This is a genomic window from Chitinophaga pinensis (assembly GCF_007896845.1).
GTDB classification, from domain to species: Bacteria; Bacteroidota; Bacteroidia; order Chitinophagales; family Chitinophagaceae; genus Chitinophaga; species Chitinophaga pinensis_C.
In genome coordinates this window covers 1-57671 of record NZ_VOHS01000009.1, presented here as the reverse complement: position 1 = coordinate 57671, position 57671 = coordinate 1, and the positions used below count along the sequence as shown (strand labels likewise).

Below are 57671 nucleotides of genomic sequence, written 5' to 3'. Positions count from 1 at the left end.
TTATGTAGTCAGAAAACGACCTTCCCGGAGCAGCATTCCTACTGGTAAAAAATATTTCTGACATGACGCATACAGGGCGTATATACGACGCATATACGGGACATCTCCGCCGGAGCGATCCCTCCGGAAGGATGCCTCTCCCGATCCTGAAAAAGGGAAATTCCTTACATTCGCTACTGTCCAACAAGATCTATATGAAATTTTGCAACAGCATCCTCGAAACGATCGGCAACACTCCACTTGTGAAACTGCACCGCGTGACAGCCGGCCTCCCATGCCCGGTATTCGCGAAAGTTGAGTTCTTTAACCCCGGTAACTCTATTAAAGACCGCATGGCCGTAAAAATGGTAGAAGAAGCAGAAAAGCAAGGCCTGCTGAAACCCGGCGGCACCATTATCGAAGGCACCTCTGGTAATACCGGCATGGGGCTGGCACTGGCAGCCGTGATAAAAGGGTACAAATGTATTTTTACGACAACAGATAAACAGTCGAAGGAAAAAGTAGACATCCTGAAAGCCGTTGGCGCTGAGGTGATCGTTTGTCCGACGAATGTAGAACCGGATGATCCGCGTTCTTATTATTCTGTGTCCCGCAGACTGTCCACCGAGATCCCGAATTCATTTTACGTAAACCAGTACGACAATCTGGCTAACCGCGATGCGCATTATGAGCAGACCGGTCCGGAGATCTGGGATCAGACAGACGGTAAGATCACCCATCTGGTGGTAGCTACCGGTACAGGTGGTACCATTACCGGTGCGGGCAAATTCCTGAAAGAGAAAAATCCGGATATACAGGTTTGGGCCATAGACAGTTATGGTTCATTGCTGAAGAAATACCACGAAACCGGCGAACTCGATATGAGTGAAGTATATCCTTACATCACGGAGGGTATCGGGGAAGATTTCGTGCCACAGAACTATGATATGAGCCTGATCGATCATTTTGAAAAGGTGACGGATAAGGATGGTGCTGTGATGGCCCGCCGTATTACAAAAGAGGAAGGCATCTTTGTCGGTTACTCCGCAGGTTCTGCCTTGTCGGGGCTGATACAATTAAAGAGCCGCCTGAAACCTACAGATGTGGTTGTGGTTATTTTCCATGACCACGGCAGCCGTTATGTAGGTAAGGTATATAATGATCAGTGGATGATGGAGCGTGGTTTCCTTGACGTGAAAACAGTGAAAGATGTGGTGAACAGCCGGCGTAATCAGCCGCTGGTGACGATCAGTCAGGAGGAAAAAGTGAGTGATGCGATTATCAAGATGAAGAAATTTGATATCGAGCATTTGCCGGTATTACATAATAATGAGATCGTCGGGGCGATTTCAGAAGGTGGGCTTTTCAACCGCCTGATTGATGATGCGAATCTGAAGGATGCGCAGATCAAACAGGTGATGCAGACTGCTTTTCCGGAGGTAAGTATGGATATGCCGATAGAAAAGCTATCTGCCTATATCAATAAAGAAAACGGGGCGGTGATCAGCAAGGATGAAAGTGGCAAACCGCATATTGTGACGAAGTACGACATCATTCAGGCATTGGGTAGCTGATGCAGAAGATGAAGACATATACAGACCAGCTGGGGCGGGAAGTGGTAATACCCTTCCCGCCCCGTCGCATTATATCGGTTGTACCTTCGCAGACAGAATTATTATATGACCTCGGACTGGATGAAGAAGTGGTGGGCATCACTAAATTTTGTGTACATCCGGAGCAATGGTTCCGGCAAAAGCAGAGGATCGGTGGCACCAAACAACTACATCTTGAAGAGATACTGGCCTTACAACCGGACCTTGTGATTGCAAACAAGGAGGAAAATACGGCTGCTGATATCCGGTATCTGATGGAACGGGTGCCGGTCTGGGTCAGCGATATTCAGATGATGGAAGATGCCGTGGAGATGATAATAAAGGTGGGGGAAATTACCGGCAGACATGAACAGGCTTTGCAAATAAGCAAAGATATCTCTATCAGATTCAGCGACTTACTAAAAAATACAGCCCATTCAAAAAAACTGCGGACAGCCTATTTTATCTGGCGGGATCCATGGATGGTTGCCGGGGGAGATACGTTTATACATCATATCATGACGGAGTATTGCGGACTGGAAAATGTATTTGCGGGAAATCCACGGTATCCGGAAGTGGATGCCGGGAGTCTATTATCATCCGGTTGTCAGGTAATATTATTGTCGTCGGAGCCCTATCCTTTTAAAGAGAAACATATTGCGGAACTGGCGGAGCTGGTACCCGGAGCGCGTATCATGCTGGTGGATGGGGAGATGTTTTCGTGGTATGGGAGCCGGCTCGGGAAGGCCGCAGGATATCTGCAGGAATTATGGAAACTATTGTATAATTGTCAATAAATAATAAAAAATTACGAGAAAAATGCCATTTTAATTCGTAATTCGTTATTGATAATTCGTAATTGTGCTATAATAGTTAATCTTTAGTACTTATATTTGCCATCCTTAAATGTAAAACAATCCGAAAGCTATGGGAAAATACAGAGCTGGCGTGTTATTCGGCGAAGAGCTGGAAGCGCTGTACAATGATGCCAAGAGTAATGCATTCGCAATGCCTGCCGTTAACGTGGTGGGTACCAATTCCGTAAACGCAGTACTGGAAACCGCTGCCAAAGTAAATTCACCTGTTATTATTCAGTTCTCCAATGGCGGTGCACAGTTCTTTGCCGGTAAGGGAATGCCGAATGACAAGCTGCAGGCAAATATTGCGGGCGCGATCTCTGGTGCAAAACACGTACACGAAGTAGCTAAATACTACGGCGTACCAGTAGTATTGCACACTGACCACGCTGCTAAAAAATGGTTACCATGGATCGACGGTTTGCTGGATGCGGGTGAAGTATTCATGAAACAGACTGGTCAGCCACTGTTCAGTTCCCACATGCTGGACCTTTCCGAAGAGCCAATTCACGAGAATATCGAGACTTCCGTTAAATATTTCGAAAGAATGAACAAACTGGGTATGTCCATCGAAATCGAACTGGGCGTAACTGGTGGTGAAGAAGATGGCGTTGACAACTCAGGTGTTGAAAACGACAAGCTGTATACACAGCCAGAAGAAGTATTCTATGCTTACGAAAACCTGTCCAAAGTAGGTAGCCGTTTCACTGTTGCAGCTGCTTTCGGTAACGTACACGGTGTTTATAGCCCGGGTAACGTTGAACTGCGTCCTGTGATCCTGCACAACAGCCAGGAATTTGTACAGCAGAAACTGGGTACTGCTCCAAAACCAATCTACTATGTATTCCATGGTGGTTCCGGTTCTCCTAAACATCAGATCGCAGAATCTCTGGGTTATGGTGTAATCAAAATGAACCTTGATACAGACATGCAGTGGGCATTCTGGGAAGGTATCCATGATTTCTACGAAGCGAAGAAAGATTATCTGCAGGCTCAGCTGGGTAACCCGGAAGGTGCGGATAAGCCAAACAAAAAATACTACGATCCCCGCGTATGGCTGCGTAAAGGTGAAGAAACCTTCGTTAAGCGCCTGGAAGAAGCATTCGCTGACCTGAATTGCGTAAACAGAAACGCGTAATTCCGGAAGCGGGACAAATTATGAATCCTCAGGAAGTCATTCCTGAGGATTTTTTTGTAAATGCATTTTTATTATAGCAGTTATATATATATCTTTCCAATCAAATTATTGGTTGCCAGATACTTTAATTATAATTATACAGGTCGCATACTTTGGAAGTTAATATAATTTGTATCTTGCACAACTATTTTGTAACCTAATAGCACAATATGTCAAGCTGGTTTAAGCGCATTAAACAAGGCATTCAAACGTCTACAAGTGAGAAGAAAGAAGCGCCGGATGGATTGTGGCACAAATGTCCTAGCTGCAAAAAAACCTCTACAGTAAAAGATCTGAAAGAGCACTTTTATGTATGCGACAAGTGTAATTACCACAATCGCATCAATTCGGCAGAGTATTTCGAAATTCTATTTGACAACAATGAATTCGAAGAGCTGTTTGGTAATATCTATCCGAAAGACTTCCTCGGATTCAAGGACCTGAAACCTTACGGTGCAAGACTCGTGGAGGCTCAGAAGAAATCCGGTCTGAAAGATGCCATGCGCGTAGGTGCAGGTCAGGTATTGGGTAACAACCTGGTAATTGCCTGTATGGACTTCGCCTTCATCGGTGGTTCCATGGGTTCAGTGGTAGGTGAAAAAATCGCCCGTTCCATTGATTACTGTATTGCGAACAAGATGCCGCTGATGGTTATTTCCAAGTCAGGTGGTGCGCGTATGATGGAAAGTGCCTTCTCTCTGATGCAGATGGCTAAAACTTCCGCAAAACTGACGCAGCTGGCAGAAGCTAAGCTGCCTTATATTTCCCTGATGACAGATCCTACCACAGGTGGTGTAACAGCTTCCTTTGCAATGCTGGGTGATCTGAACATTGCGGAGCCTAAAGCACTGATCGGTTTCGCCGGTCCGCGCGTTATTAAAGAAACTATCAAGAAAGACCTGCCTGAAGGTTTCCAGAGTGCTGAGTTCCTGCTGGAACACGGTTTCCTGGATCTGATCATTGACCGTAAGGAGATGAAACAGCGTCTGGCTCTGTTGTTAGAGTTATTTAAGAACTAAGCACCAAAGCGAAAACATTAGGAATTAGGAGTCGGGAATTAAGAACTATTGCCAGTGCAATTTTCTTAACACTTGATTCTTAATTCCTAATTTTATAATATAACTTCATTCATTATTAACCACAAAACAGAATTAAGAAGCCAGCATATATGAATTGAGCCTGTCCAGACAGCCCAGTTCTTAATCCTCAATTTTAATTCTTTATTTTTTTCCTGATTCAGGATCCACGGAATATATTAATTGCGGCTGTTAGCACAGCCCAATTCCTAAGTACCGGCTCCTGATCCTAATTTTTTCAGACGATGGCAGAACTCAAGAACAGATCGGCATATTTCGAGTACGCAATAGAGGACAAGTATATTGCCGGCATGGTGTTGACAGGAACGGAAATTAAATCAATCCGCGGTAGCCGCGTGAGCTTCAATGATTCATTCTGCTATTTTTCCAAAGGAGAGTTGTTTGTTAAAAGCCTGCATATATCCGAGTATACACACGGTACATATGCTAATCATGATCCCCTTCGTGAACGTAAGTTACTGCTGACCAAGCGTGAACTTAGAAAACTTGAGAACAAGATCAAGGAAAGAGGCTATAGCATCATTCCCCTTCGCATCTTTATTACCGACAAAAGCCTGGCTAAGATTGAAATCGGACTGGGTAAAGGTAAAAAGCTGCACGACAAACGGGATAGCATCAAGCAGCGCGAAACGGACAGGGAGATCAGAAGATTCCTGAAATAAAAATACACTACCGATTATATGCAAAACCGTTTCTGGTGGCTGATAGCACCTATCCTATTTATCCTCTCCTGTAAAAACGGGGAGAAATTGTACAATAAAGGACGGTACGACGATGCCGTTCTTGTATTTGTAAAAAAACTACAGAAGAAACCTGCACACACCACCTCACTACAACTGCTTCCGGATGCCTATGCACAGGCCAGACGTCTTCATGAAGATAAAGTCACTGGTTTGCTGAGCTCCAACGATCCCCTGAAATGGGAGTATGTACGCAACGAATACCGTAGCCTCCAGCGCTTATACGATGCGATACAGGCCAGTCCCGCAGCATTGGCAATCGTTAAACCTAAAGATTATCGTAATGCTATTACCGGCGCGCAGGAAAATGCGGCACAGGTAAGGTATGATCGCGGTGCTTCTCTCCTCGATCAGGGAGATAAAGGCGCTGCAAGACAGGCATTTGAAGAGTTTCAGGCAGCCCTGAGCCTCATTCCCAACTACCGCAATGCAGCACAACTCAGAGATGAAGCCTTCGCAAGAGGAACCGTTAATGTAGTTGTAAGACAGATCGATGTACGTTCTCCTTACTATCAGTTCAGCGCTGATCAGTTCAGAGAAATACTGATCAAAAACCTGCAACAGCGTAATATCAACCGCTTCGTACAATTCACAGACGAACGTATTGCTCAGGCTAACAGGATACAACCTGACCAGTTTCTGGAAATGCGTTTTTATGATTTCGTAGTGGGCCAGACTTATGTAGACCGCTCCGAAAGAGAAGTGTCCAAAGAGATTGTCGTATCTACTGTGAAAGACAGTACGGGTAAAGAAACCATCAAACGTTACGCTACTGTAAAAGCGAAGGTGTACGTAAACAAAGCAACCGTGATCTCCAAAGGTGTGCTGGACTACCAGCTGCTGGATGCTGTAAACGGTAATATCATCCGTACTGACAGACTGCCCGGTAGCTTTACCTGGGTGAATCAGTGGGGATATTATAAAGGAGATGAACGCGCACTCAGCGATCAGGATAAAAGCCTGATGGGTGGTGAGGATATTGCTCCGCCGCCGCCACAGGAATTGTTTATGCAGTTTACAAAGCCGATCTATGATCAGATGACGAGTGAAATGCAACAGCTTTACAACAACATGTAATTAAAAAGGCTTTCTAAACGAAAGCCTTTTTTTAATTATAAAAACAGACCTATGCAGCTCCTTCAAAAACACATTGCTATCCTGAATGATGTCCGTGCTGGTAAAATTCCGCTTAAAACGTTCTTTTTTAAACGTTCAAAAGATGACGCGGACTGTGACCTGCATCGGCAGAAAAGGAGCAACCTCATTACAGCGCTGAAGTTTGCCCCCCTGCCAACTGACGAACCACTGTTACAAGAGTTGTTCCGGCAGGAGATTAAACGGGCCGAAAAAGATCCTTTTCAGGGTTGCGGGGATGCGATGATGCTTGCCGCAAGCCTCTTGTCCCGGTTTAAGAATCCGGAGAACGTATGGTTATTTACTGCAGCTAAGCGAGCCAATTTTGATACCTCCTGCGGCTTCGATTACGAGTTCCTTGTATCTGCCGGGATTGATGTTACTTACGATCTGGTAGACAATGCAAAGGCCTCAAAACTGAAGCAGGCATTCTATTATGTTGCCGGTGCCTCCCGGGAAGTGTGTCATATCAGTCAGGAGGAGCTGTTACAATGGGAAACGCGGATCCAAAGAACACTCCATCCTTCCCTTGATACGATTGAGCAGGAAATGTATCTGGCCATTGATCTGAATGACAAAGAAGCGCTCAGGGAGCTGGTAGATCAATGGCAAACCGAAAAAACGACATGGACGGGTGAGGAAGCCAATGCGCTTTTATATTATGAAACAGTGCTGAAAAACCGGGCCGGAGAAATCCGTGCTTACGAGCTAATCGCACAACTGGATAATCGTGCTTTCATGAGGACCCATGCACTGGAAAAGCTCTCCCGGTTATATCTGGAAAACGGAGAAGCGCTAAAAGCGTGGGACACCCTGCAACTGGCATTGGCGCAGGAACGTGACATGGCACGCCTATCAGGTCCGACTGTTGACACGATCTATCAACTGACACTCGCTTTTGACAATCAGCATCCTATAGCTATTGCCTCCTTTTCCCGGGCAATGCGGGAGATCAGGCTATTACCTCCCGCGCAGCTCAGTCGCGATCTGGCCCAGTCAGCAAGAAAAGCGGCCATACACATGAAAAATAAAGCTGCAGCTGCGAAGATTGAGCAAATCTTCGCCCCTGAATGATATGCTATTACAGATGGTTTGAAGACCCACTACCATTATATTAAATAAAACGATATATTTGCACCGCAAAACTTGTCTGTCCCACTGAAAACAGACGTAAAACCATATATAACCTATGAAAAAGCTCGCTGTATTACTGTTCGCCGTTACCGCCATCTCGGTAGCTTGTAAAAAAGACGATAAGAATGACACTAATCCTGCAGACCTTGGCGGTTCTTATACCATTGAGGGTAAAACTTATGCAGCTGATTACGCATACTGGACAGGCAGAGATGGTCTGGTGATCACGAATAAGCCACAGGCGCCTGAGTATGTTGAGAATTCTGTACAGATTTCTGTAGATAGCCTGTACTTCTCAGATACCTATACCTACATGGTACGCGCCAACATCAACTATGATAAGAAGAAGAACTTCTTTGGATCATATGTAAGATATACCGCAAGCGGCATATATGGTGAAGGAACAGAGATTACCGGTGTTTCAGCAGGTACCCTGAATGTGACCAGAGAGAAAGAGATCTACACGATCAAATTCAATATCACGGTAGCTGGCAGACCGATACAGGGCACTTACGTAGGTAAAGTAGAAGGAAAGAAATTTGAATAACATTCTTCAGTTATAAAAGGAAAAGGGGAAGCAACATTGCTTCCCCTTTTCCTTTTATAACTTACGTGCCCATCCGCCGTCAGCAAAAGACCTTTTCAATATCCTATTTAGTATCAGTTCTTAATGAACGTATACTGTACTTTCTTGTACTGAGGTTTGTTCACCTGTTCTTTGAGCTTCTTAAAAGACTCCATTGGGCCTTTCGTCACAAACAGGTTCACCAGCCATGCAGGAAGATTACCACCGGGGTTCGCTTCCAGTGTATACTCAATATCTACATTGCTGCCATTGGGCGTGATGATCCATTTTCCGGAGGACTGTGTTACACGCACAATACCATTTTTAGCTGGCATGTAATCAGGCACTACTGGTCCGTCAATGGTCACTATCCGTGTATGAGGATCCTGACTGGCATGCAGATGACAGATAAAGTCCCTGTTGTTAAGTGGCCAGGGCAGGCTCACTTCGGAATAATAGTATACTTCCGCCGGAGAGATCTGTTTCAGCAGCGTACTTGATTTAGTAGCATACAACCACTCTCCTGCAGTGTTGACATCCATTATGACGGCGGTAAACTGGGTCAAAGTCGCTGGCAATGAACATTTTACTTTGATGCCCTTGTAATCGGAATTCTCGATCGTTTTGGTATAGATCTTAATTCCGTCTTTATCATGCTTAAGCGTCCAGTTAGTCTGGCTATAGCTTATCAGGCTAAATAACAGAGCCAGTCCGGTTATCAATAAGTTCTTCATGTTCGTCTATAGGTTGAAATCCGACACAAAACTACCGAACTACATCGACAATATTTAAAAGTGAACGGATATTGTACTAAAAACGGACATTTTGGTTCTTCCCTAAAACATTAAAACACTGGTTATGAGCAATTTAATATTCCGGCATTTACTTAGCGGAGGTATAGTATATTCATTGTAGTATATGTTTAAAAGTTACCTTAAAATAGCCCTGAGAAACCTTTGGAAGAATAAGCTTTTCTCAGCGATCAATATTACAGGATTGGCCATGGGTGTGGCCTGTGCGCTGCTGATCATCTTCCATGTGAAGCAGGAACTCAGTTATGACAAGGGGTTTGCGAAGGCAGACCGTATTTATCGTGTTACCCAGACCGGCAAGGGCGACAATGCCCGTAGCTGGGCGGCAACCGCTCCCTCTACTGCGGATGCCTTCAGGCAGTTTTTCCCACAGGTGGTGAACACTGTTAGTTTTCACAGACCCTATCCTTATCAGGTGCTGAGTTACACAGGCGCCAATGGTAATGTGGTAAAATTCGAAGAGAAAGGCGGTTTCTTTGCCGACCCTGCTGTAACGGATGTATTTGATATTCAATTTCTCTCCGGCGACAAAAACAACGCATTAAATACACCGGGCTCCATCATTATCACAGATAAAATGGCCCGTAAGTATTTTGGCGAAGCCGATCCCTTAGGGAAAATCCTGCAGGATGATGTAAATAATATCTCTCTGAAAGTCACCGGTGTGGTCCATGAATACAATTTCCCCACACATCTCCGGTTTGACTATCTCCTGTCTATGTCTACCATCCATCACTTTCTGGATGACCGTTCACTGGCCAACAAGACCTGGAATGGGTTTTATACCTATATCCTGCTGGATAAACCTGCTTCTGCCAAAAAGGTGGAGACGGGGCTGAAGGACTTTACTGCAAAGTTTTATGAAGATGGCAATACGACCCGTGAAGAGATACTGGCTGACCGTGAGATTGGTATACAACCTATTACAAGTATTCACCTGCATTCCCGGCTGGAAAAAGAGATGTATCCCAACAGTGATGTCACTTATGTAAAGATATTTTCGCTGGCGGCCTTATTTATTCTCCTCGTAGCTGCAGTCAATTTTATCAACCTATATACTGCGCAGGCATTTGGCAGGATGAGAGAAATAGGCATGCGTAAAGTGATAGGCGCAACCTACCGGCAGGTGATAGGACAGTTTCTGGGGGAATCATTGCTGACGACCTTACTGGCAACCATACTGGCATTTGTCCTGTTCAAAACGGCTATTCCTTTCTATAATAGTATCGCGGAACGGCCATTTTATCTGAATGAAGCACTGACTCCATCCGGACTGGGTATGACCTTATTATTGATCATTTTTATTGCATTACTGGCGGGAGGATATCCGGCGTGGCATGTGGCACACTTTCATCCTATAAAGGCACTGAGGAGTAAAAACATGCCCGGCAGTCAGGTAAATAATGTAAGAAAGGGCATGGTGATCTTTCAGTTTGTCGTATCTGTTTTTATGATCATCAGTACAATGATCATCTATCGTCAGATCAGATTTTTTCACAACAAGGATCTTGGATTTGACAGAGAACAGGTAGCCGGCATTACGATATATGGACCTATGTGGCAGCACTTCAGGTCATTGATCGATGATATTGAACGCTCACCTGATATTGTTGACTTTTCTATTGTATCTACGCTGCCGGGAGACAGATTCAGTTCGCAGCCGTTTCAGCCACTATCAGCTACCAACAAAGAGGAGTTTGACAACAGCCGCATTATGTGGTCGGATGAACGGCTGTTATCTACCCTTCAGATCCCTTTGGTAGAAGGCCGGAATTTTCATAATCAGATGCCTGATATCAAACAGAAGGAGTTTATTATAAATGAATCTGCGGTAAAGGCGTATCATCTCACATCAGCGGTCGGACATCTGTTTATAGCGGATGGAGATACCGGTACGGTAGTAGGTGTGGTAAAGGATTTCAATTTTGCATCGTTGCATACGCCGGTAGATCCATTGGTGATAAAGTATGATCCTAATCGTGCGAATTATCTGTTGCTGAAGATAAAGCCGGGACATATACCTGCGGCGCTGGCGTATATGAAAGAACGTATTACAACGCTGACGCCGGGAGGTACATTTACTTATACATTTATAGATGATAAACTAAACAGGCTGTATGCATCTGAGAACCAGATGAGCAGTATATTCAAGACATTCGCGGCATTTGCCATTTTCATTTCCTGTATGGGATTATTTGGTTTGTCAGCCTATACGGCGCAATTAAGAAAGAAGGAAATCAGTATAAGAAAAGTGTTGGGGGCTTCGTCTGCGTATGTTGCATTATTACTGTCACGCGACTTCATCAAGCTGGTGCTGATTGCTATTCTTGTGTCTTGTCCGCTGGCGTGGTGGGCGATGGATAAATGGCTGAGTGGGTTTGCCTATCACATTCCTGTGAACGGTTGGATGTTTGCAGTTGCGGGACTCTTTGCATTGATCGCTGCTTTTCTGACGGTGAGTTATCAGGCGGTGAGGGCGGCGCTCAGTGATCCGGTGAAACATCTGAAAGCAGAATAAAAATAAAAGAGGCGTCCGCTTATAGCTGGACGCCTCTTCTGGCATTATGCGTTTACCAAAGGCTTCACTTTGTTACCTATCAGATCAATTGCGTTCATCAGTTTGTCATGTGGTACTTCCGCGGAATCCATCTGGAAGGTCAGTCTTGAGATACCTCCCAATGCGTTCGCGTGATGCACTATCTTCTCTGCTACTTCTTCTGCACTTCCTACCAGTAAAGCCCCTGTAGGACCATTCTGGGCGAGGAAATGCTGTTTTGTTACCGGTGGCCAGCCTCTCTCTTTGCCTACCTTTGTCATGCTGGCTGCGTAACCCGGATAAAAATCTTCTATTGCTTTTTCTGTTGTTTCTGCAACGTATCCGAGCGAGTGTAAACCAACGGTGAGTGTTTCAGGCGCATGTCCTGCACGTCTTCCGGCTTCACGATAGAGATCGATCAGGGGACGGAAACGGTGTGTTTCCCCTCCTATGATCGCCACCATCAATGGTAAGCCTAATGCACCTGCTCGCACGAAAGACTGTGGTGTACCACCTACGCCAAGCCATATCGGAAGTTTCTCCTGTAATGGGCGTGGATATACCGGTTGATTTTTCATCGCTGGTCTGAACTTACCTGACCATGTCACAAATTCCTTATCACGGATCTCCAGTAATAAATCCAGTTTTTCCGAGAACAGGTCATCGTAATCATTGAGGTTGTATCCGAATAACGGGAAAGCATCTGTGAACGAGCCACGTCCTACTACCATTTCTGCACGACCGTCGGAGATCAGGTCGAGGGTGGCAAAGTTCTGAAATGCGCGCACCGGATCCATTGCGCTCAGTACTGTAACAGCACTGGCCAGTCTGATCTTTTTAGTCCGGGAGGCAGCTGCCGCAAGAATATGCGTAGGCGCCGAATCCAGAAAGCCCTTACGGTGATGTTCACCGATGCCAAATACGTCAAGATCCGATCGGTCTGCGTGTTCCATTCGCTCGAGTAACTGGAGCATAGCATCCCTGTCACTCAATGCAGCGGCCGCATTATCACTAAACCTCGCTGCAAAGCTGTCAATTCCAATTTCCATATATCAATGAAGGGTTTACTGTTCCGGGCAGCTGGTTATGCCAATACCGGCACTGCTTCTTTCACCAGCTGTACTTCCATCAGCAGTTTTACTTCGTCGCTCAGTACGATGCTACCTGCTTCTGTAGCGGCATTCCAACGCAGGCCATAGTCTGCACGGTGCAGGCGTCCTTTGATGGAAAAGCCTTCTTTTTCCTGTCCGTATGGGTCTGTCACAACGCCGTTGCGTAAAACATCCAGTTCGATGCTGTGTGTATGACCTTTGATAGTCAGATCACCGATCAGCTTATATTCTTCTTCTGTTACTTTCTTGATCTTTTTAGATACGAAAGAGATCTTAGGATGATGCTCTGTATCGAAGAACTCACCACCTTTCAGGTGTTCGTCTCTCTGTTTGTTGTTGGTGGTGATGCTGGCCGTTGTTGCTTCAAATGTGATTGTTGCATCATGAAAATCCGCGCTTTCAGTCTTAACACTTCCTGTAAACTCCGTAAAATAACCGCTTACGTTTGTGATCATCAGGTGTTTTACTTTAAATCCAATTTCGCTGTGTGATTCATCGATCTTCCAGTGTGTCATATCTTTTCCTTTTAGACAGTTGAAATAATAATGATGTAAATGTAATATGTATTCTAATTATAAAGAGTGGATAAATTATAGATAATGGTGGACAAATTTCAATTTTTCATTAAATAAATGTTAAAGTGCCTGAGTCAGATGCATGAAAATGGGCTGTCCTGCTTATCGCGGGACAGCCCTTTTCAGAATATTGGTGATTGTATCTATTCTCCTTCGAATCCGACATCATCCAGCCAGTTACCACTATCGGCAGCTTGTGTGGCCAGTTCGTCGCAACGGTTATTCAGTGGGTTGGTGGAGTGTCCTTTTACCCAGTTGAACTTTACGTGGTGCTTTTTAAAAGCAGGAATAAAACGTTGCCAGAGGTCTTTATTTTTTTTGTCTTTAAAACCGGTCTTTACCCAGCCCCAGAGCCAGCCTTTTTCGACGCTGTTAACGACGTACTGACTATCTGTAAAGATCTTAACCTGCAGTCCGTCTCTCTTTAATGCTTCGAGGGCTACGATAACGGCCATCAGTTCCATGCGGTTGTTGGTCGTGAGGCGATATCCCTGTGATAATTCCTTGCGGACACTGTTCCACATCAGTACAACGCCATAGCCACCTGGGCCCGGGTTACCGCGGGATGAACCGTCCGTGTAAATAATAACTTCTGACATAGCGGGCAAAGATAAGGATTAAGCGCTATGCTTTTACACCTGAAATACACCGAGGCTGAAGCTATCTTCAACAGGAGCATTATTCGCAGCAGCAATGCTTTCAGACAATATTTTACGTGTATCCTGCGGATCGATGATCTCATCTACCCATAAACGGGCAGCGGCATAATACGGTGTGGTCTGGCTGTTATAACGTTCGGTGATCTCGCTGAGCAAACGGTTTTCTTCTTCCGGCGAGATCTCCTCTCCTTTGGCTTTGAGTGAGGCTACCTGTATCTGCAGGAGTGTCTTTGCCGCCTGTTCACCACCCATCACGGCGATCTTTGCATTAGGCCATGCATAAATGAAACGCGGATCGTATGCTTTACCACACATGGCATAGTTACCTGCGCCATAGGAATTACCTACGATAACAGTGAATTTAGGTACAACAGAATTAGCTACTGCATTCACCAGTTTAGCGCCGTCTTTGATGATACCGGCATGTTCACTGCGACTGCCCACCATAAAGCCGGTCACGTCCTGCAGGAATACCAGAGGAATTTTTTTCTGGTTACAATTCATGATAAAACGTGCTGCCTTGTCTGCGCTGTCATTGTAAATAACACCGCCCATCTGCATCTCTCCTTTTTTGCTTTTTACCATCTTACGCTGATTGGCTACAATCCCTACGGCCCAGCCGTCTATGCGGGCATATCCGCAGAGAATCGTTTTGCCATAATCTTCTTTGTATTGGTCAAACTCAGAACGGTCTACCAGCCGATGAATCACTTCCAGCATATCATAAGGACGGGTGCTATCTTCCGGAATGACGCTGTATAATGTAGCAGGATCTTTCTCCGGAGCTGCAGGTACTGCACGGTTAAAGCCGGCACTCGCAGGATCTCCTATCTTGCTGACGATCTTTTTGATCTGATCGAGACATGCTTCATCGCTGTCAAATTTATAATCAGCGATACCTGAAATCTCTGTATGCGTAACGGCGCCGCCTAATGTTTCTGCATCTACGGTTTCGCCGATAGCTGCTTTTACGAGGTATGGTCCGGCGAGGAAAATGGAACCATTTCCATTCACCATGAGTACTTCATCGCTCATGATCGGCAGGTATGCGCCACCCGCTACGCAGCTGCCCATCACAGCAGCGATCTGTGTGATACCCATGGCGCTCATCCGTGCATTGTTGCGGAAGATGCGGCCGAAATGTTCTTTATCCGGGAATATCTCATCCTGCATTGGCAGGTATACGCCTGCACTGTCTACGAGATAGATAACAGGCAGTCTGTTTTCCATGGCAATTTCCTGCAGGCGCAGGTTCTTCTTGCCTGTCAGAGGAAACCATGCGCCGGCTTTCACGGTCATATCATTCGCTACGATCATACACTGACGACCGCTGATATAGCCAATACCACCGACAGTACCTGCTGCGGGACAACCGCCATGTTCAGGATACATGTCATAAGCGGCGAAGGCGCCGATTTCTGTAAAAGGGGTGTCTTTGTCCAGCAGATAAGCAATTCTTTCTCTCGGGGTCAACTTACCTCTCTGCCGCACTTTTTCGAGGTTCTTTTTACCACCTCCCTGTTCGATGACGGAAAGGCGTTGTCTGAGCGTGCTGAGAGATTTACGCATCGCATCTTCGTTCCGGTTCATGTCCAGTTGCTGTGCATCCATATGATTGTTTTTGGTTCAGGGCTATTTTATGGCCACAACTAAAAATAAGGAAAAACACAGAAAAAGCTTCAGGGATATTATTAGTGTGGAATAAATAATAAATGCCTTTAAAACGCCTTCTGCAAGGCCATTTTAAAGGCAATACAATATACTGACCACCATGAATGGTCAACATAAAATGACAGTAAAATAAAGGAAGTTAGTAATCCGTCAGATTCCCTTCTTTCATCGGTATTACCGTATTCGTAGAATCTACTTCAATCACTCTTTTCGCAGCGATAAAACGTTTCTTGTAGTACTCACTGTTTGTGATATCTACAATATTGACGCCCTGATTGCTGGAATGAATCATCAGTACCTTGCCATTGTCTACTTTATACACACAACCTACGTGTGCAACTCTTTTTACTTTGGATTTGGTACTACGTCCGGTGAAGAACAGCAGATCACCCGGTGTAAAGTCTGATACGGTGATGAGGTTACCCAGGTTGCTCATTTCAGCCGCTGTACGTGGCAGGGTCATACCAATGAAAGAGAAACCAAACTTGATCAGTCCGCTGCAATCAAAGGCCATAGGGCCGATAGCGCCACGGATGTAAGGTTTACCCAGTTCTGACTCCAGTACGGCGAACAGTTGCTTGATATTATTACGCAATCCTGAGGTATCGTATGTATTGACGGTGATATCTGAGTTTGGAAAATACAAACTATCAGGCATCGGTGGTGGTGCTACCACTTTGTGGTGGACAACAGGTTTCGACTTATGGGCAGTCGCTTTCTTATGGTAAGCAGTTGTATGTTTCTTCGCTGGTGCGTGTTTAACTGGCTTTTTCTTTACTTGTGCCGCAACAGTGGTAATGCTGGCAACAGATATGATTATCGGCAATAACTTCTTCACAGTAACATGATGTTTTAGTCAAAGACCCCTTCTTCGACTGCCGTGTATCCAAAGTCGGCGGCAGATAAAGTTCGGATCATTTTGAAAGCTTTCGATGTTGTATCCGGTTTAGGTATGCCTTCCCCCTCTTGCAGGAAAGAAAACACTTTATGCTCGACAAGGTTTCCCTCGCTGGTGATTTTTACCCGCAGCAAAGGTGCAATATTATTGGGATATTTTAAATTGAATTGATGATAAGTTGCAAAATTTCCTAAACTATAAGCGACTAATTTACCTTTATAACGCTCCATACCCCTTACTACGTGCGGACCTGAGCCTATTACAAGGTCTGCTCCCTCATTGATACACATATGAGCGAAATGTCTAACATCACCCCTGTTTTGACCTAAAAAGAACTCCCTGCCCTTCGGCGTATGGGTACGGGCGGAACCTTCTCCACCCCCATGGAAGAAAACAACCAGCAACTGGCAAAGAGGGCGTACCTCCGCAATTGTTGCCCTTACCAAAGAATCATCGTTCATGTCCAGACAACCCGTATGAGGGGCAAACGAGACAAAACCAATCTTTGTATTCCTGACGGTCAGAGTGTCAAATACCCGTTGCGGTATACCGCTGGTCTTGATATTGACGCTATCCAGAAAGCCGAGCGTATGCGTCACGCCTTTCTGGCCGAAGTCGTAAGAGTGGTTATTGGCGAGGTTCAGGTATTCAAATCCTGCCTCCTTATACCACATGGCTTGTTTATAGGGGGTACGAAAAGCAAAACACTGGGTAGAGTTGCCGCAATTCTTAAACACTTTTGCACTGTCAGACACCGCACTCTCGAGGTTTCCGATACGCAAATCGGTCTCCTGCAGCAAAGGCATGGCATACTGCAATATATTTCCTTCCTCTTCTTTTGGTAAAAAGGCCGTAGCCGGGTAAGATGAGCCCACCATCATATCACCCACGATGGAGAAACTGATCGTATCAGGCAGGGTGTCCACCACCGGAAATATGGTAGTGTCCTGCAGGATCGCCAGACTATCTGCATGTCTGATCTCAGCATATACAGGAGATCTGTCACCTTTCACGCCGGAAAGCGAATGGGTGAAAAAAAACAGGAAAACAATGTTAAAAGAAAACAAAGGAATACTCCTTGCAGCAACTTTCAGCATACAGTAAACTAATATATTAAAATGATATCCAGTCTCTTATTGAGTATAAACGTCATTCCGGGGGTACAATAAGATAATCATAACAACACTTTGACATTCACGAACCGTCCCATTGAGGTATTATGCGCACAAATATACATGAATCCGGTGGTAATTTGCAACAGGAAGGCCAGCCCTCCCGAAGGAAGACCGGCCTTAGCATCATAGGATATTCTGTTACAATTAGTTATTTCACGAAAGAAATTGTACTTTTTTTGCCATCTTTCACAATCGTGATCCAATAAACGCCACTGCCTAAACGTGAAACGTTGAGATTGTTGGCTGTCAGGCGATTGCGGAGAACTACCCTGCCTGACATATCCACTACCGTTACATCTGCACCAAGAAGATCTGCTCCTGATTTCAGATACAACGTATTACCTGCAGGGTTAGGATATAAGGTCACGCCTTTCAGCAGACTCTTTTCAATCGTATTCGCCATTGCCGTTGTTACTGCGGCCGGTGCTGCACCTGTAGCAGTAATACGGATAGATGTCGCCTTATCATTGAAATTCTGCGCTACCAGACAGCTATTGTCTGCTGTCGCTGTTACAGACGTACCAGCAAAATTATCATTTTCATAAAGGATGACCTGATAACCGCTGCTGACGCGGAGAGAAGAGATGTCGTCATTCAGGATACCATTTGCCTGCAACTGCGCAAGTGTATAATCGCCAGCCGGCAGACTTACCACAGCACCGGTGTAATTACAATCTTTGAAGAAAGAAGCGCCTGCGGTATAGCTGATGATAATGGAAGATGTACTATCATTCCATGGGCCACCAATCCATGCACTGTTGCCTGTTACAACCAGACTGCCACCAGTGAAGTTATCATTTTTATAAAGCGTTGCCTGATAACCTGCGGGGATCGCGAAGGCTGTCACATCATTGTTGGCAATACCTTTTGCAACCAGTGCAGCTGTATTGTAACTACCTACACTCAATCCCCAGTAACTGCCACCGTAGTTAATATCTTTGAAGAAGAAAGACTGATCCAGCAATGCTGCTGCTTCTATCAACATCACACCACTCAACTGTGTTGCATAATCAGTGGAACCTGATGGCTGCTGTGACCAGTTGGCTCCTACCAGATTGGTAGAAGCGTTGATACCACTGGTTTTGAGGGTCTGTGCGTTAAAACGGATGGCCTCATTATAGGCGGCCCGTTTAGTAGCAGAAATGTTACCTTCTCTGGCCAGTTCGGTGAGATAACGGATGAAGATACCTTTGAACAATCCACCATCACCATTACCTGTTTCATTGGCGAAAAACATACCATTGGTACGTCTGGAATTCATGGCATAATCTGCTGTTTTTACCGCTTCATTAAGATAGTAGGTATCGCCTGTAATCTTGTACAGTTCCCAGCCTGCGCCGATGAAAGTACCTACATTGTAAGAGAAGATCCAGTCCTTGTTGGTAACGCCTGTACTGAGATTGATGTTATCCCATACGGCACCGGTGGTTGGGTCTACCAGATTGGCCTTCATAAAAGTGAAAATGTCCTTGATCAGTTGTAAATCGGTCGCTGAATTATTAATCCGGTACATCCTTGCGCCAAGGATGATAGCAGGCGCATTTGCACAGGAGTTTTTACAACCGACACAACCTTTATTCCAGTCGATCGCACCATTGCTGAAACCGCCTTTAATGTCAGTCCAGAGCTGACTGGCCACATTGTAATAATCCACATCGCCGGTTTCATCCCATGCGCGTAAAGTAGCAATCCCCATCCAATCCATGTCATCATAGAAATAGTTGATGTAGGTGTTGCCATTAGATGCCTTTGTGTTCAGTAAAAGGGCTTTCATACGGGTCTTGTAAGTTTCGGAACGGGTACGTGTATAGCCGTCCAGCAAAGCATGTACACCATTGGCACACCACCAGTAGTTGTTATTGGGCGTACCGAAAGTGTTGTACATACTTGTTTGCAGGGCTTCTGCCGTGGAATTGAAATTAGCGAGCTGGCCGAATGAACTGAACTGCATACACAGCAACAGTATGGCCACTTGTAGAAGTGATCTCATGTTTGAAACGGTTTTGAAGGATCAGTATTTAGTGAGTAATAAAACATTAAACAATTACGGATTAAGCGTTACGGATCAGGAATTGTAATGCAGCGGAGATTGGGTTTGAGGGAACATACCAATGCAGGCGGGTGATATCACCAGCAATAAACAGAACAATGCCACCCGTCCTGATACGATGGGTTATAAAAAGTATGTAAATGGAAGAGAGGTAATGAAGGATGAACGGATTCTTCATTTCAAAGGGTTTTATGTATGATGACTACATTTTACCCTGGATAGAACTACAGCGAACTAAAAATATCTAATTATTTTAAATAAAGCAAGGGGGGTTAACAATTATTGTCGCTTGCTTAAATCAGGTCAATCTCATAACGTTCTTCTGTCAGCTGTAAGCCCCACATTGGCATGTGTTTCTCTCCTGATTTACGGAAACCGTTCTTTTTAAACAGTGAAGTAGCAGCTACCTGCTGACTGGTCGTAATGAGATAGATTTTCTGGAATAACTTTTCTTTTGCCGCATTGATGGCCTCTGTGAGCAGCCGCTGACCGATACCAATACCCCGGTAATCCGGATGAACAAGGAACCAGCGCATCTGTGTAGCGTAACGGGAATGTCCCAGTACGGCAATAGAACCAATGATCTGATTACCATGCATCGCCAGAAATACCTGATCCTTGGAAGAATTGTAGGCTTCCAGAAACTCATAGAAGGTCTTACAGGTATGCGTTTCAAATTCCAGATTGTACCCGGCTTCTTTTGCATAAAGCGACCCGTGCATGTGCATGAGGAAACCAGCGTCTCCCGGCTGCAGATCACGTCTGTAAGTGATATCTTCCGGAGAGATCTTTGCGTCATCAGAAAGGATGTGACGCACGGTTTTCATAGCGCCTGCCAGTGCCAGTTGCTGTTCTGCCGGTACCGGCTCAAGCAGTTTTCCTATCTGTTCTGCCGAACCCTGTTCCAGTGTTTCGAGCAACTTAGACCCTTTTGCGGTCAGTTGCAGGTACCAGGTACGGCCATCCAGATTGGATTTACGTTTGGCAATAAGCTGATTGGATTCAAAGGATTTAAGAATGCGACTCAGATAACCGCCGTCAATACCAAGATTGGCTATCAGTTTTCCTGCCGTGCATTGTTCTTCCTCTTCCCTCAACTTTATCAGTACACGCAGTGCTGATAAAGAAAGATTATTGTCCGCTAAGTGCCTGTTTAATAATTCCGCCAGGCTATTGTAATAATTATTGAATTCACTAACCTCCCGCACCACTTCAAGATTCACTGACATGTCCCTAAAATTTTCCGCAAATGTTAGAAATCTGTTTGACAAAAGCAATTAAAAAACAGCGACATTTACCCACATTGGGTGCATGTCGCTGTTAAGATATTCAGATTCTTTGTGTTATATTACTTTTTGGCTGCCCGTACCTGCGTTACTTCGGCTGCCGAAACTGTACTTGCCTTGTTGCCAAAGCTGTTTCTTACATAAGAAAGGATATCGGCAATCTCCTCATCTTTCAGTTGCGCCTGTGAGGGCATCGGATTAGAGTAGTAATCGCCGTTGATCTCCACATCTTCGTTGAACCCGTTCAGTAATATGCCGATCAGTCGTGCCTTATCTCCTAATACATATTCCGTTTTGATCAGCGGTGGATTCATACGTGGTACGCCACTGCCATTCTCCTGATGGCAGGAGATGCAGTATTGCCTGTATAAAGCCTTTCCTCTGGTGATCGTTGCGGAAGATGCAGCGTCAGGCTTCGCCGCAGGTTTAGCAGGTTTCTTTACCTGCGCACTCACGGATAATGCTCCTATTAACAATGGCATTACTGCCAGTATCCATTTGCCCATACTATTTTGTCTTATAAACGATCCTGTAAACGGTTCCTTTCACATCATCTGTTACATACAGTGAACCATCAGCGCCCTGTGCCAGTCCGCATGGACGATGTTGCGCATCCCCGGGTGATTTCACCGGACCGGGACCTGCAAATCCATCTGCAAATACCTCCCATTTGCCGGAAGGTTTACCATCTTTAAACGGTACAAATACGACATAGTATCCCGCCTGATTCTCCGGAGAGCGGTTCCATGATCCATGGAAAGCAATGAATGCACCGTTACGATACTTCTCAGGGAACTGTGTACCGGTATAAAACAGCAGTCCGTTAGGCGCCATATGTGCCGGGAATGCTACTACCGGATTTTCTGCGGTCTCACCACCTGTCTTTTTACCGTCTCCGCCATATTCAGGCGCCAGCATTTTCTTGTTGGTGAACGGGTCGTAGTAGATGTAAGGCCATCCGCAGTCGGATCCCTGTTTCAATGCATACATACATTCTGCGGGCAGGTCAGCGGATTGTTTCTCTGTATAAAGAGACGGAAACAGATCATGTAACTGATCACGGCCATGCTGCATCACGAAAAGTTGGTTCTGGCCTTTGTTCCAGTCCAGTCCTACAACGTTTCTCAGACCGGTAGCATAACGTACGCCATCACCATACACCTGATTCAGTTTATCTGCTTTGAACTGCCAGATACCGCCGGCGGAATCCAATACAGGACAAGGTTGCATCCCTAAAGAACCTTGTGTTCTGTCTTTCGTCTGACAAGAATTGGAATAAGCGCCCACATTCACATAAATGTTTCCGGCATCATCCAATACAATCGACTTGGATTCATGCTGACGACGATCAAGGAGTCCGCTTACCACTGTTTCCGGATGCTCCGGATCAGTCACCTGCTGCTGTGCGTCCAGCTTATAGCGGTAGATGTTTTCATTGGAAGTAGCATACAGGTAATCGCCTTTTACATAGATACCTGTTCCGCCATAATTACCAAAACCGGACTGTTTGTCGATCTTACCGTCACCATTAGTGTCCTGCAGGAACAGGATACCATTGTTGTTCTTTGCTCTGTCCAGCTTAACATAGATACTGCCGTTACTAGTCACAGCAATGTGGCGGGTGCGGCCAAGGCCATCCGCTACTTTAAGCGCGCCAAAGCCTGCCGGCAGTTTCAGTCCGGCATTGTCTGCATCTGGTTTAACGACGGAGGCGCCTGGCTTATCAGGTCCACCTGCGAATACGGAGGAAGTGATGGTTGTCATCGCAATGACAGACATCAGTAATACCTTGCTTGTTGTTTGCATCGGCATATGGTATTGAATTGATTAAGAATAAAGCCGGGGGAAAATTACGAAAACTAAAAGGGAAAACTTCCGGAAACCGCAGGAAAGCCGGATCCGGAGCCTACTATTTTTCCGGATATCTGTGGCGTGGCCGGGCCTGTTGAGCGGAATCGGCTATATTTGTCTGAAACCAGCGCTTATGCGAGCGACGCCAGCATTAACGGACTTTCACCAACAGATCATCGACCATGTACAACAGCGTATCCGCCTTACCACAGAGGAACAGGCGCATTTTGTAAGTCTGCTGACCTTACGCCGGCTATTACCCAGACAATACCTCCTGCAACAAGGAGAAGTATGCCGGTATGAGAACTATGTCTGCTCCGGCTTCCTCCGCTCCTTCTATACCGACGAAACAGGTAGCGACCATACCCTGCATTTTGCGATGGAAGACTGGTGGATCTCCGACTCTTCCAGTTTTATACCGCAGCAGGCCTCCCGTATCAATATCGTGGCACTGGAACCCTGTGCTATCCTGCAGATAGATAAAGCAGGGCTGGATCGGCTGTTTGATGATGTGCCGGCATTTGAACGGTTCTGGCGGATACTGAATCAGCAATCCCTGATCTCTCAGGATCAAAGGATACTCAATAACATCTCTATGACCGGTGCAGAACGCTATGAAGCCCTGATCACCAAATATCCTGATCTCGAGCAAAGACTTCCCCAGAAATACATCGCCTCCTTTCTGGGTATTACGCCCGTCTTTCTAAGCCAGATCCGAAAAAACTATAAACGTTAAACTATTATAAGCACCGAAATTAAATTAGTTATACGTCCGTCTGGCCCCTCCTGTATGACCTTTGTATTCTAAAAACAAAGGTTTATGACTCACCAACAACAGATATTATTTCAGCCACTATTACTCGGAAAAAGAAACAGCAGAAACAGATTTGCCGTAGCTCCCATGACCAGAAGAAGTGCCACGGCCACAGGCGTGCCTACCGATGAAATGGCCGCCTACTATGCCGCATTTGCTGCCGGTGGCTTCGGTATGATCATCACAGAAGGTACCTATACAGATACATTATTCAGTCAGACAGATGCCCATCAACCCGGGCTCGTAAATGAAGCACAACTGGCAGGATGGAAAACAGTAGTAGATAAAGTGCATCACGAAGGACTGGATAAAGCCGGTAATACAGCCCTTATCATCCTGCAGCTTATGCACGGCGGCGCTCTCGTACAACATACTGATAACACCATCGCTCCCTCCGCAGTACAACCCATCGGTATCAGAAATACGGAAGCCAATGGACTTAAAGGCCCCTTCCCTCTTCCTGCTGCCATGACAGCAGACACTCTGGCAACTGCCAAAGCAGGCTTTGTGGCCACAGCACTCAGGGCTGTAGCAGCCGGATTTGATGGTGTAGAGATACACGCCGCCAATGGTTACCTCCTTGATCAGTTTATCACCCCTCATACGAATATCAGAGAGGATGATTATGGTGGTAATTATCGCAACAGACTACGATTCCTGATGGAAGTATACCGGGAGATCAAAGCCGTTGTGCCGGCTGACTTTATTGTAGGCATGCGCCTCTCGGAAAGCAAAGTAAACGATCTGCCTTACAGATGGCCGGAAGGAGCAGCTGCTGCTACGGCTATATTCAAAGTCTTAAAAGAACTGGAGGCAGATTATATACATATCGCTGCTGAAGGAGGTAACTGGGGAAGAGAGTCTTTGTATAGCGATGGACGATCATCCAATGGCATCGCGAGAAAGATAACAGGCCGGCCGGTCATTGTAAATGGAGGGATGCATGATATGACCCTCGCTACAGAACTGCTCAATGCCATGCAGGCAGATATGGTATCAATAGGCAAAGCTGCTATCAGCAATCCTGATCTGCCGCATAAAATAGCCAAAGGAGAAGCGCTGATTCCCTTTTCTAAAACCCTGATTAAGGATAGTCTGACACTTTCGCACGTGGCAGGTCAGCTGGCGGTGAAAACAGCAGCAGCTATCTAAAAAAAAGGCAGGAAGTAATATGATATTACTTCCTGCCTTCATGATGCAATCAAAACGATTAATAACCCGGATTCTGCACCAGCTTATTATTCCTGTTCATCTCATCACGCTGCAACGGCATGAAATACATCTTATCCAGCCAGATCCTGTTTTCATTGACAAGGGTTACTGGTGTATAAGTGTAGTCATAATTGGTCTCATTACGTTGATATAATGTCACTTTTACATTCGGCTTCAGCTTACCCACTACATTGATACCACGCAATGCGCGCCCTACCGTAACAGGCGCCACCATCCAACGACGTACATCAAAGAAACGCTGTTCTTCAAATACCATTTCAATCTCCTTTTCCCGCTGAAAACGTGCTTTCAGGGCAGCACCGGATTCTGTAAAGGCAGGCATACCTGCACGGGTACGGATCTTATTCAGGTATTCCCTTGCTTCTCCGTCTTCTCCCAGTTCGATACAGGCTTCTGCATAGTTGAACAGTACTTCTGTATAACGGAAGAAAGGATAAGGTACCTCCTGACGGAAGTATTGCGCATCCACATTCGGATCGATGAACTTCTTCATGTAATAACCGGTAAAGCTTCCGTTCCAGTTTTCAACAGGTCCCTGACGCGTATCCAGTCCGGGAGAATTGATGATCTTCTGCTGCTCTGGTTCCCATACTTCATAAACGCCGGTCTGCGTTTGATTAGCCGGATCTTTAGAAGCGACATCTGTAGGACGTTGACGCCAGTTGGCACCATCATACAGAATACTCGCATAAAAACGCGGATCACGGTTGCGGTAAGGATTGGCTTTGTGACTGGCTTCTCCCCAGTTGAAAAGTGTACCATCGCTCATTTCATAGTCATCGATGAGCAGTTGTGTCGGTGTATTACCTGACCAGTTGTGATACCCATTCAGGCCATTGTAAAGACCGATCTGTCCGCCGGCTTCTGATTTCGTATTCAGGAAATAACGGGAGAAGATACTTTCTGTATTATCCGCGAGGAACAACTGTTGATAATTGGCGCTGGCTTCTTCCGGAGTGGCCGGTGAAGGAAATGCCAGTGAGTAACGACCCAGATCCATCACTGCTTTGGCAGCCGCTTTTGCACGTTGCCAGCGTTCGGTGCGATTGCCGCTGGTATAGGCCAGTACTTCCGGTTTCTGGGCAGCCGCCATTACAGTTGATTTCGCTTTGGCTGTCGGAAAATCGTGCAGATCACTTGCCGCATAGATCAGGATACGGGACTTCAATGCCATCGCAGCGCCTTCAGTGGCACGACCTTTAATGATGCTGGCATCTTTGGCATGCAGATAGAATACCGCTGAATCACAATCTTTCACGATATGCTCCACGCAATCAGAGAAGCTTGCGCGATCGATCGTATAGTCTTTATCATCCAGTGTATATACCACATCTACCAATGGCACACCACCATAAGCACGTACCAGCTGGTGATAATAATAGGCACGCAGAAAGTATACTTCTCCTTTCAGACGTTCTCCTGTAGCTGTTTTATCAAAAGGCACTTTCTGTATATTCTGGAAGAATACATTACAGGCGCGGATACGTTTGTACATCTCTCCCCACTGGAAAGTACCTCTTGTATTGACATACTCGGCGTCGGTCGGACTGATCGTCGCTTCACCCATGTTCTTCATACCATAGTTGTGTGTGAACATGGTTTCATCTGTAGCAGAAGATAACATCGTTTCAAGGAACCCTCCGCTGCTGAGTCCATTGTATATTTCATTGACAAAAGCTTCTGCCAGAGCAGGGTCCTGCCATACATCATCTTTTGTTGCTTCGCCCAGTGGCTTTGTATTCAGGAAATCAGTATTACAGGCGGAGACGGTGAAAGCGCCCGCAATACCGATGCTGATATATATTTTCTTCAATAACTGATTCATGATGCTGATGATTTAAAAGGTTAAATTGAAACCGGCATTCAATACCCTTGATTGCGGATAATACTGGCCATTTCCGTTCACGGATTCCGGATCGAGGATCTTCAGGTTGTCAATGGTGAACAGGTTTAAACAGTTGGCGTAAATCCTCAGATTGGTGATACCTGCTTTCTTCTTCAGGAATTCAGGAATGCTGTAGCCTATCTCCAGATTTTTCAGACGCACATAATTGGTGCTACGTACCCAGTAAGTATTACCTGTAGCCCAATAGGTATCGTTACGGTCGTTCACACGGGGATCAACACTGCTTGGATTGTCCGGACTCCAGCGGTGATCAAAATAGTCCTGTGTGAAGTTGCCGATCTCACCGGATTCTGTATTAATATGCAGTGCCCCACCAGTAGCGCCCTGCACGAGCAAAGCGAAGTCAAAGTTGCTGTATTGCAGATTCACGTTCAGGCCACCGGTAAATGTCGGCTGTGAACTTTTATTATAGCGGATCTTATCATCACCGTTGATCTTACCGTTACCATCGATATCCTTGAACTTCATATCACCGGGACGGAGATTGTTGGTGAGTGCAGAATAATCAACTGTGTTCTTATCGATCTCTGCGTAATCTTTAAATACGCCATCATATTCATAATAGAGCGCAGTATTCATTGGCATGCCGGTAGAACGTTGCCATACCGGAGCACCCGGTGCTTCATCCCAGAATACTATCTTGTTTTTGGAGTAACCACCATTCACGCTTACGTCATAGCGGAATTTAGTACCGACAGTATTGTTGTATCCTATGCGGAATTCAAAACCTTTGTTATCTACTTTACCGATATTCTCGGCAGGCAGGGTCATACCGGTTGTCTGTGGCACAGAAGCATTTCTTCTTACCAGAATACCGGAGCGCTTGTTCATGAACGCGTCCAGTTCGAAGTAAATCTTACCATTTAACAAAGCGCCATCCAGACCTACGTTGTAGTTGTTAGCTACTTCCCATGAGATATATGGATTCGGGATACGCGCTTCGTACAATGATTTCAGGACGTTGCCCCGAGTATATAGCTGCTGAAACCGTACGTAGAATAATACTGGTATTCCTGTAAGGTCAGGGTACCATCGTTGTTATCATCGAAGTACACCTGATCATTACCCAGCTTACCCCATGAAGCACGCAGTTTCAGATAGTTCATGAACTTCACATTGTCTTTCCAGAAGTTCTCTTCAGATATGCGCCAACCCAGCATCAATCCCGGGAAGAAGCCGAAGCGGGAAGCAGATGGGAACATGTAGGAGCCATCATTACGCCATACAAACTCTGCGAGGTATTTCTCTTTGTAGTTGTAAGCCACACGACCGAAGTAGTTCAGACGTGCACGATCCCATGCAGAACCACCATTGTCTTTTTCCGCATCACCACCAGCAAACATCTGATCGATCAATGGAGAAATGAAATACTTGCGGAGTGCGTTGAAATTATCAGAGTGTACAGTTTCTCTTTCAATACCGAATACGAAGTTGAGTGTATGGTTCTTGTTAAAAGTGCGATCGTAGGTCAATAAACCACGCATCAGGATATTGCTCTGGTCTTCATCTCCCTGATTGAGTGTGGCCTGATCAGTACCACGTTTACTTCTGACAAGCTGCGGTGTTGTGCCGTCCTGTTCGTACGTTTTCTTATCCCATGTATAGAGGTACCATGGTGTCATCCATCTCTTGGTGCGTTTGAGGTATTTATCAAATGCTACGTTACCGCTCAGTTTCAATCCTTCCACACCGGGTATCAGGATGTCAAGTCGGGCATTTGTCTGTACGTAATAGCGTTTGTCTTTATCGTAACCTGTCTGGTCGGTGGTGATGACAACCGGGTTGTTACCATATTCAATATCCGGACCGGGCAGTCCGTTTGGCCAGAAAGCAGGCTCTGTCGGCTTACCACGCATGAGCATACGGAAGATATCGCTGGCACTACGGGTAGGATAATTACGCTCTTCCTGACGCCCTAACATGTCTACGCTGACATTGACATATTTATTGATTTTAGCATCCAGATTAACGCGCAGACTATACTGATCGTAGCCCGTTGCCGATTTTTTATAGTAAGCATCCTGTGACTGATAACCGAAAGAGGTCAGGTAACGCATATTTTCGCTACCGCCGGATACCTGTACGCTATGGTTGGACTGTGGCGCCCATGTCTTAAACGTGGACTTGTACCAGTCTGTATTAGGATATAACCACGGGTCTGTGCTGTTCCGGAATTTATCAATTTCGGAAGGACCGAAAGCCACATCCCATTTCTTATTGGTAGTTGGTGAAGTATATGAACCGCCCTGTCTGTATACAGACCATGCGTCTGACCATTCCCTGCCGGGAACATCACGATAAAGGCTCAGTTCATCGCGTACCTGTGCATATTCAGCCGCATCTGACATTTCAGGGATATGCGTCGGCTGAGACCATCCCTGATTAAAGGAATAATTCAGCTGAGGTTTCCCGCTTTTACCACGTTTGGTTGTTACGAGGATAACGCCATTCGCTGCACGCGCACCATAGATAGCGGCAGAAGCATCTTTCAACACAGAGATGCTTTCGATATCCTGCGGATTTAAACGTTCCAGACCACCGGTACGACCAGCCACACCATCAATAACAATGAGCGGGTCATTATTACCCAGCGTATTGGAACCACGAATACGCAGGGAGGAACCATCTGCACCCGGTTCACCACTGTTTTGCATAGCGGTAACACCTGGCATACGACCAGCGATGGAGTTGGACAGGTTGGTAGCAGGAGACTTCACCAGATCTGCACCTTTTACGGTGGCGATAGAACCTGATACAGCTTCTCTTTTCTGCGCACCATAACCAACCACGACTACTTCGCTGAGACCTTTTGTGTCTGCATCCAGTGTAATAGTGAGTGGGCCGTTACCGTTTACAGTGAGTGTTTGCGGTAGGAAACCGATTGCAGAAACGCTGATTTGAGCGCCATTGGCTACATTTAACGTAAAAGTACCATCCGGGAGTGTAGTAGTACCTTTGGAAGTGCCGACCACCTTGACGGTAGCACCGATCACAGGTTCTTTATTTTTATCAACGATCTTTCCCTTTAGAGTGACATCCTGTTGCACAGAGAATAAGGTGTGATAACCATCTGCCGACGCTACAAGCGGATACAAGGCAGGTAAAAAAAGCAGCAAGGTAAATTTCATGCGCAATAGTGCTGACTGCCAGGCATAACGATGCCTGACCTTCAACAGGTCTACATTTTTCATACGTTTGATTTGTGTGGTTAATAAAGGCTGATTACAAATCGCTGGATTTTGGCTGTAAAAAGAGATGCGGCAACATCTTCGTTTCAGACGCTATTAGTGGTTGTCATCATTAAGTCCGGTTTATACATGTTAAAGAATATAAGGTAGCGGGTCAATAGCACAATACAACTACATAGGTTTTTATCACATAGAGTGCAGCCTAGTTTTCATAACGATAAATTTCTCAACGTGTCATTTTCACACCTAAAATAGAAAAAATAATCAACTTTTATATTTCTTTTAACATACTGCGGTCATACTATAGTGAAAATATATATGCTCAGCTGTACGGCTGACCTCAAAAAATGGCGGTTTTACCGCTAATTCCCGCTCCCATAGGGGCCGGAACCCGGGAATGCGCTAAATTAGTTTTTATCAAAAACAGGAACAATGGAAAAAGCACTGATCAGACTCTCCTACCGTCAGATGATAGATGCGACTGCGCAGACGGATTTCGAAAAAGAAGTATTTCATGAAAGTTATAATGAATTTCTCCTGCAGGTACAGGCCTATAACCGGGACCAGCAGTTCAGGACCTTTGAAGAAGTACGGATGGCTGATCCGAAGGCTGCGTCCCTACATTATAAGGTTGGTTTCTCTGTAGGGCTTTTTATCCGCTCCCTGCAACAGCGCATCCCCGTACTGACCGATAATCTGGGCCAGCCGCTGTCCTTTGCAGGTCATCAGTTTGAAATCATTGCATCCGACGTCAGCGATAAGACTGTACATAAGGTAGCTATTACTTATATCACCGGTACGCTTACACTACTGGGCGTCGCAGGCGAATATCTTATATTGGCAACCGGTAATCAGTTACAACAAGTGGCAAAACAAGCGGTACAGACATTCGTAGTGAAAATACAACCGCAATTGTCTATTGCTGATTATATGTCAGCAGAAAATATATCAGCTGATATGGTGACGAGGAGAGAAGATCAGGTTACCATTCCCCTTTAATCAATGCTCAGATAATACTTATATAATAGTCATCCTTCGTTAATGCTACGTTTATAACGTAGCATTAACGAAGGATGACTATTATATAAGCACTGATTAACCCATGACAGGGCATAAAAAAGGCCGGAAGTATTTCTCCCGGCCAGATATTTAAAAAGATGTTATTTAATAATCCTGTACAAAGGTAATCGAGGTGATACTGAAAGGATTTCCTTTCGCTACCAGATAGAGGTCATGGATACCATTCGAATATTTCGGATTACCCACCAGTTTCAGGGCATATGTCGTATCGCCGGTATAAGGGATCTGTAGTGTACCGATACGCCTGCTTTTCTTCCCTTTTGGGCGGTCTATACGAAATTCCAGTCTACCACTCTTCTTTTCCTTATTCTGGCAAAATACGACCACTTTAAAGCCAATTTCACCCATACCAAGGTTGACCTGACCAAAGCCCAGGTAACTGCCCGATTTCATCTTAAATTCTGTTTCAAAATTGCCTTTCTTTAAAGGTGCTGCCGGTACGGTTGTACCCGCGGGTGGCGGCGTTGCAGACGGTGGTGTTGGAGCCGTTTGTCCCCGGACAATCAATTGCACAATTAAGAAAAAAAGACATAGGATAGGCCTCATAGCGATTCAATCAGTCAGGTGTCTTTCAGGCAACCTGACCAGTGTCCAAAATACTAATTAGGTCGAAAAATTACGCAAATTTATATTAAAAATTCCAATAATAATACGAACTGATTCCCAGCAGTTTAAACCGGGACTGTTTGTATAATACTGGAAACAGTAAATGGCTCCCCGCAGAGAGCCATTCATTTTATATCAATAATACGTTGATCCCGGTTTTTTATTGTGCCGGTTATACTATGTTATTGTTGTGTTTCCGGAATGATAATATGGAAGGCGGCGCCCTGTTGTTCCACACCAAATGCCTGAATATCACCATTATGAATATCCATAATCTTACGACAGAGGGCCAGACCGATGCCGGTGCCTTCAAATTTCTCCTTCTGATTCAGTCGCTGGAAGATCACAAAGAGTTTGTCAGCATAGGTCTGGTTGAAACCAATACCATTATCCGCCACAATGATCCTGTAATAGCCCGGACCTTTCGGCAGGAGCGGCAGGTCATTCAGCTCTGAATCTGATATTTTATTGGCAGTGATCGTAATACGGCACTCTCCGTTCGGGATGGAAAATTTCAGGGCATTACCGATCAGGTTATAAAATAACTGGTTCATCTGTAAAGGTACCGCGTCAATAACCGGTAATTCTGTGATATCAATTTTGGCATTTTTATCACGGATCAGCAATTCGAAGTCTTCTATCACATTTACAACGATCTGATTCAGATCCACCGGCAGGAAAGCATTCTCTCCCAGTTCAAGACGGGAATAAGCGATCAGGTCTCTGATCAGGTCAGACATTCTGATGGCAGACTGTTTTACCTTTCTCAGATACTGGGCGGTATCTATCTTGGTTGGTGTGCCGGGTTTTACGCTTTCCAGCATATCGGCGAAGAGGCGGATCTTTCTGAGCGGTTCCTGTAAGTCGTGGGAGGTAATAAATACAAACTGTTCCAGTTCATGGTTCCGTTTGGACAGGTTGGCGTTGGCGTCTTCCAGTGCGATGGTTCTTTCCCGTACTTTTCTTTCCAGTGCATCTTCTACCATCTTCTGATCATCGATATCGGTACAGGCGCCGATAAATCCAACAAACTCATCCTGCGAGTTAAACCGCGGGATACCTGAGCAGGCCAGCCAATGATAGGTTCCATCATGACGCTTCAGGCGGAACTCAGAATAGAAGTTCTTTCTGTCGCGGGAGGAACGGCTAAAATTGATCTTCCACTTATCGGTATCTTCCGGATGCATGATATCGTACCAGCCATTGTCTTTATTCTGATCAAGGGAACGACCGGTATATTTCTGCCATGCTTTATTGAAGAAGGAGAAAGAGCCATCTTTTTCAGCGATCCAGATCATTGCCGGCGCGGTATCCGCAATCATTCTGAAATAAGCTTCACTTTGCTGGAGGTGCAACTGTGCCAGTTTTCTTTCGGTGATATCCATTGTCACACCGATCATTTTTTTCACAGAACCATCCTCTTCATACACGCCCTGCCCCGTAGCTGCGATCCAGTGTACGGAACTGTCCGTCCAGCGGATACGATATTCTTCCACATAAAGCATCCGGTTGCTCAGTGCATGTTGCAGCGCTTCTTCTGCACGGCGTACATCTTCCGGCAGGATCATCGCCAGTAACTTTTCATATGTAAAACCGGCCTGTGATGCCAGTCCGTAGTTACTTTTAAACTGTTCATTCCCATGTATCACACCGGAACTCAGATCCAGTTCCCATGAACCAAGGCGACCTGTCTGCAACGCAAAGTTCAGGCGGTCATTGACCTCCTGCAGGTGTTTTTCAAACTGTTTATTTTCAGTAATGTCAGTAACCACACCCAACACACGCACGGCGGTACTGTGGTCGTCAAAGAACACCTGTGCTTTACAGGAGATCCAGTTTACTTTCTCCTCAGAGATATTGATACGGAAATCAACGTTGATCTGTCCATTGTCTTTTCCTGCGAGGGCTGAATAGATACGTGCCTGAGCAGCGGCAGCATCCGCCGGATGAATAACTTTGAGGAAGTTATCAAAGTCCAGCGGAGTTAATGCCGTGATGCCAAAAAGTTCCCGGCTTCTGTCGGACAACAGCAGTTCTTTGGATAATGGATTGAAGTCCCATGTACCGGTGCGTGTACCTTCAAGTGCCAGCCGCAGTCGTTCTTCGTTATTACGGACCACTTCCTGTTTACGGGCGATACGTTCTCTGGCTTCCCTTACTTCTGTAATATCTTCTATGGCAATGAGGATCAGTTCTTCTTTCAGATCCTGGGAGGTGATCAGCTGCCCGTTCATCATGATGGTACGGGAGCCGTTGCCTGTGGATTTGTAGGTCAGTTCGTAGTTCGCGAACGGCGTTCTTGAAGTCATGAGGTTTTCCATCAATGACCGCAGATCCGAAGTATTCCATTGTTTATTGCCCAATTCATAGAGCAGTTTGCCTTCGGTCTCCTTACGTTCCATTTTAAAGGCGCGATAGAAGGACGCATTGGCGCTTACCACACGGATATTGGTATCAAGAATCAGGAGGGATTCATGTACGGTATTGACGATTGACTCTGCGTACAATCTTGCATTATTCAGCTGATTATTTCTTTCCAGCAGATCGTTGTTACGGGTGCTGAGTTCATCGTTAATCACCTGTAATTCCTCCTGTGAAACTTCCAGTTCTTCATTCAGACTTTTCAGTTCCTCGTTGGCAGACTGCAGTTCTTCATTGGTCGCCTCATAAGCTTCTGCCACCGCACGCAGTTCTTCTTTATAACGCTGTACTTCTCTTTCCAGCTGGAAAATGCGCAGGTTCTTCTCATCTGTTGTCTCAGTCACATCTACCCTTTTGGCCGCTATTTCGCTACCGGCAAGATCGTTTTGCTGGTTATTGAAAATAACGAGGAAGTAGTTTTCGTGCAGGTTACTGATCGGTACGATTTCAAAGGAAACATTGAGCGTACCGGATGGAGTGGTGATGGTGAGACCATCCTTACGGACATTCCTTTTGGTGGACTGTGCCTGACTGAGTGCGCTACGGAGGCTATGCACGAGATCTCTATGGGCCAGTTTCAGGATATTGAGGCTGGCTTTACCGGGACCGTGTTCAAAAAACTGCATGGTAACACCTCTGAACTCCACGATGTCCAGTTTTTCATTAAGCAGGACTGCTGACGGTGCATACATAGAAAGTATAATACTGTCAGCCGCTTTCTGAGCATCTACATTTTCATCCCTCTCCTGATCAAAGCTTGGTGTCATATGCTTTATTTTTTTATTAGTCGGGAACGCACTTCTCAGCGTCCATTTATCTACATTCTTTTTAAGATAGATCTTTGTTTTCTTTGAAGGCATCTCAAAGAGGTCCGGAGACCGGTTTGTTTCTGACTTGCCCAGCCAGAGGAAACCGCGATCTTTAAGTGCGTAATTAAAGATGCTCAGCATTTTCTTTTGCAGTACCGGCTGCATATAAATGAGCACGTTACGGCAACTGATAAGATTCAGCTTGGCAAATGGCGGATCTGTCAGCATATTATGGCAGGCAAACACACAGGCGTCCCTGATGATGGCAGATATCTCATATCCCTGCTCCACTTCTACAAAAAAACGTTCCAGTCGCTCGGGGGCGACACCGGCAACCTGTGTTGTTGTATAAAAGGCTTTCCGGGCAGTAGCGATTACTGTTTCCGAAAGGTCTGTAGCGAAAATCTTAACGTTGCTGGCAAAATGCTCATCTCCCATCAGTTCATAGAGGCACATGGCAATGGAGTAGGCTTCTTCACCGGTCGAACAACCGGCTACCCATATACGCACCTGTTCTTCTTTCTCGCGGGACAACCTGACAATCTGGGGTAGTATGAACCTGAGCAGGTATTCGAAACTACCTTCGTCCCTGAAAAATGAAGATACGTGGATCAGCAGGTCTGCGTAGACGATATTCTGCTCGTTCTCATTATCCTTTATAAACGTAAGATATTCTTCAAATCGTTGAATATTTACAAGCGACATTCTTCGCTGAAGCCTCCTCGTAATGGTTGATATCTTGTATTGCAGGAAATCTACCCCGGAAAATTCAGAAAGGATTGCTAATATGCTTTTTAACGCAGCATTGGGTACCGAACCAGATCGCCTTCTGTTCAACTCCCCTTCAGAATGTGTATCTGGCATACAAACAGCTTTAGTTTGTGTCTGGTTTTTTTTATGTTCCCATACTATTAGGACTGCTAAAGATAATATATAAAATTTAAATCAACTCAGGTCAAACTATTATATGCTCCCAGGTGCCTCAGCAGGAAACGGGCTATATCTGCAGGAGGCAGAATCGCATGAGGGTCGTCTTTGTTGATCGCCATTTGTGGCAGCACATTGAATTCCGTCGTGTCCGGATCCTGTACTACTACCAGTCCGTGATAATCTTCTATCGTCTTAATGCCTTCTATTCCGTCCGTTCCCATACCAGACAGGATCACGCCTATGGCATTTTCCTGAAACGACCTGGCCATGGATTTAAAAAATATATCGATAGATTTATTGATCACTTCTCTGTGGTAACGTCGTCTGACCTTCAGGTACCCATCCTCTGTGATCATCATCTTATCTTCGGTTAAAACATACACATGATCCGGTAGCATCCTGACATTCTGTTCCACCCTATGAACCGGCATATTGGTATGCCTGCGTAGGATTTTGCTGAACCGGCTGGGATATTCCCGGGTAAGATGCGGTACGACGACATAGGCAGCCCCTGTTTTTTCCACGACCTGTTGAAAAAAGTCACATACTGATTCCAATCCTCCCGCCGAACATCCTATTCCGATGCAAAAATGTGGTTGTTGCCTGATGATTTCCATATGTTGTGCGTTTTAAGGGACAATAACATGGTCTATAAAAAGCAACCTCGTCAAATATCAGGCCATGAGAAAATAAGTCCTGTTTTGCTATGATTTCACGGAAATAAAAAGGGATGGTACATCTTCATGTACCACCCCTCTTACTCATATCTTTTGTTATTTGGACTCTTTCAACACCATATCGATGGTGATAGCACCCGCTACAATAGCCATTTTATTGATATCTTCCGGACATTCTTCGGCAATGGTCACACGGTATTTATCCGCAGTCGTAAACACTTCCTTGAATGCACCAGCCCATTTCTTGGTAATTGCACCCAGTTCTTTTTCATTTTTATCTACGATCTTGAAGTTCCACGCTTTCCAGTCACCTTTGATTTCTGCGAGCACTTCTCCATTCGCATCGAGGATATGAAACAGCGGCTTCATAAATTTGAATTTCTGTTTGATACCACCTACCGGTACACCGTTCATATCACGGATCTCGATTTTAGACATCCAGAAAGTCCATCCACGGTGTATAGAAGCCACTACCTGTTCATTGGCATCGGCAATATTCAAGGTAAAGGGAAACATGGCTTTGCTCAGAAAGAGGCGTAAAAATTTGTGGAGCAGGGGTACTTCCTGGCGGATATTTCCGATCTGCTGTCCATCCTGATTAAATACTTTATAAGCGTTTGCGAATTTCAGCAGGCCAACTTTTTCATCAATAAAGAAATCATCATACTGAAAGAATTCGGGTAATTTCGTCTGTCCCATGAGGTTTATCAAGTTCTGGTTATAGAATGCCGCAAATATATACAAAAAAGGATGAATATCAACTGCTTTAACTATTCAAGCCGTTTCCTGATTTTTATACAAACGTTACAATCCTTAAATTGCAGTAAGCAGTATTGATTTATGGAAAAACGCCCGGCCCCCGACAGAAGCGATTTTATCAAGTGGATCAAACGTATAGGCTTCTGGGGATTTATCTTCTTTCTGGTCAAAGGCCTGTTATGGCTGGCCGTAGGATATTTTCTGATAAAATAATCCCTGATGATTAATTCTTCCTCACATCACGGGAATGCTTATATGCGATTCCGGATAGAAACGTATTTCATGCATCAAAGCGTCCAGTAAGGTCTGTTGACTGACATCTTTTGCCGCACCGTAATTTTTCTGCCAGTAGAGATTAGCCGCCGGACTGATCGTCATTACAATACGGCTCCCCTTTCTGATCTGTTTACACATCCATGCGGCGTTCTGCAGACTGATATGATAAGTCTCGTTTTCTTTCCAATATACAGGCTTTGCCTTATCTATACTCAATGAGAGTCGTTGTGCAGTATTCGCCAGCGGCCAGCGTTTACCTTCCTTATCTATTTCCCACCAGCTAAACATCAGATCTGCATCAGGCGTACCCGAGGATAGCCAAAGATCAGCCGTAATACTTCCGTTCAGCATCATATCATTATCCAGTGGTGGTGTACTAAGCGTTAACAGGTATTTCTTTTTAAATACGGCTTCTGACACCAGCGAGCTGCTGCCATCGTAAACAACAAGTGTATCATCTACGGTATCTGCTGCATCAAAAGACAATACCAGTGGCTTCTTCCCTCCTCTTTTCCGGGTGCTCATGGTTTCCTCCTGCCGGGAAGGGAGATAATAGGTAATGGTATCCCTGTTCATTTTTTCGAGTGAGGGGAAAAAGTGCCATTTGTTTTCTCCCATGGCGAACACGGATATCCTGTCCTGCAGGAACGCCGGTTTTGGACCACCCTTCAGCGTATAATTAAACCAATCCAATACCAGCTGTTTCTGATCGACCATAGCCACGGTATCAATATCGTAGGGTGGTATCGGATTTCTGCGTCTGCCTCCTTGTCCGCCGGCATGATCAAAAGGTCCGATAAACAAATAATGTTCTTTGACACCTGCTGCCGGACCGTACTTATTATGCATATTATAATAATAGATCGCTCCGCGCTGATCATCATCAAAATAACCGGTCGTGGTGAGGACCGGGATATTAATACGGGAGAACTCTTCCTGTGTAGGCGTCATTTGTTGCCAGTATTCGTCATTTCCCGGATGCCGGATCCAGCGCTGAAAGATGGTATCCATACCACTTCCTTCCAGTTCGTCCAGCATACTGAAGGGTTTACCCCTTAACAGGTAATCAGTGTTCAGCTGTTTCCATTTTGCCTCATCAAGAAAGGTTGAATCGTCGAGATAATGATTATTACGGACGTATTTCAGCCACTGCAGCATATAGGTGAGGAAGATGCCACCGGGGTTGGGATAATCAATGCCGGGGCCTACAGCTACCTGCGGAACGATGGTTTTCAGCGCGGGATGGATATTCTTAACCGTTGCCCATTGTGCGAAGCCCAGATATGAGCCCCCATACATAGCAATTTTCCCGTTACACCAGGGTTGTTTACTGATCCAGTCAATAGCCTCGTAGTTATCAGCGGCGTCATTCTCCATGGGATAAAAACTACCGCCGGAACGGGACTTTCCCCTGTTATAGACGAAGACACCCGCATAACCACTATCTGCTACATACTGAGCCCGAAGCGTATCATATCTGGAAGGATAACAGTTGGCCCTCAGCACCACCGGCAAGGGTAGTTTAGCCCCTTCCTGATATAACAGCATGCAACTCAGCATGGTGCCATCTTTCAATGGTATTTCCAGTGTACTGTCTATCACATATCGTTTTTGCTGCGCGGAGAGCAGGCTGCAATGAAGCAGCAAACAGGTTACAATCAGTAAGGCCAGTTTTAGTCGCATGGTATTCATTTGGGTGAAGGGCACACCAATATAATAAAAAAAGGAGAAGCATTCGCTTCTCCTTTTAACTGCTCTTAATATCCCGGATTCTGATACATCTTTTCAGGATTCAGCTTATATTCATCAAACGGGATCGGATAATAACGGTCCTTCTTTGAGAAGTTTGCCACTTTGGCAATACCGAAGTAAGTCTGGTCTTTCGCATGGAAATAAGTCACCAGCTCATCTGTTGTGAAAGTACGCAACAGATCGTACCAGCGGTGATTTTCGAAAGCCAGTTCAATGCGGCGCTCGTGCAGGATCGCGAGTTTCAGCGAAGAGAACTTGCTGCTGTACGCGGTATTCTGCATAGAGGTATTGTAATCAGGCATACCGGCTCTTGCACGTACCATATCCAGATACTGGATAGCGGTTGCGTTGTCGCCCAGATACATGTTCACTTCTGCCAGCATCAGGATAACATCTGCATAACGCATCAGGATAAAGTCATTACCACCATAACCGTTCTTACCAGCAGCGTCGCTGGCGTCGCGGAATTTTGTAATGAACCAGTCCTTTACGATGTCAGCATTTGCATATTTGATAGAGAAATCTTTACGGAGATCGTTCGCCTCGTACTCATTCACCAGATCGCCGGTTACATTACCACCCACGCCGGTTGCTACTTTCTGAGAGTTTACTGTTTCACCTTTTGCCTGATTATTCGCAGCGATACTGGAAGAATAGGTGGCATCCCCCTGTTTGTACACGATCTGGAAGATCAGTTCAGGGCAGGATGATTTCTTTTCTACGCTGAAAACATCTGCATAAGGGATTTCTTTCAGCTGACCAAACTTACGCATGTTGTAACAAGCCTCGAGGTACTGCTTTGCTTTGGTCAGGTTTTCATTTTTCTTACCGTTGTCAATAGTCAGTGCCATTGTCAGGTATACCTGTCCAAGCAAGCCGTTACCAGCAGCTTTTGATACTCTTCCTACGTTTGCTCCTGTCTGGAAATCAGGCAGCGGACTGTTTACCACATCCAGCAGATCATTGACGATCTGGCTGTACACAGCGGTATCTTTTGCACGGAAGGTAGCACCGTCTACTTCTTCCAATGTAGTTAACTGTCTTGTTACCAACGGAACATCACCCCATTTACGCACCATATGGAAATAGATCAGCGCACGGAGGAATTTCGCTTCAGCTGCATAACCCTTTTTGGTATTATCGTTTGCGAAAGATACTTTATCGATATTGGTCAGTACCAGATTCGCTCTTGAAATAGACTGGTACATTGCTACCCAGTGTGATTTCAGATAAGTATTGCTTGACAGCAGGGAGAAGTCTCCGAACTGAAAAGGCTCACCAGCGTTGGACTGGCTATCATTACGGCCGGTGTTATCAGAACGTTCTTCTGTGAAAAGTCCGCTGCTTTCACCGATCGCATTGCTGCTTCTCAGTGACTGATAGATACCGTTTACTGCCAGCAACACGTCATTTTCAGTCTGGAAGTAGGCGGATACCGGCTGATTGTTTGGATCGGTCTGATTCAGGAAATCTTTATTACAGGCGGATGTTGCCAGCACAGTAGCAAAACCCAGTATTATTGCGAATCTATTCTTCATTTTTCAATGTTTAATCGTAAACGGATTAAAAGGCCAATTTAACACCAGCGTTATAAGCACGTACCAGTGGGTACATACCGTAGTCTACACCCGGAGCGATGTTGCTACCGTTACCGTAGTCTACTTCAGGATTGTAACCTTTGTATTTTGTGATGGTGAAGGCGTTATCTACGCTTGCAAACAGGGTAGCTTTTGATACGCCCAGTTTCTGCTGCAGTGCACGGAATCTGAAATTATATCCCAGCATGATGTTCGTACATCTGAAGTAAGATCCATCCTGCAGATAGAATGTAGACAGACGGGTGCTGTTACTCTGTGTACCTGCACGGGAAGCACGGTATACGCTACCAGCGCCCGGTTGTGCATTGGAACGGAAACGTTGTGCTACGTCAGCATATTGGTTACCGGAACCTTCCATGTTATACAGGTAGTAATCCTGACCATCCAGTACCTGATTGCCATAAGAACCGTTGAAGGAAGAAGAGAAATAGAAATCTTTATAAGTAGCTGACAGGTTGAAGCCATAAGTAAACTTAGGATAAGGGCTGCCGATTACATCTTTATCAGCATCATTCACTACACCATCGTCATTCTTATCATAGAAATACAAATCACCCGGATGCATTGGGTTGGTGCTGGAAGCAGAAGGAGCCACTGTTTTGTAGTTTGCTTCTGTAGCAACGCCCAGTACTCTGAAGCCGTAAAACATACCAACCGGCTGACCCGTCTGAATGATGTGTGTCAGGTAAGAACGTTCAGCACCTGCTTTGAAGATGGTGTTTGCACCACCCATATCCAGTACTTTGTTACGGTTCACGGAGATGTTACCGGTTAAGTTCAGATTGAATTCTTTTGTCTGAATAACGCGGCCATCGATCTGCAAATCAATACCTCGGTTACGGATTTTAGAATCACGCAGGTTGGTGGTTACTGTAGTTGCACCGGAGATAGCAGATACTGGTCTGTCGAACAGCAGGTTGTAAGAATAGCTCACATAATAGTTAGCAATCACATTCAGACGGCCATTCAGTAAGCCCAGATCCAGACCGGCATTATATTGAGAAGTAGATTCCCATCCAATTTTCGGATCCTTGATACCGTTTGCGAAAGTACCGGTATTGATTGTTCCGTTACCGAATGGCACACCGGTAGGCGTACCCATTACTGTAGCGGAGTTGTAGTTACCGATGTTGTTATTACCACTCAGACCCCAGCTTGCACGGAGTTTCAGGGTAGAATGCTGTCCCAGCCAGTCATTATAGAATGATTCATTGGAGATATTCCAGCCGGCAGCTACTGAAGGGAAACTACCCCAACGGTTCTGCGGACCGAAACGGGAAGACGCATCTGTACGGAAAGAGGCTGTCAGGTAATAGCGGTTATCGTAGTTATAGTTGATACGACCGAGGTAAGACACCAGTGTGTAGACATATTTAGAGGCAGTGGTCAGTTTGAACAATGCAGCATCCGCACCTTTTGCACTTACTTCCTGTATACGATCGTCCTGGAAACCTTCTGCTCTTATTTCAAGAACATCACCGGTAGTTTTCTGTACAGTATAACCACCCAGTACGTCCAGTTTGTGTTTGTTGAACTGTTTGCTATAAGCAGCAGTGAACTCACCTAACTGATCCAGTTTATTGGTATTCTTGGCTCTCGCATTTGCTGCAGCTTTTGCGGCATCAGAATAAGGAGCACTTACACCGCTACTGAGACTGGTCGGATAATAGTAGTCATATTTTTCTGCATAGCTGGACATACCCAGATTCGCTTTCAATGACAATTCAGGCAATACCTGATAGACAGCATAACCATTATAGGTAGCACGGTTACCATTACGACGGATGTTGATTTCCTTCGCGATAGCCAGCGGGTTTTCGAAGCTGTTATAGCCATAAGTTGATGACAGGGCCGCTACTTCATTCTTCACGATGTTACCATTGTCATCAAATGCACGATAAGTAGGCAGCATCAGCAGGGCGGCCATGATCGGGTTGTGGTCCCAACGGCCTTCTTCAGTTTCCCTGTTCTGGTTGTTGGTATAAGAAACGTTCATACCAGCTTTCAGTTTAGGGTTGATCTGTCCGTCAACATTTGCACGGAAGTTGATCTTTTTCAGACCGGTATTTAAGATAATACCATCCTGATTCTGATAACCACCGCTGATATAGTATTTTACTTCTTTGCTACCACCGGAGAAGGACAGGTTGTGGCGGCTGAACATCGCGTTACGATACAGCAGGTCCTGCCAATCAGTGTTATACTGAGGCTTAATCACTTTCTGGTTAGCGAAGTCATAGAACTTAGGATCAACACTTACTGCGTTTGCGTTACCTACTTTAGCGATACGCGTAGCATTATCATCAGAATACATCGCGTCATTCCATTCTTTACCACCGTTCACTACGAAGTCGTGGTAAGAGTTATTTCTACCATCAATCATCAACTGTGCGAACTCTTCGGAGTTCAGCAGTTTCACTTTTTTACCCAGCTGGTTGATGCCTGTCTGCAGGTCATACTGGAATTTACCTTTACCTTCTTTACCACGTTTGGTAGTGATCAGTACCACACCACCCGCAGCACGGGAACCGTAGATAGCAGCAGAAGCCGCATCTTTCAGGATGTCGATCGTCTCAATATCTTCCGGGTTGATAAATACGTCATTGTCCATCGGGAAACCATCCACTACATACAGCGGATCGGAGCTTGCGTTGATGGAACCAACACCACGTACACGGATTTTGGTGCTGGCGTAAGGAGCGCCACTAACCTGAGAGATCTGTACACCCGCCACTTTACCTACCAGTGCCTGTCCTACGGAAGGGCTGGTCAGGTTCAGTTCACTTGCTTTCACGCTGGAGATAGCACCGGTAACGTCGCTTTTTCTAACGGACTGATAACCGATCGCTACGATCTCTTTCAACTGGCTGTTCTGCACTTTCAGTTGTACGTTCATCAGGGCTTTATCACCTACAGTTACTTCCTGTGGTGCATATCCGATGAAGTTGTACACGAGTACATCGCCGGTGTTTACGGTAATAGAGTAACGACCGTTGGCATCTGTAGTAGTATTCTTTTTAGTCGTCTTCTCATGAATGCTTACACCAGGTACCGGCTGATTGTTCTCATCTGTTACGGTACCACTAATGGTGATTGGTGTAGCTGCAGCTGCAACGATAGGAGCTACTGCCTTTTCAATGGCTTTTCTTTTTTCCACTTTCAGGAAGATATGGTTTTCATCTACCTGTTTTACGGTACCCTGATAGTTCTTCAGTAATACCTGAAATACGGTGGCCAGCGTTACATCGTCGGCTTTGTAGTTGACAGTCTCCATACCATTCACTGCACTGGCATTATAATTTACGGAGAGACCTGTTTTTTGTTCGATCAGCTGGAATACATTCTTTAGTGGCTGATCTTTTACGTTCAGACTGATGCGCGCGTTACGAACCGCAACAGTGATGTACTCATGATTCAGATCGTTGGCGAAACTGATCAGGTGAGTGAAAAGAAATAAGACAAGAAGGCGTAATTGCTTCTTCATTGTTGGCGCATTACATTTTATTCGCATGACGCAATGTTGATTTTAATTTCATTGTTGTTTACCTGATAGGAGATTCCTGAAAGCTGCTCTAATAGTAGCAGGGCCTTGTTTAATGGTTCATTCTTTAACTGTAATGTGTAACGGCATTGTCTTTTTGCCTTACCTGTTAGCATGATATGTATATTGTATTGTCTTTCGAGTACCTGTGCGATTTCTGCGATGGTTGCCTGATCGAAGAACAGCTTATTCTGCTGCCATCCGGCAATATCTTCTGCCCTGCAGTGTGTCAGTTCATGTTTACCTGTACCTGCATCATAGGTCAGCAACTGATCTTTTTCTATACCGGGGGCCAGTATCTCTGTGTTCCTTTGCGCTTGCTTTTCCACCCTTACTTTTCCGCTGAGTACAGCTACCTGTAAAGCTGTTTCTCCGGGGTATGCTTTTACGTCAAATACGGTACCCAGTACCACTGTGCGAAGGCTGCCGGTATGGACGACAAAAGGCTGTTTTGTATTCTGTTTAATATCAAAAGTACCTTGTCCTGATAAGGTCAGTTCTCTTCGTTCCTGACCAAAATCAGAAGGAATTACAACGGAAGAAGCAGCATTCAGAGTCAGCAGGCTTCCATCCGGGAGCGTCAGCTTTTTACGTTCTCCTTTACCGGTGGATATTGAAGCATAGGTGACGGTAGCCGGTGTTTTCGTATAGAAACGGAAGAGGAAGAGCAGACTGGTGACTGCCAGTACCAACACTGCAGCGGCTGCATAGAAAAGATGTCTGAGTCTGCCTTTCGCCGGGAAGAGCGAATGCATAACGTTTACAACTACTTCATTGGCAGCGGCTGTCATTGCCTCGCTATCGGGCAGTTCTTCAAAACTGTCGAGCCATGCTTCTACCTGAGCAATTTCCTCCGGTGTGCATTCACCGGCTCTGTATTTTTCTAAAAGCGCTGATAGTTCGGCTTTGTCTGATGATGTTCCCATTCATCAGTATAGTCCTCAGAAGTGAAAAGTGGTACCGTTAAGGAATTGTAAACTCAATGTTAACAGAATATAAACGAAAGTAAAGAAGTAAGCAGCCAGGCGCAGACGGATACGTTTGAGCGCCATAGAGAGATTATTTTTAACGGTTTGCTCCGAAAGGCCGTATTCCTCAGCTATTTCAGGGATAGACTTAGATTCCCATCTGCTGGATACGAAGATTTTACGCATGGTCTCATTCATTTTTGAGATTTCTGTTTCTACTTCTTCTTTTATTTCCAGTGAGATGAGCTGATTCTCTGCGGGGTATGTAGTTGGTTCGTCTTTTTCTTCGAGTATAGTATTGCGGGCAAGGGCTTTTTTATTATTTACCTGCCAGTCAATGATCGCATAATGAACAGAGCGTTTGAGATATGCGGCTATATTATTAATAGTATGACGGTTTTTCCAGCAGGAAATAAATACCTCCTGCAAAAGATCTTTTGCATCATGTTCATTGCGGATGCGTGTATATATGTATTTATACAGCTGTACATTGTATCTATACATGATCGCCTCAAATGCTTTTCCATCGTCTGTTTGCGCGAGTGATAGTAATTCGGCGTCTGTCAGATTCTCCATCATAATAGTTGGCTGAAGTGCAGCGCGAAATTAAAAAGAGGGGCTTTAGTTATATGTTATGTTTACGTTAACAGGGCTCAAACATAGCATGGGCCGGCCAAAAGACCAGCCCATTCCTTCATCATCTCTGTCAGGTTGCCTAAAGCGGGAACTCGTCCCGGAAAGTCCCTCCTATTTCCATGTTTGCGATCTCCGTATCATTACACAGACAATCTTCGAGCTCGTTCACAATAGTCTCTTTGTCCAGTGTGCGTCCGATAATAACCAGTTCATTCAGACGATCACCGAAACGTTTGTCCCATCTTTTTTCAATTTCTTCCTGATTGTCGAGAAAGGATATGTATTGTATCCTGTCTTTATAAGGCATGCTATCCCACCATACACCTGCACGTTCTGCCCGCAGACTTCCTCCTGCCTGACTCCAGTTCAGGGCTTCATCCCTGCGGGAAGCCAGCCAGAAGAGGCCTTTACTGCGAATGATATTGGAATGCCATTCCTGATTCAGATAATTCCAGAAGCGTTCCGGATGAAAGGGGCGACGACTGCGGTATACAAAACTGCTGATACCGTATTCCTCTGTCTCAGGTGTATGCGCTGGTTTATTGAGTTCTTCTATCCATCCTGCCTGTTGACTGGTTGCTTCGAAATCAAACAGGCCGGTATTCAGAATACTGTGCAGGTCTACTTTTCCGAATGAAGATGTTACAATGCGCGCGCCTGCATTCATCTTTCTGATCACAGCATGCAGCATACCCAATTCTTCTGCTGTAATAAGATCTGTTTTATTCAGGATGATTACATTGGCGAATTCAATCTGGTCAGTCAACAGGTTGACAATCGTTCTGTAATCACCTTCCATATCGGTAATCTGCCGGTTTTGCAATGTTTCGATACTACTGAAATCACGGATGAAATTAAATGCATCGACGACTGTTACCAATGTATCCAATCTGGATAACCTACTCAAATCTGTACCCGTTGTTTCATCCTGATAAGTAAATGTCTGTGCGACAGGTAAGGGTTCACTGATACCGGAACTTTCTATGAGAAGATAATCGAACCGGTCTTCCTTTGCCAGTCTTTCTACTTCTATCAGCAGGTCTTCACGCAACGTACAACAGATACAGCCGTTACTCATTTCTACCAGTTTTTCTTCTGTTCTGTGTAATGTCTGCTCATTTCTCACGAGTTGGGCATCTACGTTTACTTCGCTCATGTCATTAACGATGACAGCCACTTTCATTCCCTGTTTATTATGCAGGACATGATTGAGCAAAGTAGTCTTACCAGCGCCGAGAAAGCCACTCAGCACCGTAACAGGTAATCTGTTCGTTGTCATATATGTAGTTATTAAAATAAAGTTCCTCACCAGAAGAAGACATCTGGTAGTAGTTGAACAATAGTTGATTATTGTTCTATTATTTGCATCAATGTTGCAAATGTATAGCTTTTATTGATAAAACAAAATCTTAAAAATGATTTTGCCGCCCTCGATAAAAAGGCGTAAATTCTAATAACCACGTTAGAAAAGTCAGGATTGTTAACTACTAAAAAACCGAACATATGAGGACCCCTTATTTTATGATGGTGGGCGTAGCGTTCGTACTTTTTACGTCTTGCCGTAAAACTGACACTCCTTATACTGTGCCGCCAGCACAGGAGAATCCGGAGGAGGTCATCCCAAAATCAGCTATTAATGCGTTTGTCAATCAGCAACTGGAGACCTATGGTTATTTTGACTGGAAGATGGCGAGTGACACCATGGTGTGGAGTGCATTATTACATGGAGATAGTATCTTATCGGTAGGTTATACAACGAATAGCAGCGCTGACGAAGTATTACAGCTGACAGGCCAACAGGTTGTTTCATTACAGCCTTTACGGACAGCTACGAGTGATAAATTACGTTTTATACAACTGCATGTCAGCAGTTATGCGACAGTGAAAGCGCTGCGTTCATCGACAAAGATCCGCTATGCAGAACCGGTCGGATATGGCAATTATATGCGGGATGTTAACCCAAAAGATGCAGCAGCAGCCTCGGATATTCTTGCCTCCGGTTGTGGCTATAATACGGCTAAAACGGACCTTGTCGCCGGTACCGATTATACTGTCATCACCCCTGCGGCAAAGCTTTCCTGGAACTATGGCTATCATCGTATTGAACAGGCATGGCAGCGGTCAACCGGACAGCGTATCAAGGTCATGATCATCGATACAGGTGTGAGTCCGCAACAGGAAAACCTTGGCAGTGCATTCAATCAGGGATTGTCCGCCGGCAGGACTATTCAGAAACTGGGTACTTATAACAGCAGTCCGGACGATCCCTGCGGACATGGCACCAGTATGGCGGGTGTACTGGCCGGGCCCAGAGGTATTGATGGCAATACGGCAGGCATAGCATATAACTGTGATCTGGCCATAGTACATGCAGCAGAAAACGTGGTACTGCTGTCTACTGCCGCCATTAACGGTGTTACGAATGCCTATGTACAGGGAGCGGATGATCCTGCGGTAAAGATCATCAGTATGAGTATGGGCACGCTCTTCAGTTCAGGGCAGATAAAAGATGCTTTGACCTATGCTTACAGTAAACAAAAGCTGATGTTTTGTGCGGCTGGTACGTCTACCTCTTTCTTTGCCGGTTTTGTAGGCGTCATCTTCCCGGCCAATCAGCCGCAGGTAGTGGCAGTTACCGGTATGAAAGACAACCTGAAAGACAGGTGTGATAATTGTCATACCGGCAGTAAAGTAGATTTTGCCATTGTCATGCAGAAATCTTCCGGCAGGAATCCGCTTAGTATTGCGATGAGCGGAGATGCCCCATCTACTGTGGGTGGTTCCTCCGTAGCCACGGCCAGCTGTGCCGCGATTGCTGCATTGGTATGGAGCAGATATCCATCCTATCCGAGAGATAGCATTATTGCCAGAATGGCAAGAGCCTCCGGATTTGCCAACAGCCGAAGCAGTAAGTTCGGATGGGGTATTGTCAATGCAGATGCAGCCGTAGGTTACTGATTATCTTTTAAGGATCCTGTTCTGCAGGATCCTTTCCATTATATCTTCTTTCTGATAACGGGATACTGGCACCTGATATCCGCCCAATAGTAACACATTGCCTTCTATAGCGTCTATTTTATCTATAGCTGCTATATAAGATTTATGCGGCTGGATAAACTTATCTGCCGGCAGGTGTTCCTGTAGCATTTTCAGGGTCAGGTGTGTGATCATCTTCTTCTGCTTTGTATGGATGGTAATATAGTTCTCCATGCCTTCGGCGAATAAGATTTCATCTATCAGCACCTTTTCCAGTTTACTGTCTACTTTAATAAAAAAGTAGTCCTCCCGTGGCTTTGCCTGCTCCTGCATATTGAAATAATCAAATGCTTTATTGGCAGCCCGGAGGAAGCGGTCAAATGAAACAGGCTTCAGCAGATAATCCAGTACTTCCAGTTCGTATCCCTGCATAGCATACTTTTCATATGCTGTGGTAAAGATTACTTTCGGTGGATGAGCGAGTGTTTTCAGCAACTCTATTCCGGACAAATAAGGCATTTCTATATCCAGCAACAAAAGATCTACCTGTTCCTTTTTTAAAAAGGTGTTTAGTTCGACGGCGCTTTCGCATACCGCTACCAATTCCAGAAAATCTATCTGACTGATATAGCCTTGAAGGCCTTTCCTTGCATAGGGCTCATCATCTGTGATGACGCATCTGATCTTCATCTTCTTCCGTTGTTACAGTTTGATAAGCAACCGGTTCCGGTTGTATGGACAATGCAGCTTTAAAAGTACGTTCCGTTTTGCTGATATCAAAGGTATGTTTGCCGGGATACAGCAGTTGCAAACGTCTTCTGAGATTTTCTAATCCGATCCCACCGGCACTGGCGGACATCGTTATTTTTGGTATGGCATTTTCCACGACAAAGTGGATAGTATCTTTTTCCAGTGTGGCGGTGATATTGATCCAGTACTCCCCTCCTACATATTTGAAAGCGTTTTCTACCAGTGGAAACAGCAACAGCGGGTAGACCTCCTGATCATATAGTGCCGGATCAAGCTGTACATTTAATACCAGTTTATCAGAAGCCCTTACTTTCTGCAGATTGATAAAACTATCCAGATATTGTATTTCGTGGCGGATGGAAACAGTCTGCTGTTGATCATACAACTGATAACGCAGCAGTTCGGAAAACTGCTCTACGCTCTTTTTGGCCGCACTCACATCTTCATCCATCTGAAAATAAATCGTGTTCAATGCATTAAAAATAAAGTGCGGATGCAGTTGTGATTTGAGAAATTTAAGTTCTGCCTGTAGCTGATCGTTCATCACTTCCTGTAGTTTGATCTTATTGTTTACATAAGCCTGCAGAAAATAATTAGTCCTGCTTACACCATAATAAATCAATGAATAGAGCAATGGGATCAGGTTGATGTCTGCAAGATCATACCATTGTAAGCCATCATCTGTAAAGGCGGCCAGTGGCAATAAAGTCAGGTTTTGGAACAGGATGGTTGCCAATGATATGACACCCAGCTCTCTCAGCATCCGTATACGATAATTGTTTTCTTCACTCCAATGTTTATCAAAATATCTGTAGAGGCGATGATGTATGGAGAGCATCAGATAACCAGACAGTATACAACAGGAAAACTCCCATATATTTAATGCCAGTGGACGCTCCCAGAACTTCATTTCTGTCACCGTATCCAGCAATAGCCGGATACTGAGATAGTTGATCAGGCCATAAAGACCGGGAAAATATATTTGCGGAAAGTATTCATGCGTTTATTACGGTTGAAATATTAAGAGGCCGGTATTAATACCTGTTTATCCGTCATTAGCACATCTTCCTTGTTCTGTTGTTGTTTTTTAGCAGGCTTCATACCAAACAGAAAGCGGGTGATATTATACGGGCGGATCAACAGATGATAAATGCTCATAGAAGATATAAAGGTGGTGATTACGATAAAGATATACTTCGCTCCGATCGTATCTGTTGTCTTAACAACATAAAATGCCAATATGACGATGATTGTCTGATGCAATATATAAAAAGGATAGACAGCCTGATTAATATAATTCAGTGATGCATGCGGTTTATTCAGGTATTTTTTACCATAACCGATCAGTGCAAAAACCCAGGCCCATCCGCAGAAAGCCTTCAGGGCAAGAAAGGCAAAGGTACGCGGATCCTGTTTCCAGTTGTTGAGCAGATCCCATGGCTGGAGGTCATTCCAACGGAAATAATTGATAGTCACAATTGAAAGAAAAGCCATCAGAAAGGCAAACCGCCTGTTTCTTTCCAGACTGTCCATTAAAGCCGGCTGGGTAATGCAGATAAACCCCGGTATTAAAAAACAGAGCCAGTAGAAGAAATAGCACCAGTCATGTACGAGATCATTTGTTTCCGGATATTGCAAACTGAATGCTGTAAATATGATGACACCGGGCAAGGCGAGCAGATACACGCGTTTTCCTTTGGCCAGCCATAACAGCCGGTCACGGAAGTTTTGTGCTTTAGGAGACAGCATCCAGACGAACAGCGGAGCGCAGATAAGGTCATATATCAGCAGGTAAGCTACGAACCATAGGTGGTGCCAGCTAAGATTGCCTTTGGGGTAGGCACCTGAAGTGAACATTTCTCCATAGAATTGCCAGAAATTGCCGGTATAGCCCTGTGTTACTCTTTCCAGATAGACCTGTGGTGGTACAATCACCAATATGGCCAATAATACGGGTATCAGCAGTCTTCTGGTACGCAGTGCCACAAAGCCGCCACCTGATCTGTTCTGTAACATAAAGTAGCTGACTGTACCGGAGATGAAGAACAACAGGGGCATGCGGAAAAGATGCATAAAAACGACCAGTTCAAGAAAAAGGTTACTGGTTTCTTTATTACGGATATGCCATTCCAATTCCGCTCCAAAGGGCATGGAGGAATGGAAAATGAGTACACCAAAGATGGCCAGAATACGTAGCCAGTCGAGATATGCCTGTCTGGAGGAAGCGATTGTTTGCATAGCAGGGAATTTTTATGCTAAAGTATCCCTGTCGGGAAAGGCATTCAATTTTCTTTGACCTATGGCACCTATTTGCGGGTCAATAGCATTATTCCCGCCCCAAAGAGGGATATATCCTCCAGAAAATGTAGATATCGTCATTTCCCCTCCTGTCTGAGCTAAAATAGCCTTTACTGCCATTTGCCTCTATCAGTACACCGAAATCGTTTTTAGGGCTGTTAAAAGGCGCTCCTTCGTTCCGTGGAGCAGATAAAGGTTTATAAGCAGTATCCAAAGTAACACTGAATATATCCAGTCCACCCAATCCCGGCCATTTATCTGAGGAGAAATAGAGACGTCCGGAGGGGTCTATATAGGGAAACATTTCATTGCCGCTGGTATTGACCAGTGGACCGGCATTAATGGGTAATCCCCAGCTGTTGCCTGATTTACGACAGTAATAGATATCCTTGCCTCCTGCTCCTCCGGGCATATCCGAAGTAAAGAAAAGTACGTCACCGTTGGGATGCAGTGCCGGTTGTCCGACGTTATAGTCTTTATTGTTATGAGGAAATGCGGGCTGTAGTATCCAGTCTCCGTAGCGCATGACGTAAGTCTGCAGACGTAATCTGGACACATCCCCCTTTCCTTTTGAAGGTTCATTATAGGTAACGATGATGCTGTCCCAGTTACGGCTGAAGGTCACGGGACCTTCGTGATAACGTTTATTCAATTTTGTATTGAAGGGAGTGATCATTTCTCTCGACAACTGGTTAGGAACGGCGACAAATGTTGCCTGCGGATTGACAGATACCTTTTTACTGTCCCAGCTGCTTTCGGTACGGCTATCTACATTCCGGAGGTCTTTGGAGGCGTAACTAAGCACCTGTTCGAGTTCTTTGCTTCGCAGAGCGGCATCTTTGACCCTTGCAGTATCTACAACACGGTATAAGGTCAGAAAGTCTCCACCAGTCCAGGCATTGGTTTCCCGGAAGACTTTATTACGTGGTCTGTCAGATACGAAGACGAGGCCTGCCCCATAGGTTACCGGAGAAAAATCAGCGTAACCGCTATTGATGTTTAACAAGGCAGTCTGCCAATTGACGGAGTCAGCCAACAGGGCATTAAGTCCTCCTTCATACAAACCAATCGTACTTTCCAGCTGCGAGTCTGGTCTGACATTATTCACCCATTTAAACTGCGTGGCGGCTGCTTTATACTGGCCATCCATTGCCAGTAACTGACCATAACGATAACGGGAAGCGGTGTCATTTACCTGAGAGATCAGGAGTTTATGATACCAGTATAATGCTTTCTGGTATTGTTGCGTCTTATCATAACTGTCTGCCAGTTTAGCAATAGCTGTTGCTGACAACGAATCTCTCTTCATACTTTCCTGATAGTATCCAATGGCTTCGGCGTAACGCATGCCATCATAAGCCCGCTCAGCATTTTTCAACTGGCCATATCCTTTGGAAAATATCAAGCTGAGAAATAAAACTGTCAGCAAACGCATATATCTCATTCTGTTGTTTTTTAAAAATAGCGGGGAGAAAGTACGCGACCTTTTTCCCATCCGAATTCGTAGCGTAACATAATCTCGTGAGTACCCTGATTGTATTTCACCAGTTTGGAAATAGTATGATCATATGCATAGCCCAGTCTGAACTGATCATTGATCTGAACTTCTGCCAGACCGCAGATCGCATCGCCCGTGCGATAGGAAGCACCGACGGAGATCACATCTCTTATCCAGAGATTTGCATTGACATCCAATTGCACAGGGGCACCTCTTACTGCTTTCACGAGTGTGGAGGGTTTAAGTTTGAGATCTTCATTAAGATCAAACACATATCCGGCGATGAAAAAGAAGTGCATATACTTCTTGGCGACAACGTCTGCGCGGTAGTAAACCGCATCTTTCCGCAGGTAACTTTTGACCAGATTGGGGATGGAGAACCCTGCATAGAACCTGTCAGTATTATAGTAGATACCAGCGCCGAAGCAAGGGAGCAATACGTTAATGTTCTGAGCAAAGGCCTGATCATCTTCATCGATCAGATCTACCTTGGTCAGATCAGCTTTAAAATTGCTGACCCCACCCTGCAGACCGATAGCGAGCGAGCCTTCATTTTCAAAACGGATACGGTATGCGTAGGTACCGTAGAAACCGGTAGTACGCATGATCCCTATTTTGTCATTAAAGGCCTGAATACCCAGGCCAACCTTGTTATCACGGGTCGCCATATCAAAGGAAAACGTAGAGGTCTCCGGTGCACCGTCAATCCCTACCCACTGACGGCGATAGAGGGCTGTTGCACTCAATACGCCACGACTGCCGGCATAGGCCGGGTTCACTCCCATCATGTTAAACATATACTGGGAGTACATCGCATCCTGTTGGGCCCTGACATCAGCAAGGCCCAGGATGAGACACGTTATTACGGCAAGAATTTGTTTCATAACTAACGTATTACTGTGATATAATTAACAAACCGCTCGGAGTCATTCACAATGACGATGATATAGTAAGTGCCATCCGGTATATTCTCTCCAAAGTGCAGACCGAGGTTGCAGCGGCCATCCCACTCGTTGTTATAGTTTGCGTTTTTGTAGACCACGTTACCCCAACGGTTGTATACTTCAAGGCTGATTCTGTCATTGCCGGCGTTACCAATTACAAATCTGTCATTCTTACCATCACCATTTGGAGAGAAGCCTTGTGGTATGCGGATCTTAGTCGGATTCAGCGTTACCGGTGTTGCTTCATTTTCAGAAGGATCAGCGTTACCATCAGGATCTGCATTGAGACCATTGGTAGATACATCCGTCACTTCGGTGTTGGTGGATGCAGATGTTGCGTTGGCTGTCGCGCTGTTGTTGAATGTACCGAACTGTTTATGTGTGTTCACATTGACGCTGAACCTGATCGTATCGCTTGCGCCTATTGCCAGTGTGCTACCGTCGCCAAGCAGTGTGCTGATGGTACTACCGTTGTACTGGCTGTTTGGTCTCAGACCACCTGTAGTAACTACATCACCGGAGATTGTGAATGTGTGCGGTGATGGGAATGTATTCTGCAGGTTATCTTCTACCTGTACACTGTTCAGCGCTTCATTGCCGAGGTTAGTCACTACGAATGTGTAGGTCACTGTGTAATTACCATTGAGTTCCAGTACAGGTTCAGCTGCTGCTTTCGCTATACCGATCACTGGTCTGTCATTCGGACCGGACACATTAAAGATCACGATGCCGGTGTCACAGAGGCTTGGTGTACCGTTGTCACACACTCTATAAATCAGGCTGTCTGTTCCTGAGAAGTCTGTGTTTGGCGAGTATTCGAAGCTTCCGTCAGCGTTCAGGGTGATCACACCGTGAGTGGTCGCTTTGATCAGGCTGACTGTCAGCGGATCACCTTCCGGATCACTGATCACTGATTTCACGCTACCTGACACCGGTGTATTGATCTCTACACGGATGATTTCCAGGTTTGCTATCGGCGGATCATTCTGTGGTATGATGGTAATTCTCAGTACAGCGGTATCACAACGTGATGGACTACCATTATCACATACCTGATAGATCACACTATCTGCACCATTGTAGTTATTATCTGGTGTGTAAGTGAACGTACCATTTGCATTGAGGACGATAGTTCCATTCACCGGACCGGTTACAACACTTGCTGTCAGGGCATCACCGTCAGGATCCGTATCATTTGTCAGGACATTACCTGTAGCTACTTCATCTTCATTGATGGTTACGGCATCGTCTGTTGCGATCGGCGCTTCATTACCAGGAATTACGGTGATTCTGATAATAGCGGTATCACAGAGGTTGTCAGTGTCACAGATTCTGTAAACCATGCTATCAAGTCCTTCGTAATCCGGGTTTGGTGTGTAAGTAAATGTACCATCGGCGTTGAAGACAACTGTACCATTTACCGGAGGTGTTACCAGAGTAGCGGTCAGTTTATCACCGTCAGGATCGTAGTCATTCGTCAACGCATTACCGTCGGTTGGTGTATCTTCTACAACTGTCAGGTAATCAGCTTCTGCTACCGGTGCATCATAGCCAGGTACAACCGTGATAATAATCAATGCAGTGTCACAGAGAGATGGCGTACCATTATCACATACCCGATAGGTCACAGTATCCATACCATTGTAGTTTGAAGCGGGAGTATATGTGAAGCTACCATCAGAGTTGAGGACGATTGTACCATGTGCAGGACCTGTCACCACACTTGCACTCAGATCATCATTTTCAGGATCACTGTCATTGGTCAGGACATTACCATTTTGCGGCTGGTCTTCTGTTACAGTCACGATGTCGTTCACAGCTACAGGCGCATCGTTCACAGCGATAACATTGAATCTCACGATTGCCGTATCACACAGTGCCGGCGTACCGTTGTCACAGATCTTATAGATCATACTATCAGCGCCGTTGAAGTTTGCGTTTGGTGTGTATGTGAAGCTACCATCCGCATTCAATACTACCATGCCATTTACCGGTGCAGTTATCAGGCTTGCCGTGAGCGGATCTCCGTCAGGATCGCTGTCATTGGTCATGACATTACCAGTAGCAGGTATATCTTCAGTCACATCTACTTCATCATCAGCCGCTATTGGTTTATCATTAACAGGAGTTACCGTAATTCTCAGGATGGCTGTGTCACAAAGGCCCGGTGTGCCGTTGTCACATACGCGGTATATCACGCTATCCAGACCATCGTAGTTTGCGTTGGTGTGTAGGTGAAGCTACCGTCAGCATCAGCACTATTGTGCCATTCGCAGGACCTGTTACTAAACTTGCACTCAGGGCATCACCATCAGGGTCGGTATCGTTTGTCAATACATTACCCGTACCGATCTGGTCTTCTATGACTGTCAGCTGATCGTCTGCGGCTACTGGTGCATCATTAACTGGCGTTACGGTAATTCTCAGGATCGCTGTGTCACACAGGCTTGGTGTGCCATCGTCACAGATGCGATATACTACGCTATCCAGCCCATTGTAGTTTGCGTTTGGCGTGTAGGTGAAGCTACCGTCAGCGTTCAGTACTATTGTGCCATTTACAGGATCTGTTACCACACTTGCACTCAGGGCATCACCATCAGGGTCGGTATCGTTTGTCAATACATTACCCGTACCGGTCTGGTCTTCTATGACTGTCAGCTGATCGTCTGTTGCTACTGGTGCATCATTCGCTGGTGTTACGGTGATTCTCAGGGTCGCTGTATCACACAGGCTTGGCGTACCATCGTCACAGATGCGATATACTACGCTATCCAGCCCATTGTAGTTTGCGTTCGGAGTATATGTGAAGCTACCGTCAGCATTCAGCACTATTGTACCATTCGCAGGACCTGTTACTATACTTGCACTCAGATCATCATTTCAGGATCCGTATCGTTGGTCAGGACGTTACCGGTGCCGATCTGGTCTTCTATTACAGTCAGCTGATCGTCTGCCGCTACTGGTGCATCATCGCTGCTGTTACAGTGATTCGCAGGATCGCTGTATCACAAGGCTTGGTGTGCCGTTGTCACATACCTGATAAACAAGACTATCCAGACCACTGAAGTTTGCATTTGGCGTATAAGTGAAGCTACCGTCAGCGTTTAGTAC

The 57671-nt window shown here is 45.4% G+C and carries 46 protein-coding genes and 1 pseudogene; 14 read left to right on the top strand and 33 right to left on the bottom strand.

Going from position 1 to position 57671, the window contains the following annotated elements; translation table 11 throughout:
- Window positions 1–194 precede the first annotated feature (194 nt).
- From FEF09_RS11555 to FEF09_RS11520, 8 genes are all read left to right on the top strand, one after another.
- Entirely contained in the window at window positions 195–1553 is a 1359-nt protein-coding gene (locus tag FEF09_RS11555; RefSeq protein ID WP_146305257.1) for a pyridoxal-phosphate dependent enzyme, read from the top strand.
- Window positions 1554–1561: 8 nt separating this feature from the next.
- Window positions 1562–2368 (top strand): helical backbone metal receptor, encoded by an 807-nt coding sequence (locus FEF09_RS11550; protein ID WP_261387425.1) that lies wholly within the window; start codon window positions 1562–1564, stop codon window positions 2366–2368.
- 130 nt (window positions 2369–2498) lie between these two features.
- Window positions 2499–3566: a class II fructose-bisphosphate aldolase gene (fbaA, locus tag FEF09_RS11545; RefSeq protein ID WP_146305255.1), complete on the top strand. Its 1068-nt coding sequence runs from the start codon at window positions 2499–2501 to the stop codon at window positions 3564–3566.
- A gap of 209 nt (window positions 3567–3775) precedes the next feature.
- Window positions 3776–4624, top strand: a complete 849-nt coding sequence (gene accD / locus FEF09_RS11540; protein WP_146305254.1) for an acetyl-CoA carboxylase, carboxyltransferase subunit beta — start codon at window positions 3776–3778, stop codon at window positions 4622–4624.
- Between the two features lie 302 nt (window positions 4625–4926).
- Window positions 4927–5364, top strand: coding sequence for an SsrA-binding protein SmpB (gene smpB, locus FEF09_RS11535; protein WP_146305253.1), 438 nt, complete (start codon window positions 4927–4929; stop codon window positions 5362–5364).
- A gap of 18 nt (window positions 5365–5382) precedes the next feature.
- Complete coding sequence (locus tag FEF09_RS30710; RefSeq protein WP_186774302.1) at window positions 5383–6519, top strand: hypothetical protein; 1137 nt, start codon at window positions 5383–5385, stop codon at window positions 6517–6519.
- 51 nt (window positions 6520–6570) lie between these two features.
- On the top strand, window positions 6571–7650 hold the full coding sequence (locus FEF09_RS11525; RefSeq protein WP_146305252.1) for a hypothetical protein: 1080 nt from the start codon (window positions 6571–6573) through the stop codon (window positions 7648–7650).
- Window positions 7651–7765: 115 nt separating this feature from the next.
- Window positions 7766–8257 carry a hypothetical protein gene (locus tag FEF09_RS11520; protein WP_146305251.1) on the top strand — a complete coding sequence of 164 codons (492 nt, stop codon included), beginning with the start codon at window positions 7766–7768 and terminating at the stop codon, window positions 8255–8257.
- A 113-nt stretch (window positions 8258–8370) separates the two neighbouring features.
- On the opposite strand, the gene FEF09_RS11515 is transcribed toward FEF09_RS11520, so the two are convergent.
- The gene (locus tag FEF09_RS11515) at window positions 8371–9009 is read right to left on the bottom strand and encodes an START domain-containing protein (protein WP_146305250.1); all 639 of its coding nucleotides are present in this window, start codon (window positions 9007–9009) and stop codon (window positions 8371–8373) included.
- Between the two features lie 184 nt (window positions 9010–9193).
- Here FEF09_RS11515 and FEF09_RS11510 point away from each other — a divergent pair, with 184 nt between their 5' ends.
- On the top strand, window positions 9194–11605 hold the full coding sequence (locus tag FEF09_RS11510; RefSeq protein ID WP_146305249.1) for an ABC transporter permease: 2412 nt from the start codon (window positions 9194–9196) through the stop codon (window positions 11603–11605).
- Window positions 11606–11649: 44 nt separating this feature from the next.
- Here the strand turns inward: FEF09_RS11510 and FEF09_RS11505 are convergent, their stop codons facing one another.
- The 11 genes from FEF09_RS11505 to FEF09_RS11460 all read right to left on the bottom strand — a co-directional run bounded on the left by FEF09_RS11505 (window position 11650) and on the right by FEF09_RS11460 (window position 22855).
- Window positions 11650–12672, bottom strand: coding sequence for an LLM class flavin-dependent oxidoreductase (locus tag FEF09_RS11505; protein WP_146305248.1), 1023 nt, complete (start codon window positions 12670–12672; stop codon window positions 11650–11652).
- 35 nt (window positions 12673–12707) lie between these two features.
- Complete coding sequence (locus FEF09_RS11500) at window positions 12708–13250, bottom strand: YceI family protein (protein ID WP_146305247.1); 543 nt, start codon at window positions 13248–13250, stop codon at window positions 12708–12710.
- Window positions 13251–13453: 203 nt separating this feature from the next.
- A complete protein-coding gene (gene rnhA, locus FEF09_RS11495; protein ID WP_146305246.1) occupies window positions 13454–13909 on the bottom strand; it encodes a ribonuclease HI in 456 nt (151 codons plus the stop codon).
- Between the two features lie 33 nt (window positions 13910–13942).
- Window positions 13943–15580 (bottom strand): acyl-CoA carboxylase subunit beta, encoded by a 1638-nt coding sequence (locus FEF09_RS11490; protein ID WP_146305245.1) that lies wholly within the window; start codon window positions 15578–15580, stop codon window positions 13943–13945.
- 199 nt (window positions 15581–15779) lie between these two features.
- On the bottom strand, window positions 15780–16478 hold the full coding sequence (locus FEF09_RS11485; protein WP_146305244.1) for a C40 family peptidase: 699 nt from the start codon (window positions 16476–16478) through the stop codon (window positions 15780–15782).
- Between the two features lie 14 nt (window positions 16479–16492).
- Window positions 16493–17635, bottom strand: coding sequence for a CapA family protein (locus FEF09_RS11480; protein ID WP_146305243.1), 1143 nt, complete (start codon window positions 17633–17635; stop codon window positions 16493–16495).
- 226 nt (window positions 17636–17861) lie between these two features.
- On the bottom strand, window positions 17862–19703 hold the full coding sequence (locus tag FEF09_RS11475) for a glycoside hydrolase family 76 protein (RefSeq protein ID WP_146305242.1): 1842 nt from the start codon (window positions 19701–19703) through the stop codon (window positions 17862–17864).
- Between the two features lie 61 nt (window positions 19704–19764).
- Window positions 19765–19941, bottom strand: a complete 177-nt coding sequence (locus FEF09_RS30705) for a hypothetical protein (protein ID WP_186774301.1) — start codon at window positions 19939–19941, stop codon at window positions 19765–19767.
- A gap of 115 nt (window positions 19942–20056) precedes the next feature.
- Window positions 20057–20992 carry a bifunctional helix-turn-helix transcriptional regulator/GNAT family N-acetyltransferase gene (locus FEF09_RS11470; protein ID WP_146305241.1) on the bottom strand — a complete coding sequence of 312 codons (936 nt, stop codon included), beginning with the start codon at window positions 20990–20992 and terminating at the stop codon, window positions 20057–20059.
- Between the two features lie 119 nt (window positions 20993–21111).
- Window positions 21112–21555, bottom strand: coding sequence for a c-type cytochrome (locus FEF09_RS11465; protein ID WP_146305240.1), 444 nt, complete (start codon window positions 21553–21555; stop codon window positions 21112–21114).
- Window position 21556: 1 nt separating this feature from the next.
- Complete coding sequence (locus FEF09_RS11460; RefSeq protein WP_261387424.1) at window positions 21557–22855, bottom strand: PQQ-dependent sugar dehydrogenase; 1299 nt, start codon at window positions 22853–22855, stop codon at window positions 21557–21559.
- Window positions 22856–23033: 178 nt separating this feature from the next.
- On the opposite strand from FEF09_RS11460, the gene FEF09_RS11455 reads away from it, so the two are divergent.
- Window positions 23034–23636, top strand: coding sequence for a Crp/Fnr family transcriptional regulator (locus tag FEF09_RS11455; protein WP_146305238.1), 603 nt, complete (start codon window positions 23034–23036; stop codon window positions 23634–23636).
- A gap of 84 nt (window positions 23637–23720) precedes the next feature.
- Entirely contained in the window at window positions 23721–24866 is a 1146-nt protein-coding gene (locus FEF09_RS11450; protein ID WP_146305237.1) for an NADH:flavin oxidoreductase, read from the top strand.
- A 58-nt stretch (window positions 24867–24924) separates the two neighbouring features.
- Here the strand turns inward: FEF09_RS11450 and FEF09_RS11445 are convergent, their stop codons facing one another.
- From FEF09_RS11445 to FEF09_RS11440, 3 genes are read right to left on the bottom strand one after another with little or no spacing between them, the layout of a single operon-like run.
- Window positions 24925–26772, bottom strand: a complete 1848-nt coding sequence (locus tag FEF09_RS11445) for a RagB/SusD family nutrient uptake outer membrane protein (RefSeq protein ID WP_146305236.1) — start codon at window positions 26770–26772, stop codon at window positions 24925–24927.
- A gap of 12 nt (window positions 26773–26784) precedes the next feature.
- A complete protein-coding gene (locus FEF09_RS32855) occupies window positions 26785–27801 on the bottom strand; it encodes a TonB-dependent receptor (protein ID WP_261387423.1) in 1017 nt (338 codons plus the stop codon).
- Between the two features lie 5 nt (window positions 27802–27806).
- Complete coding sequence (locus tag FEF09_RS11440; protein ID WP_261387422.1) at window positions 27807–30044, bottom strand: SusC/RagA family TonB-linked outer membrane protein; 2238 nt, start codon at window positions 30042–30044, stop codon at window positions 27807–27809.
- 429 nt (window positions 30045–30473) lie between these two features.
- Between FEF09_RS11440 and FEF09_RS11435 the strand changes: the two genes are divergently transcribed.
- Window positions 30474–31040, top strand: coding sequence for a hypothetical protein (locus FEF09_RS11435; protein WP_146305235.1), 567 nt, complete (start codon window positions 30474–30476; stop codon window positions 31038–31040).
- Between the two features lie 165 nt (window positions 31041–31205).
- Here FEF09_RS11435 and FEF09_RS11430 read toward each other — a convergent pair whose 3' ends face one another.
- The 4 genes from FEF09_RS11430 to FEF09_RS11415 form a co-directional block, all read right to left on the bottom strand.
- Window positions 31206–31634, bottom strand: coding sequence for a carbohydrate-binding protein (locus FEF09_RS11430; protein ID WP_186774300.1), 429 nt, complete (start codon window positions 31632–31634; stop codon window positions 31206–31208).
- A gap of 275 nt (window positions 31635–31909) precedes the next feature.
- Window positions 31910–35821, bottom strand: a complete 3912-nt coding sequence (locus tag FEF09_RS11425; RefSeq protein ID WP_146305234.1) for a CheR family methyltransferase — start codon at window positions 35819–35821, stop codon at window positions 31910–31912.
- A gap of 86 nt (window positions 35822–35907) precedes the next feature.
- A complete protein-coding gene (locus tag FEF09_RS11420) occupies window positions 35908–36504 on the bottom strand; it encodes a chemotaxis protein CheB (RefSeq protein ID WP_146305233.1) in 597 nt (198 codons plus the stop codon).
- A gap of 156 nt (window positions 36505–36660) precedes the next feature.
- Window positions 36661–37263: a phospholipid scramblase-related protein gene (locus FEF09_RS11415; RefSeq protein ID WP_012791272.1), complete on the bottom strand. Its 603-nt coding sequence runs from the start codon at window positions 37261–37263 to the stop codon at window positions 36661–36663.
- Window positions 37264–37404: 141 nt separating this feature from the next.
- Between FEF09_RS11415 and FEF09_RS11410 the strand changes: the two genes are divergently transcribed.
- Window positions 37405–37536, top strand: a complete 132-nt coding sequence (locus FEF09_RS11410) for a hypothetical protein (RefSeq protein WP_012791271.1) — start codon at window positions 37405–37407, stop codon at window positions 37534–37536.
- 21 nt (window positions 37537–37557) lie between these two features.
- On the opposite strand, the gene FEF09_RS11405 is transcribed toward FEF09_RS11410, so the two are convergent.
- The 6 genes from FEF09_RS11405 to FEF09_RS11380 form a co-directional block, all read right to left on the bottom strand.
- Window positions 37558–39282: a CocE/NonD family hydrolase gene (locus FEF09_RS11405; protein ID WP_186774299.1), complete on the bottom strand. Its 1725-nt coding sequence runs from the start codon at window positions 39280–39282 to the stop codon at window positions 37558–37560.
- A 74-nt stretch (window positions 39283–39356) separates the two neighbouring features.
- Complete coding sequence (locus FEF09_RS11400) at window positions 39357–40889, bottom strand: RagB/SusD family nutrient uptake outer membrane protein (RefSeq protein ID WP_146305231.1); 1533 nt, start codon at window positions 40887–40889, stop codon at window positions 39357–39359.
- A 25-nt stretch (window positions 40890–40914) separates the two neighbouring features.
- Window positions 40915–44433: a SusC/RagA family TonB-linked outer membrane protein gene (locus FEF09_RS11395; RefSeq protein WP_146305230.1), complete on the bottom strand. Its 3519-nt coding sequence runs from the start codon at window positions 44431–44433 to the stop codon at window positions 40915–40917.
- Window positions 44434–44450: 17 nt separating this feature from the next.
- The gene (locus FEF09_RS11390) at window positions 44451–45416 is read right to left on the bottom strand and encodes a FecR family protein (protein WP_146305229.1); all 966 of its coding nucleotides are present in this window, start codon (window positions 45414–45416) and stop codon (window positions 44451–44453) included.
- 15 nt (window positions 45417–45431) lie between these two features.
- Window positions 45432–46037, bottom strand: coding sequence for an RNA polymerase sigma factor (locus FEF09_RS11385; RefSeq protein ID WP_146305228.1), 606 nt, complete (start codon window positions 46035–46037; stop codon window positions 45432–45434).
- A gap of 136 nt (window positions 46038–46173) precedes the next feature.
- A complete protein-coding gene (locus FEF09_RS11380) occupies window positions 46174–47373 on the bottom strand; it encodes a GTP-binding protein (protein WP_146305227.1) in 1200 nt (399 codons plus the stop codon).
- Window positions 47374–47597: 224 nt separating this feature from the next.
- Here FEF09_RS11380 and FEF09_RS11375 point away from each other — a divergent pair, with 224 nt between their 5' ends.
- Entirely contained in the window at window positions 47598–49052 is a 1455-nt protein-coding gene (locus FEF09_RS11375; protein ID WP_146305226.1) for a S8 family serine peptidase, read from the top strand.
- Here the strand turns inward: FEF09_RS11375 and FEF09_RS11370 are convergent, their stop codons facing one another.
- The 8 genes and pseudogenes from FEF09_RS11370 to FEF09_RS34730 all read right to left on the bottom strand — a co-directional run.
- The gene (locus FEF09_RS11370; RefSeq protein WP_146305225.1) at window positions 49053–49760 is read right to left on the bottom strand and encodes a LytR/AlgR family response regulator transcription factor; all 708 of its coding nucleotides are present in this window, start codon (window positions 49758–49760) and stop codon (window positions 49053–49055) included. It abuts the gene before it with no gap.
- Entirely contained in the window at window positions 49732–50730 is a 999-nt protein-coding gene (locus FEF09_RS11365; RefSeq protein ID WP_146305224.1) for a sensor histidine kinase, read from the bottom strand. Before FEF09_RS11365 ends, FEF09_RS11370 begins: the two co-directional genes overlap by 29 nt.
- 110 nt (window positions 50731–50840) lie before the next feature.
- Window positions 50841–52058, bottom strand: coding sequence for an acyltransferase family protein (locus tag FEF09_RS11360; RefSeq protein WP_146305223.1), 1218 nt, complete (start codon window positions 52056–52058; stop codon window positions 50841–50843).
- 88 nt (window positions 52059–52146) lie between these two features.
- Window positions 52147–53562, bottom strand: coding sequence for a tetratricopeptide repeat protein (locus FEF09_RS11355; protein WP_186774298.1), 1416 nt, complete (start codon window positions 53560–53562; stop codon window positions 52147–52149).
- Between the two features lie 11 nt (window positions 53563–53573).
- Window positions 53574–54500: a type IX secretion system membrane protein PorP/SprF gene (locus FEF09_RS11350; RefSeq protein WP_146305221.1), complete on the bottom strand. Its 927-nt coding sequence runs from the start codon at window positions 54498–54500 to the stop codon at window positions 53574–53576.
- 2 nt (window positions 54501–54502) lie between these two features.
- Window positions 54503–56758: an Ig-like domain-containing protein gene (locus FEF09_RS11345; RefSeq protein ID WP_146305220.1), complete on the bottom strand. Its 2256-nt coding sequence runs from the start codon at window positions 56756–56758 to the stop codon at window positions 54503–54505.
- 4 nt (window positions 56759–56762) lie between these two features.
- A pseudogene (locus tag FEF09_RS11340) lies at window positions 56763–57520 on the bottom strand (hypothetical protein); the annotation flags it as partial.
- A gap of 19 nt (window positions 57521–57539) precedes the next feature.
- On the bottom strand, window positions 57540–57671 hold a 132-nt coding region (locus FEF09_RS34730; protein ID WP_186774297.1), incomplete at its 5' end, for an Ig-like domain-containing protein.

What these genes read in the sequence shown, in the direction of transcription:
- FEF09_RS11555 (WP_146305257.1), top strand. Translation starts at nt 195, where the DNA reads ATGAAATTTTGCAACAGCATCCTCGAAACGATCGGCAACACTCCACTT.
- FEF09_RS11550 (WP_261387425.1), top strand. Translation starts at nt 1,562, where the DNA reads ATGAAGACATATACAGACCAGCTGGGGCGGGAAGTGGTAATACCCTTC.
- fbaA (WP_146305255.1), top strand. Translation starts at nt 2,499, where the DNA reads ATGGGAAAATACAGAGCTGGCGTGTTATTCGGCGAAGAGCTGGAAGCG.
- accD (WP_146305254.1), top strand. Translation starts at nt 3,776, where the DNA reads ATGTCAAGCTGGTTTAAGCGCATTAAACAAGGCATTCAAACGTCTACA.
- smpB (WP_146305253.1), top strand. Translation starts at nt 4,927, where the DNA reads ATGGCAGAACTCAAGAACAGATCGGCATATTTCGAGTACGCAATAGAG.
- FEF09_RS30710 (WP_186774302.1), top strand. Translation starts at nt 5,383, where the DNA reads ATGCAAAACCGTTTCTGGTGGCTGATAGCACCTATCCTATTTATCCTC.
- FEF09_RS11525 (WP_146305252.1), top strand. Translation starts at nt 6,571, where the DNA reads ATGCAGCTCCTTCAAAAACACATTGCTATCCTGAATGATGTCCGTGCT.
- FEF09_RS11520 (WP_146305251.1), top strand. Translation starts at nt 7,766, where the DNA reads ATGAAAAAGCTCGCTGTATTACTGTTCGCCGTTACCGCCATCTCGGTA.
- FEF09_RS11515 (WP_146305250.1), bottom strand. Translation starts at nt 9,009, where the DNA reads ATGAAGAACTTATTGATAACCGGACTGGCTCTGTTATTTAGCCTGATA.
- FEF09_RS11510 (WP_146305249.1), top strand. Translation starts at nt 9,194, where the DNA reads ATGTTTAAAAGTTACCTTAAAATAGCCCTGAGAAACCTTTGGAAGAAT.
- FEF09_RS11505 (WP_146305248.1), bottom strand. Translation starts at nt 12,672, where the DNA reads ATGGAAATTGGAATTGACAGCTTTGCAGCGAGGTTTAGTGATAATGCG.
- FEF09_RS11500 (WP_146305247.1), bottom strand. Translation starts at nt 13,250, where the DNA reads ATGACACACTGGAAGATCGATGAATCACACAGCGAAATTGGATTTAAA.
- rnhA (WP_146305246.1), bottom strand. Translation starts at nt 13,909, where the DNA reads ATGTCAGAAGTTATTATTTACACGGACGGTTCATCCCGCGGTAACCCG.
- FEF09_RS11490 (WP_146305245.1), bottom strand. Translation starts at nt 15,580, where the DNA reads ATGGATGCACAGCAACTGGACATGAACCGGAACGAAGATGCGATGCGT.
- FEF09_RS11480 (WP_146305243.1), bottom strand. Translation starts at nt 17,635, where the DNA reads ATGCTGAAAGTTGCTGCAAGGAGTATTCCTTTGTTTTCTTTTAACATT.
- FEF09_RS11475 (WP_146305242.1), bottom strand. Translation starts at nt 19,703, where the DNA reads ATGAGATCACTTCTACAAGTGGCCATACTGTTGCTGTGTATGCAGTTC.
- FEF09_RS30705 (WP_186774301.1), bottom strand. Translation starts at nt 19,941, where the DNA reads ATGAAGAATCCGTTCATCCTTCATTACCTCTCTTCCATTTACATACTT.
- FEF09_RS11470 (WP_146305241.1), bottom strand. Translation starts at nt 20,992, where the DNA reads ATGTCAGTGAATCTTGAAGTGGTGCGGGAGGTTAGTGAATTCAATAAT.
- FEF09_RS11465 (WP_146305240.1), bottom strand. Translation starts at nt 21,555, where the DNA reads ATGGGCAAATGGATACTGGCAGTAATGCCATTGTTAATAGGAGCATTA.
- FEF09_RS11460 (WP_261387424.1), bottom strand. Translation starts at nt 22,855, where the DNA reads ATGCAAACAACAAGCAAGGTATTACTGATGTCTGTCATTGCGATGACA.
- FEF09_RS11455 (WP_146305238.1), top strand. Translation starts at nt 23,034, where the DNA reads ATGCGAGCGACGCCAGCATTAACGGACTTTCACCAACAGATCATCGAC.
- FEF09_RS11450 (WP_146305237.1), top strand. Translation starts at nt 23,721, where the DNA reads ATGACTCACCAACAACAGATATTATTTCAGCCACTATTACTCGGAAAA.
- FEF09_RS11445 (WP_146305236.1), bottom strand. Translation starts at nt 26,772, where the DNA reads ATGAATCAGTTATTGAAGAAAATATATATCAGCATCGGTATTGCGGGC.
- FEF09_RS11440 (WP_261387422.1), bottom strand. Translation starts at nt 30,044, where the DNA reads ATGAAAAATGTAGACCTGTTGAAGGTCAGGCATCGTTATGCCTGGCAG.
- FEF09_RS11435 (WP_146305235.1), top strand. Translation starts at nt 30,474, where the DNA reads ATGGAAAAAGCACTGATCAGACTCTCCTACCGTCAGATGATAGATGCG.
- FEF09_RS11425 (WP_146305234.1), bottom strand. Translation starts at nt 35,821, where the DNA reads ATGCCAGATACACATTCTGAAGGGGAGTTGAACAGAAGGCGATCTGGT.
- FEF09_RS11420 (WP_146305233.1), bottom strand. Translation starts at nt 36,504, where the DNA reads ATGGAAATCATCAGGCAACAACCACATTTTTGCATCGGAATAGGATGT.
- FEF09_RS11415 (WP_012791272.1), bottom strand. Translation starts at nt 37,263, where the DNA reads ATGGGACAGACGAAATTACCCGAATTCTTTCAGTATGATGATTTCTTT.
- FEF09_RS11410 (WP_012791271.1), top strand. Translation starts at nt 37,405, where the DNA reads ATGGAAAAACGCCCGGCCCCCGACAGAAGCGATTTTATCAAGTGGATC.
- FEF09_RS11405 (WP_186774299.1), bottom strand. Translation starts at nt 39,282, where the DNA reads ATGCGACTAAAACTGGCCTTACTGATTGTAACCTGTTTGCTGCTTCAT.
- FEF09_RS11400 (WP_146305231.1), bottom strand. Translation starts at nt 40,889, where the DNA reads ATGAAGAATAGATTCGCAATAATACTGGGTTTTGCTACTGTGCTGGCA.
- FEF09_RS11395 (WP_146305230.1), bottom strand. Translation starts at nt 44,433, where the DNA reads ATGAAGAAGCAATTACGCCTTCTTGTCTTATTTCTTTTCACTCACCTG.
- FEF09_RS11390 (WP_146305229.1), bottom strand. Translation starts at nt 45,416, where the DNA reads ATGGGAACATCATCAGACAAAGCCGAACTATCAGCGCTTTTAGAAAAA.
- FEF09_RS11385 (WP_146305228.1), bottom strand. Translation starts at nt 46,037, where the DNA reads ATGATGGAGAATCTGACAGACGCCGAATTACTATCACTCGCGCAAACA.
- FEF09_RS11380 (WP_146305227.1), bottom strand. Translation starts at nt 47,373, where the DNA reads ATGACAACGAACAGATTACCTGTTACGGTGCTGAGTGGCTTTCTCGGC.
- FEF09_RS11375 (WP_146305226.1), top strand. Translation starts at nt 47,598, where the DNA reads ATGAGGACCCCTTATTTTATGATGGTGGGCGTAGCGTTCGTACTTTTT.
- FEF09_RS11370 (WP_146305225.1), bottom strand. Translation starts at nt 49,760, where the DNA reads ATGAAGATCAGATGCGTCATCACAGATGATGAGCCCTATGCAAGGAAA.
- FEF09_RS11365 (WP_146305224.1), bottom strand. Translation starts at nt 50,730, where the DNA reads ATGAAGTTCTGGGAGCGTCCACTGGCATTAAATATATGGGAGTTTTCC.
- FEF09_RS11360 (WP_146305223.1), bottom strand. Translation starts at nt 52,058, where the DNA reads ATGCAAACAATCGCTTCCTCCAGACAGGCATATCTCGACTGGCTACGT.
- FEF09_RS11355 (WP_186774298.1), bottom strand. Translation starts at nt 53,562, where the DNA reads ATGAGATATATGCGTTTGCTGACAGTTTTATTTCTCAGCTTGATATTT.
- FEF09_RS11350 (WP_146305221.1), bottom strand. Translation starts at nt 54,500, where the DNA reads ATGAAACAAATTCTTGCCGTAATAACGTGTCTCATCCTGGGCCTTGCT.